The 44,682-nt window shown below is 71.7% G+C and carries 40 protein-coding genes and 2 pseudogenes; 16 read left to right on the top strand and 26 right to left on the bottom strand.

The genetic code is table 11. The features are described 5' to 3' along the window. Positions 1–750: 750 nt before the first annotated feature. Both A5481_RS28960 and rocF read right to left on the bottom strand, forming a co-directional pair. Positions 751–1,803, bottom strand: coding sequence for an ornithine cyclodeaminase (locus A5481_RS28960; RefSeq protein ID WP_048433858.1), 1,053 nt, complete (start codon positions 1,801–1,803; stop codon positions 751–753). Beyond that, on the bottom strand, positions 1,804–2,742 hold the full coding sequence (rocF, locus tag A5481_RS28955) for an arginase (RefSeq protein ID WP_048433857.1): 939 nt from the start codon (positions 2,740–2,742) through the stop codon (positions 1,804–1,806). A gap of 153 nt (positions 2,743–2,895) precedes the next feature. Between rocF and A5481_RS28950 the strand changes: the two genes are divergently transcribed. Then, on the top strand, positions 2,896–3,333 hold the full coding sequence (locus tag A5481_RS28950) for an Lrp/AsnC family transcriptional regulator (protein ID WP_048433856.1): 438 nt from the start codon (positions 2,896–2,898) through the stop codon (positions 3,331–3,333). Between the two features lie 235 nt (positions 3,334–3,568). On the opposite strand, the gene A5481_RS28945 is transcribed toward A5481_RS28950, so the two are convergent. From A5481_RS28945 to ndk, 3 genes are all read right to left on the bottom strand, one after another. Further along, positions 3,569–3,925, bottom strand: a complete 357-nt coding sequence (locus tag A5481_RS28945) for a hypothetical protein (RefSeq protein ID WP_048433855.1) — start codon at positions 3,923–3,925, stop codon at positions 3,569–3,571. A 110-nt stretch (positions 3,926–4,035) separates the two neighbouring features. Beyond that, entirely contained in the window at positions 4,036–6,126 is a 2,091-nt protein-coding gene (locus A5481_RS28940; protein WP_048433854.1) for a molybdopterin-containing oxidoreductase family protein, read from the bottom strand. A gap of 82 nt (positions 6,127–6,208) precedes the next feature. Continuing rightward, positions 6,209–6,631, bottom strand: coding sequence for a nucleoside-diphosphate kinase (gene ndk, locus A5481_RS28935; RefSeq protein ID WP_048429253.1), 423 nt, complete (start codon positions 6,629–6,631; stop codon positions 6,209–6,211). Between the two features lie 386 nt (positions 6,632–7,017). Here ndk and A5481_RS28930 point away from each other — a divergent pair, with 386 nt between their 5' ends. Then, positions 7,018–7,521 carry a DUF2147 domain-containing protein gene (locus tag A5481_RS28930; RefSeq protein WP_048433853.1) on the top strand — a complete coding sequence of 168 codons (504 nt, stop codon included), beginning with the start codon at positions 7,018–7,020 and terminating at the stop codon, positions 7,519–7,521. Between the two features lie 17 nt (positions 7,522–7,538). Here A5481_RS28930 and A5481_RS28925 read toward each other — a convergent pair whose 3' ends face one another. Then, a complete protein-coding gene (locus tag A5481_RS28925) occupies positions 7,539–8,216 on the bottom strand; it encodes a glutathione S-transferase N-terminal domain-containing protein (RefSeq protein WP_048433852.1) in 678 nt (225 codons plus the stop codon). Positions 8,217–8,482: 266 nt separating this feature from the next. Between A5481_RS28925 and A5481_RS28920 the strand changes: the two genes are divergently transcribed. After that, positions 8,483–8,770 (top strand): hypothetical protein, encoded by a 288-nt coding sequence (locus A5481_RS28920; protein ID WP_048433851.1) that lies wholly within the window; start codon positions 8,483–8,485, stop codon positions 8,768–8,770. Between the two features lie 314 nt (positions 8,771–9,084). Here the strand turns inward: A5481_RS28920 and A5481_RS28915 are convergent, their stop codons facing one another. Next, positions 9,085–10,722 carry a porin gene (locus A5481_RS28915; protein WP_048433850.1) on the bottom strand — a complete coding sequence of 546 codons (1,638 nt, stop codon included), beginning with the start codon at positions 10,720–10,722 and terminating at the stop codon, positions 9,085–9,087. 773 nt (positions 10,723–11,495) lie between these two features. Here A5481_RS28915 and A5481_RS28910 point away from each other — a divergent pair. The 5 genes from A5481_RS28910 (at position 11,496) to A5481_RS28890 (ending at position 18,851) form a co-directional block, all read left to right on the top strand. Continuing rightward, complete coding sequence (locus A5481_RS28910; RefSeq protein ID WP_048433870.1) at positions 11,496–13,274, top strand: alkaline phosphatase family protein; 1,779 nt, start codon at positions 11,496–11,498, stop codon at positions 13,272–13,274. A gap of 305 nt (positions 13,275–13,579) precedes the next feature. Further along, positions 13,580–13,789 carry a hypothetical protein gene (locus A5481_RS28905; protein ID WP_048433849.1) on the top strand — a complete coding sequence of 70 codons (210 nt, stop codon included), beginning with the start codon at positions 13,580–13,582 and terminating at the stop codon, positions 13,787–13,789. Positions 13,790–14,083: 294 nt separating this feature from the next. Beyond that, positions 14,084–14,380, top strand: a complete 297-nt coding sequence (locus A5481_RS28900; RefSeq protein WP_048433848.1) for a hypothetical protein — start codon at positions 14,084–14,086, stop codon at positions 14,378–14,380. A 391-nt stretch (positions 14,381–14,771) separates the two neighbouring features. Further along, positions 14,772–17,117, top strand: coding sequence for a sensor histidine kinase (locus A5481_RS28895; RefSeq protein WP_048433847.1), 2,346 nt, complete (start codon positions 14,772–14,774; stop codon positions 17,115–17,117). A gap of 12 nt (positions 17,118–17,129) precedes the next feature. After that, positions 17,130–18,851 carry an ABC transporter substrate-binding protein gene (locus A5481_RS28890; RefSeq protein ID WP_082173109.1) on the top strand — a complete coding sequence of 574 codons (1,722 nt, stop codon included), beginning with the start codon at positions 17,130–17,132 and terminating at the stop codon, positions 18,849–18,851. Here A5481_RS28890 and A5481_RS28885 read toward each other — a convergent pair. Then, positions 18,782–20,257, bottom strand: coding sequence for a protein adenylyltransferase SelO (locus tag A5481_RS28885; protein ID WP_048433846.1), 1,476 nt, complete (start codon positions 20,255–20,257; stop codon positions 18,782–18,784). The two genes, A5481_RS28890 and A5481_RS28885, sit on opposite strands and share 70 nt — an antisense overlap. Positions 20,258–20,675: 418 nt before the next feature. On the opposite strand from A5481_RS28885, the gene A5481_RS35770 reads away from it, so the two are divergent. From A5481_RS35770 to A5481_RS28870, 3 genes are all read left to right on the top strand, one after another. Next, a complete protein-coding gene (locus A5481_RS35770) occupies positions 20,676–21,455 on the top strand; it encodes a cold-shock protein (RefSeq protein WP_048433845.1) in 780 nt (259 codons plus the stop codon). Between the two features lie 54 nt (positions 21,456–21,509). After that, positions 21,510–21,791 carry a hypothetical protein gene (locus A5481_RS35465; RefSeq protein WP_048433844.1) on the top strand — a complete coding sequence of 94 codons (282 nt, stop codon included), beginning with the start codon at positions 21,510–21,512 and terminating at the stop codon, positions 21,789–21,791. A 139-nt stretch (positions 21,792–21,930) separates the two neighbouring features. After that, complete coding sequence (locus A5481_RS28870; RefSeq protein WP_048433843.1) at positions 21,931–22,143, top strand: hypothetical protein; 213 nt, start codon at positions 21,931–21,933, stop codon at positions 22,141–22,143. Positions 22,144–22,403: 260 nt separating this feature from the next. Here A5481_RS28870 and ppa read toward each other — a convergent pair whose 3' ends face one another. Together ppa and A5481_RS28860 are read right to left on the bottom strand one after the other, a co-directional pair. After that, the gene (gene ppa, locus A5481_RS28865) at positions 22,404–22,937 is read right to left on the bottom strand and encodes an inorganic diphosphatase (protein WP_048428447.1); all 534 of its coding nucleotides are present in this window, start codon (positions 22,935–22,937) and stop codon (positions 22,404–22,406) included. A 280-nt stretch (positions 22,938–23,217) separates the two neighbouring features. Then, positions 23,218–23,724 carry a GNAT family N-acetyltransferase gene (locus tag A5481_RS28860; RefSeq protein ID WP_048433842.1) on the bottom strand — a complete coding sequence of 169 codons (507 nt, stop codon included), beginning with the start codon at positions 23,722–23,724 and terminating at the stop codon, positions 23,218–23,220. A gap of 197 nt (positions 23,725–23,921) precedes the next feature. Here A5481_RS28860 and A5481_RS28855 point away from each other — a divergent pair, with 197 nt between their 5' ends. Continuing rightward, on the top strand, positions 23,922–24,647 hold the full coding sequence (locus A5481_RS28855) for a fused DSP-PTPase phosphatase/NAD kinase-like protein (RefSeq protein WP_048433841.1): 726 nt from the start codon (positions 23,922–23,924) through the stop codon (positions 24,645–24,647). 202 nt (positions 24,648–24,849) lie between these two features. Here A5481_RS28855 and A5481_RS28850 read toward each other — a convergent pair whose 3' ends face one another. The 9 genes and pseudogenes from A5481_RS28850 to dapA form a co-directional block, all read right to left on the bottom strand. After that, positions 24,850–25,380, bottom strand: coding sequence for a hypothetical protein (locus A5481_RS28850; protein ID WP_048433840.1), 531 nt, complete (start codon positions 25,378–25,380; stop codon positions 24,850–24,852). 105 nt (positions 25,381–25,485) lie between these two features. Then, a complete protein-coding gene (locus A5481_RS28845) occupies positions 25,486–26,376 on the bottom strand; it encodes a DMT family transporter (RefSeq protein ID WP_048433839.1) in 891 nt (296 codons plus the stop codon). Beyond that, on the bottom strand, positions 26,373–28,160 hold the full coding sequence (locus tag A5481_RS28840; protein ID WP_197514263.1) for an ABC transporter ATP-binding protein: 1,788 nt from the start codon (positions 28,158–28,160) through the stop codon (positions 26,373–26,375). Before A5481_RS28840 ends, A5481_RS28845 begins: the two co-directional genes overlap by 4 nt. 96 nt (positions 28,161–28,256) lie before the next feature. Next, the gene (locus tag A5481_RS28835; protein WP_048433838.1) at positions 28,257–28,439 is read right to left on the bottom strand and encodes a hypothetical protein; all 183 of its coding nucleotides are present in this window, start codon (positions 28,437–28,439) and stop codon (positions 28,257–28,259) included. A gap of 157 nt (positions 28,440–28,596) precedes the next feature. Further along, positions 28,597–29,013, bottom strand: coding sequence for a DUF2000 domain-containing protein (locus tag A5481_RS28830; RefSeq protein WP_245238799.1), 417 nt, complete (start codon positions 29,011–29,013; stop codon positions 28,597–28,599). A gap of 67 nt (positions 29,014–29,080) precedes the next feature. Further along, on the bottom strand, positions 29,081–29,632 hold the full coding sequence (locus A5481_RS28825; RefSeq protein WP_197514262.1) for a helix-turn-helix transcriptional regulator: 552 nt from the start codon (positions 29,630–29,632) through the stop codon (positions 29,081–29,083). A gap of 37 nt (positions 29,633–29,669) precedes the next feature. Next, positions 29,670–29,885: pseudogene (locus tag A5481_RS34835) on the bottom strand (AraC family ligand binding domain-containing protein); the annotation flags it as partial. An 86-nt stretch (positions 29,886–29,971) separates the two neighbouring features. Then, positions 29,972–30,445, bottom strand: a complete 474-nt coding sequence (gene smpB / locus A5481_RS28820; protein ID WP_048433837.1) for an SsrA-binding protein SmpB — start codon at positions 30,443–30,445, stop codon at positions 29,972–29,974. A gap of 70 nt (positions 30,446–30,515) precedes the next feature. Further along, positions 30,516–31,418: a 4-hydroxy-tetrahydrodipicolinate synthase gene (gene dapA, locus A5481_RS28815; RefSeq protein ID WP_048433836.1), complete on the bottom strand. Its 903-nt coding sequence runs from the start codon at positions 31,416–31,418 to the stop codon at positions 30,516–30,518. Positions 31,419–31,793: 375 nt separating this feature from the next. Between dapA and A5481_RS28810 the strand changes: the two genes are divergently transcribed. Beyond that, complete coding sequence (locus tag A5481_RS28810) at positions 31,794–34,079, top strand: lytic transglycosylase domain-containing protein (RefSeq protein WP_064504460.1); 2,286 nt, start codon at positions 31,794–31,796, stop codon at positions 34,077–34,079. 428 nt (positions 34,080–34,507) lie between these two features. Here the strand turns inward: A5481_RS28810 and A5481_RS28805 are convergent, their stop codons facing one another. The 3 genes from A5481_RS28805 to A5481_RS28795 all read right to left on the bottom strand — a co-directional run bounded on the left by A5481_RS28805 (position 34,508) and on the right by A5481_RS28795 (position 38,063). Beyond that, positions 34,508–35,248 (bottom strand): Crp/Fnr family transcriptional regulator, encoded by a 741-nt coding sequence (locus tag A5481_RS28805; RefSeq protein WP_048436556.1) that lies wholly within the window; start codon positions 35,246–35,248, stop codon positions 34,508–34,510. Between the two features lie 305 nt (positions 35,249–35,553). Then, a complete protein-coding gene (gene htpG, locus A5481_RS28800) occupies positions 35,554–37,425 on the bottom strand; it encodes a molecular chaperone HtpG (RefSeq protein ID WP_245239125.1) in 1,872 nt (623 codons plus the stop codon). A gap of 62 nt (positions 37,426–37,487) precedes the next feature. Continuing rightward, entirely contained in the window at positions 37,488–38,063 is a 576-nt protein-coding gene (locus A5481_RS28795; RefSeq protein WP_064504459.1) for a TetR/AcrR family transcriptional regulator, read from the bottom strand. Positions 38,064–38,158: 95 nt separating this feature from the next. Here A5481_RS28795 and A5481_RS28790 point away from each other — a divergent pair, with 95 nt between their 5' ends. Next, positions 38,159–38,713, top strand: coding sequence for a sugar O-acetyltransferase (locus tag A5481_RS28790; RefSeq protein WP_064504458.1), 555 nt, complete (start codon positions 38,159–38,161; stop codon positions 38,711–38,713). 220 nt (positions 38,714–38,933) lie between these two features. Here A5481_RS28790 and A5481_RS28785 read toward each other — a convergent pair whose 3' ends face one another. From A5481_RS28785 to A5481_RS28770, 4 genes are all read right to left on the bottom strand, one after another. Next, positions 38,934–39,404, bottom strand: a complete 471-nt coding sequence (locus A5481_RS28785; RefSeq protein ID WP_048437469.1) for a MaoC family dehydratase — start codon at positions 39,402–39,404, stop codon at positions 38,934–38,936. Between the two features lie 2 nt (positions 39,405–39,406). After that, complete coding sequence (locus A5481_RS28780) at positions 39,407–40,792, bottom strand: MATE family efflux transporter (RefSeq protein ID WP_048437470.1); 1,386 nt, start codon at positions 40,790–40,792, stop codon at positions 39,407–39,409. A gap of 139 nt (positions 40,793–40,931) precedes the next feature. Further along, positions 40,932–41,846: an alginate O-acetyltransferase AlgX-related protein gene (locus A5481_RS28775; RefSeq protein WP_048437468.1), complete on the bottom strand. Its 915-nt coding sequence runs from the start codon at positions 41,844–41,846 to the stop codon at positions 40,932–40,934. A 102-nt stretch (positions 41,847–41,948) separates the two neighbouring features. Next, entirely contained in the window at positions 41,949–43,022 is a 1,074-nt protein-coding gene (locus A5481_RS28770; RefSeq protein ID WP_082984971.1) for an extracellular solute-binding protein, read from the bottom strand. Between the two features lie 329 nt (positions 43,023–43,351). Between A5481_RS28770 and A5481_RS28765 the strand changes: the two genes are divergently transcribed. Next, entirely contained in the window at positions 43,352–44,041 is a 690-nt protein-coding gene (locus tag A5481_RS28765; protein ID WP_048437648.1) for a LuxR C-terminal-related transcriptional regulator, read from the top strand. A 248-nt stretch (positions 44,042–44,289) separates the two neighbouring features. Continuing rightward, a pseudogene (locus A5481_RS34830) lies at positions 44,290–44,682 on the top strand (PAS domain-containing protein); the annotation flags it as partial.

Below are 44,682 nucleotides of genomic sequence, written 5' to 3'. Positions count from 1 at the left end.
GGTGCCGCCGGCGACGGTGGCAAGGGTCTTGGCGTCGAGCTTCTTCATCGGGGTCATCCTCATCTCCGGGATACTTGCTGCGTCCCGTCCGCGGACTTGAGATGCCAGATGTTTCAGAACGTGTCGATGGGCCGGGCGGGATCGTTATGGTGCTGTTAACCAAAGCGATTTCGGAAAACGGATCAGGGACAGGACCTTACGTAGGGACCCGAGAAACTGCGTAGGTAATTTCCTTGGGGAAGGCCTGTGCATAATCGCCCCGCATCCGCTCCAGGGTGCGCCGCAGGACGGCGTGACTGCGGGGAGCGGTCTTCGCAGTCGTTCGATCTCCGGAACGCCGCCGCGACGAAGAGATTCTGCTACCCTCGGCTTTGCGTGATAAAACTCCGGTCACGCAATCTATAAAAGCCTGTGTGAATCGTATCTTCATTCATGCAGCCGCAAGCACCAGGGCATATCCGACCCTCTCCCTCATCCTGAGGTGTCGGCGATCGGAGATCGCACGTCATCGCAGGTGGAGCGACCTGGAAGGAGGACTCCGGAACCCGCCGCGATCGCTGGAGGCCTCCTTCGCGGTCGGCCGATCGTCGATCGGCTGACGCCTCAGGATGAGGCGGAAGGATGGGATATCCCTGGTCATCCAAGCTTCATCGACGGAAAATCGCTCAACCAGGCTCCGAGATCCGATGCCACGCCGACGAAGACATCGGAAATATCGTCAGGCGTCCCGGAGACCGTCCGGGCGGGCGCTCACGCGACCAGGCGCGGCGGCCGCGCCCGCTGCAGCATGCCGAACAGGTCGCGCGGGTCGTCCGGATCGGCGAGGAGGTCGAGGTCCTCGTAATGGGGATGCTCGGCCAGGAGGTCGCGCACGGTGCGGAGCGCGGAAAAGTCCTCGATCGCGAAGCCGACCGAGTCGAACACCGTGATCTGGCGCGCGCTCGTCCGCCCGGGCGCCGCGCCGGCCAGCACCCGCCACAGCTCGGTGACCGGATGGTCGGGGGCGAGCTGCTGGATCTCGCCCTCGATGCGGGTCTGCGGCTCGTACTCGACGAACAGGGCGGCGCGCGCCAGGAGCTCCGGGGCGAGTTCGGTCTTGCCCGGGCAGTCGCCCCCGACCGCGTTGACGTGCACCCCCTCCCCGACCCCGTTGCCGCCGAGGACCACCGCGTTGCGCTTGTCCGCCGTCACCGTCGTCACGATGTCGGCGCCGCGTAACGCCTCCTCGGTGCTGGCGCAGGCCGTCAGCTCGAAACCGAGGCCGGCGAGGTTGCGCAGGCACTTTCGCGTGGCCGCCGGGTCGATGTCGTGCAGGCGCAAGGTGCCGATCCCGAGGAGGGCCCGGAAGGCCAGGGCCTGGAACTCGGCCTGGGCGCCGTTGCCGATCAGCGCCATGGTGCGCGCATCCGGCCGCGCCAGGGCCCGCGCGGCCAGCGCCGAGGTGGCGGCGGTGCGCAGCGCCGTCAGCAGCGTCATCTCGGTGATCAGGACGGGATAGCCGTTGCCGACATCGGCCAGCACCCCGAAGGCGGTGACGGTCTGGCGCCCGCCGGCGGCGTTCTTCGGGTGACCGTTGACGTACTTGAAGCCGTAGGTATGGCCGTCGCTGGTCGGCATCAGCTCGATGACGCCGTCCGGGCTGTGGGCGGCGATGCGCGGCGTTTTCTGGAAGGCGTCCCACCGCGAGAAATCCTCCGCGATGGCGGCGGCCAGCCGCACCAGCATCGCCTCGATCCCGACCGCGTGGACGAGGCGCATCATGTTGTCGACGCTGACGAACGGGACGACGTTGAGGGCCGGCATCTAGAAGCTCCGGGTCGGGCGGTCGAGGATGCGCCGGCCGAACAGGCTGGCGGCGAGGTCGGCCATCAGCAGGGCGGTGCGGCCGCGCTCGTCGAGGAACGGATTGAGCTCGACGAGGTCGAGGCTGCGCACCAGCCCGGAATCGTGCAGCAGCTCCATGATCAGGTGCGCTTCCCGGAAGGTGGCCCCGCCCGGCACGGTAGTGCCGACGCCCGGCGCGATGCCGGGATCGAGGAAGTCGACGTCGAGGCTGACATGGAGCAGGCCGTCCGCCGCCGCGACCTCCCCGAGGAAGTCGCGCAAGGGGGCGACGATGCCGGTCTCGTCGATGTCGCGCATGTCGTGCACCCGCGTGCCGCTGCCGGCCAGGAGCGCCCGCTCCGCCGGATCGACGCTGCGCAGGCCGATCATGCAGATCCGCGCCGGATCGAGGCCTGCATCGAGCGGCGGGAAGTAGCCGGCAAAGCCCGGCCGCCCGGTGAGGTAGGCGAGCGGCACGCCGTGCAGGTTGCCGCTCGTCGTCGTATCGAGGGTGTGGAGGTCGGCATGCGCGTCGAGCCAGAGCAGGAACAGCGGCCGCCCTTCCGCCCGCGCCCGCAGGCTCATGCCCGCCACCGTGCCGGCCGAGAGGCTGTGGTCGCCGCCGAGGAAGATCGGCCGGGCCGCCTCGCTGTGGCGATACGCGGCCTCGGTGAGCGCCAGGGTCCAGCCGGCGGTCTCGGCGAGGTGGTGCACGGCCGGGTTCGGGTGCGGCCGGACCGCGAAGGGTGTCGGGGCGACGGTGCCCGCATCCTCCACCGCGATCCCGAGATCGCGGATCGCTTGCCCCAGGCCCGCCGCCCGGTAGGCGCTCGGCCCCATGTCGCAGCCGAGCCGATCGGTGCCCGACTGCACCGGGGCTCCGACCAGGACGCAACCCTCGTGAAACTCGCCTGCCATTCGCTCGCTCCCGCCGGGACCGACGCGAGCGTAGCAACCGGTCGTGTCACTCTGAACACCCGAGACCGGTCGATTTTTCAGCCCGATCGCGCAATCTGGCAGGCATCATCGCGCAGAGTGGCGGCGTCGGGCCGCGGAGAGGGAAAGCCGGAGATGGACGCGCTCGATCAGTCCCTGATCACCCTGCTGCGCCACGATTGCCGGCGTCCGGTCTCGGAACTGGCGACGATCCTGAAAGTGTCGCGCGCCACCGTGCGGGCGCGGCTCGACCGGCTCGAGCGCGACGGTGAGATCATCGGCTACACGGTGGTGCTGCGGGCCGACGCCGAGGCTGCGGCCGTGCGGGCGATCACGCTGATCGCGGTGGAGGGGCGCCGCACCGGCGACGTCATCGACGCGCTGAAGGGGTTCGCCGAGATCACCTCGGTCCACACGACGGTCGGCACCTGGGACATCGTCGTGGAGGTGTCCGCCGGCAGCCTGCCGGAGCTGGACGATCTGCTGCGGCGGGTGCGCCTGATGCCGGGCGTGACCACCTCGGAGACGCACCTGCTGCTGTCGACGCCGCGGTCTGCGCGGGCCAGATTGTGAGGAGCTGAATCGTTTCGCGCGACGGAAATGGCCTCCTCCGCGTCATCCCGGGGCTCGGCGCAGCCGAGAACCCGGGATCCGTAACCGCTGACGCTGCCGGATGAAGCGGAACTTTGGGTCGCCTTGTCCTGGAACGTCAGCGGTTATGGATCCCGGGTTCCGCTGCGCGGACCCAGGATGACGTCAAGGCAGGCAGGAGCGCCGCGGGCCTCACGCCGACGGCACCCCACTCCCCTCAGACCGGGCGCTGCAGCTTGCAGCTGTCGATGGCGCCGAGCGCCTTGGCGCGGGCCGAATCGTTGAAGTAGCCGGTGGCGCGGTAGGCCTCGATCTCGGAGGCGTCGAGCGAGCGCAGGGTGGCCTTCGCGTAGCAGCCGCAGGGGCGCTCGAGGCTGGTCTCGGCGGTGTTCTGCATCCGGGCCTGGACGACGGTGCAGGCGCGGCGCACCCGGGCCTCGAGGTCCGACTTGGGCGCGGTGCGCAGCGACGGATCGGGCTGGTAGGCCTCGAGCTGCGACGAGGAGGCGCCGGCGAGGGCCGAGGTCACGCCGAGCGCGAGGAATCCGGCGGCGAGGAAGGTGCGGAGACGCATGGGAGGAGGAGTCCGTTGGGCTGCTTGTCGTCAAGCTCGACCGTTGGACGCCGAAACTCCCCGCCCGCACAAGGGCGGGCGGGCCACACCGGGACCAAAACCGGGACGCGCTACTGCGGCAGCGCCGCGATCGCGACCCGGTTGTCGTGGAAGGCCGCGCCCCCGAACGGGGCCGGCGCGTCGGCGCCCGTCAGGGTGTTGATGCCGCGCCCGTCCGGATAGGCGTCGTTGGGCCAGATCGATTCGGCGATCAGCACGCCGCGGCGCAGGCCGGAGAACAGCGTCGCCCGCAAGGTCACGGCGCCGCGCTCGTTCGACAGGCGCACCCACGCTCCCTCGCCGATCCCGAGCGGTGCGGCGTCCTCCGGGTGGATCATCACCGTCGGGTGGCGCTCCTTGGCGAGCGAGGTCGGGGTCTCGGTGAAGCTCGAATTGAGGAAGTTGCGCGCCGGGCTGGTGGCGAGGCGGAACGGGTGCTCCACGGTGGCCGCCATCAGCGGCGCCTCCCAATGGTCGGGCAGCGGCGGCATCGCCGGCCCGCGCGGGCCGTCCTTCGCCACCGGGACGTTCGTCCAGTCGGGCCGGAAGCGGAAGCGCCGGTCGGGATAGGCGAAGCCGTCGAGGAAGTGGGCGCGCTCGTAAGGAGGCTGCACGTCGAGGAACCCCTCCCCCTCCATCTCGGCGAGGCTGCCGCGGCGCGAGGCCTTCAGCGTCGCGTCGATCAGCTCGCGCGGGCTCATGGCGAAGCCCGGATGCGCGGCGCCGAGGCGCTCGGCCAAGGCGACGATCACCTCGTGGTTCGAGCGGCAGAGGGGCGGCGGGTCGATGCGCTTGAGGCCGAGCTGGATGTGCTGCTGGCCGCCGCCGGTATAGAGGTCGTCGTGCTCCAGGAACATCGTGGCCGGCAGGACGAGATCGGCCATCCGGGCGGTCTCGGTCATGAACTGCTCGTGGACGCAGACGAACAGGTCCTCGCGGGCAAAGCCCCGCTTCACCAGCTCCTGCTCGGGGGCGACCGAGACCGGGTTGGTGTTCTGGATCAGCATCGCGGTCACCGGCGGGCCGTGGCGCAGGGCCTCCGCGTCGCCGGTGAGCACCCGGCCGATCTGCGACTGGTCGAGCATGCGGGTCTCGGGGTCGACCGCGTCGAGCCCCTCGATCAGCCGCTTGTTCAGGCCGAACACGCCGCTGTTCGAGTGGAAGGCGCCGCCGCCCCGGTGCTGCCAGGCTCCCGTCACCGCCGGGATGCAGAGCGCCGCATGCATGTTGGCGGCGCCGTTGCGGCTGCGGGCGAAGCCGTAGCCGAGGCGGAAGAACGTGTTCTTCGTGCTCCCGACGAGGTGGGCGAACCGCTCGATCTCCTCGACCGAGAGGCCCGTGATGGCGGCGGCCCAGGCGGGATCGCGGCTCTGGAGATGCGCCTCCAGCTCCTCCGGGCAGTCGGTGTAGCGGGCCATGTAGTCGCGGTCGGCGAAGCCGTCGCGGAACAGCACGTGCATCACCGCGCAGGCGAGCGCCCCGTCGGTGCCCGGCCGCAGCAGCAGGGCGAGGTCGGCCTGTTTCATCGTCGGGTTGTCGTAGATGTCGACGACGACGATCCTGGCCCCGCGGTTCTTGCGGGCGGCCTGGACGTGGGTCATCAGGTTGACCTGGGTGTGCACCGGGTTGGTGCCCCAGATCACCACGCAGTCGCTCTCGGCGATCTCGCGCGGGTCGACCCCGGCGAGGCGGCCGGTGCCGGCGATGTAGCCCGACCAGGCGAGCGTGGTGCAGATGGTCGAGAACTGGCCCGAATAGCCCTTGGCGTGGCGCAGGCGGTTGATGCCGTCGCGCATCACCAGCCCCATCGTGCCGGCGTAGTAGTACGGCCAGACGGCTTGCGGCCCGTGCGCGGCCTCGGCCTTGCGGAATTCCTCCGCGACGCGGTCGAGCGCCTCGTCCCAGCCGATGGCCGCGAACGCGCCCGAACCTTTCCGCCCGGTGCGGATCAGGGGCTGCGTCAGCCGGTCGGGATGGTGGATGCGCTCGGCGTAGCGGGCGACCTTGGCGCAGACGACGCCCGCCGTGTAGCTGTGGCGCGGGTTGCCGCGCACCCGGCCGATCGTGGCGCCGTCGATCACCTCGACCTCGAGGGCGCAGACCGACGGGCAGTCGTGCGGGCAGGTGGAGGTCGTCCGCTCGATCCGTGGCTGCGCCGTCACCGCTCGCTCCTCGCCCGTAAAAAAGGCCCCCGCCTCGCGGCGGGGGCCTTCACCCTATCGGGGTTTCCCGTCCGGGAAAACCTTAGCCGACGATGTCCTTGTCGTCGAAGAACTGCTTGATCTCGATGCCGGCGTTCTCGAGGCTGTCGGAACCGTGGACGGTGTTCTCGCCGACCGACTTCGCGAACTTCTGGCGGATGGTGCCCTCGGCGGCCTGGGCCGGGTTGGTGGCGCCCATCACCTCACGGTACTTGGCGACGGCGTTCTCGCCCTCGAGCACCTGGACCACGACCGGGCCCGAGGTCATGAACTCGACGAGCTCGCCGTAGAACGGACGCTCGGCGTGGACCTCGTAGAACTTCTTGGCCTGGGCGTCGGACATGCGGATGCGGCGCTGGGCGACGATGCGCAGGCCCGCCTCCTCGATCACGGCGTTGACCGCGCCGGTGAGGTTCCGGGCGGTGGCGTCGGGCTTCAGGATGGAGAAGGTGCGCTCGGTGGCCATGGGACGTCCGTTCAGAAGAAAAGCGGTGGCGTGGGCGGTTACGAGGCCGCGCGGCACCGGACCCTGAGGTCCGGCTGGAAGCCGGGCGCGAGCGCCCGCGCGCCGGGTCCTTGAGCGGACGTCCGGCGCCGGGCTTATAGCCGCGGGCCCGGCGCCCCTCAAGCGCGGAAGGACGAGCGGGGACCGGCGGGATCGCCCGCCCGCGGGGTATCGCTGCGGCTGCGCCGCAACACGGCCGAAAAATCGCCCCAAAGATCCGGCTTCCTGACTCCCACGTGACCTTTCGGCCACGCTGCCCGGTTCGCCCGCGGCGGCGTCCCTCAAGCCTTCCGCCGCCGGCGGTCCCGCACCGGGCCGCCCGACGCGGACAGCCAGGAGCTTCCTGCATGCGCTCGATCCTGATCCCGACCCTCGCCGCCTCCCTGCTCTCGGCCGGCGTCGCCGCCGCGGCCCCCGCGGGCGATCCCTCGGGCACCTGGCTCACCGAGGACGGCCGGGCCAAGATCAAGATCGAGAAGTGCGGCCCGGGCGCGGCCCATGCCTGCGGCAAGGTGGTGTGGCTGAAGACGCCGCTGAACGACCAGGGCCAGCCGCGCACCGACATCAAGAATCCCGACCCGAAGAAGCGCACCCGCCCGGTGATCGGCCTCACCCTGATGGATGGCCTGAAGCCCGAGGACGGCGCCTTCAAGGGCCAGATCTACAACGCCGAGGAAGGCAAGATCTACGACGTCTCGGTCAGCCGCGAGAGCGCGAGCGAGCTCGCGATCTCGGGCTGCATGCTGAAGATCCTGTGCGGCTCGCAGACCTGGACCAAGGCCCCGGACGAGTTCGCGCAGGTCGCGCCGGCACCCGCGAAGGCCAAGCCCGCGGCCAAGCCCGCCGAGTGATCGCCCGACCCCGCGCGTCAGGCGCGGGAGGCCGGCCCCGGCGGCTCGTCCGGGTCCGGCTTGAGCCGGAAGCCGCGCAGCACGCCCGGCCGGGCCTTCATCCTGTCGATCCAGGCGGCGACGTGGGGAAAGGCGGCGATGTCCTGGCCCTGGCGCTCCCAGAGCTTGGCCCAGGGCAGGATCGCGATGTCGGCGATGGTGTACTCGTCGCCCGCCACGTGGGCGCAGCGGGCGAGCTGGGCGTCGAGCGTCGCGTAGAGCTTCGTCGTCGCGGCGGTGAAGCGCTCGACCGCGTAGGGGATCCTCTCCGAGGCGTAGATGCGGAAATGGTGGGTCTGGCCGAGGGTCGGCCCGAAATTCGCCGCCTGCCAGAACAGCCAGATGTCGACCGCGATGCGGGCCCGCTCCCCGGCCGGGTAGAACAGGCCGGTCTTGCGGGCGAGGTACTGCAGGATCGCGTTCGACTCGAACACCGTCACCGGCTCGCCCCCCGGCCCGTCGGGGTCGACGATGACCGGGATCTTGCCGTGCGGCGCGACGGCCAGGAACTCGGGCGCGCCTTGGGCGCCCTTGCCGATGTTGATCGGGATCATCCGGTACGGCAGGCCGCATTCCTCGAGCATGATCGAGGCCTTCCAGCCGTTGGGCGTCGTCCAGTAGTAGAGGTCGATCGGCGGCGTCGTCACGGCCGACATGCGGCTGGTCCTTCTCGCACGGCGGGGACGGGGCACGTCCGTCGCGCATCGGGCTTCCCGAAGAGGTAAACAGGGCCGGGCCCACCCTGTACAGGGTGAAGGTTGTCTCAATCGGCGGTCTTGCAGCGGTGTTTCGCGCCGGGCACGGCCCGCGCGCGGCGTCTTGCCGTAGCGTCAGTCTGTGGCAGGGTCGGATCTGCGCGCGGCGATCCCGCGGCGCGGGCCCCGAAGCGCAGACCCCATGCGCCGATTCCGAGAGACCCCCGATGACCTCTCCTCTCCCGACCCGTCCCCTCGTCCGCGCGGTCCTGGCAGCCTTCCTGGCGGCCTTCGTGGTCGCCGCTCCCGCCGCCGCCTTCGCCCAGGCCGGATCCGGCCCCGGGCTCGCGCCGCGCCGGGAGCCGAGCGCGCGCGGCCTCGCCGCCCGCGAGCGCCAGCGCAAGTGCGGCGCCGAGTGGCGCGGCCTCAACGCATCCGAGAAGGCCGCGCAGGGGCCGCGATGGCCGCAATACTACAGCAAGTGCGTCCGCCGGCTGAAGGAGCAGCGGGCCTGACGGCCGTCGCGGCGGCGGGCGGCCTGGGGCGGCGGCGCCTCCGGGGCGCGACCGCCCGCCGCCGGGCGGTCGGAGGGCGGATCGTTAGATCTTCACCGATCGGCAAATTTTCTTTTCGATGTCGCCGATCTGGCATTTTGTTAGTTGAACTGATCTTCGACGGCTGCTACAAAAAATACATCCTGAGTTTCGAGACCCAGGGCACCTGCAAGGCGCACTCACCGAGTGCGCCTTTTTTCTTGGCGTGATGCGGCTGACACGAAAAAAAGGGCCCCGGCTCGCGCCGGGACCCCCGATGTTTTATTTCAGAGATCTTAGAAGTCGCGCTGGACGCGCATCCGGATCTGGAACGTGTCGGTCGCGTTGGTGGTCGGCAGGACGCCGCCGCCGGCGACGACCGGCTGGCCGTTCACGACACCCGTGACCGAGGCGGCGGTGATGCCCGGAGCCTTGTTCTGGTCGATGACGCGGCCGCTCTGCAGGGCGAGGCGGGCGTAGTTGCCCTCGATGCCGATGTCGAGGTCACGCACCGGCGACCAGATCAGGCTGGCGCCCGCGACGATCTGGTTGGTGTCGCGCAGCTGGTTCGTGAAGCCGAAGCCGGCCGCGAACGGGCTCGGCAGCGGGCCGGTGGAGAAGCCGGCGAGGGTGTTCACGATGCCGAGATCGGCGCGGCTGGTCTTGCCGTACGACATCTCGCCGTAGCTGCCGAACACGGCCGAACGCCACTCGGGGGTCCAGTAGTGCAGGTAGGCCGCGGTGACCGTCCAGGACTTGGACAGGTCCATCTTGCCGCTGATCGGGTCGACCACCGCGTCGACGAGCGAGGTGCCGAAGGTCGTGCCGCTGGCGAGCGACGCGAAGTTGGTGTAGCCGCCGAGCCACATGTTGTAGCCGGTGAAGCGCGTGGCGCCCTCGCCGTAGGAGCCCTGCAGGTACAGCAGGTCGCCCGGGGCGATGAACGGGGTGTTGAGCTTCAGGCCGCCCTGGATCGCCCAGCCGTACTCGGTGGTCGGACGGGGAGCGACGGCGCCGACGGTCGAGACGCCGGCGATGCTGCGGATGGTGCCCGAGGCGTTGCCGGCGTTGATCTCGTGCACGGCGGCCGAGAGCTGGGCCGAACCCCAGGCGGCGTCGTAGCGCAGCGCGCCGACGAAGTCGGGCATGCGGTTGCGCTGGATGACGTCGTAGTCGGCGATGACCGGCTGGCCGAAGGCGTTGGCGCCGATGACCGGGGTGAAGTTGCCGGCGCCGGGAGTGAAGACCTGGAAGCCCGTGAAGCTCGAGCCGCCGCTGGCGCTGCCGTAGATCGGGGTCTTGCGCAGCAACGGGTCTTCCATCGACAGGGTCGCCGAGAAGCCCTGACCGAAGGTCGCCGTGTAGGCGAGCAGGTTGGTCGAGGCGTTGTCGGAGCCGAGCGACGAGCCGACGAACTCGAGGTCGTGAGCGTAGAAGTCGAAGAACGAGGCCGCACGGCCGGCGGTGAAGCCGGCGAACTGGATGAAGGCCTTGTCGAGGTTCACGCCGTTGGTCACGCGACCGAAGGTGTCGACGCCGAGCGCCGGGAAGCCGGTGCCGGCGAGGCGCGCGGTGCCCGACGCCAGGAACGGACCGGTGCCGTAGGAGAGGTCCATGCGGACGAAGGCGCGCAGGGTGCCGTAGGCGGTCGACGTGCGGGCATCGAGGTTCAGGCGGCCGAGGCCCTGGTAGCCGGTCAGGTCACCCGAGCGGCTATAGGCCTGCAGGTAGGTGGCCTGGAACCGGGCGCGACCGGAGACGCGCAGGCAGGTGTCGGTACCCGGGATGTAGAAGAAGCCGGCACCGTGCGTCGAGCAGACGCGGACGAATTCGACGGGGGCAGCCTTCTTGATCGGCAGATCGGCAGCCTGCGCTGCCGCAACGACGGTCAGGCCGGCGGCCGACCCGAGCAGAAGGCTCTTCACGAGCTTCATAGAGACCTCCAAGATTTCGGACCCGAAAGGGGTGAACGACTCTGTTCCGAAGACCTCGTCGGCCTCGAGACCATGTCCCTCTTATGCCCCTGAAGATTCGGCCGCCGCATGGGTTCGGCCGAACCGCACCGGACTTCGTTCGGCGCATCCGGACCTTCTTTCAAGGGGCCGGTCGGATCAATATCCTACAAGTACTAACAGCCATGAGTGATTTGCTTGATCATGGATTGTGGCAGATTCAACACATTTTGATCTATGAACTTACATAACTGTATTTATACACTAACATTGATATCAAGAACTTACATCGAGCGATCATGTGCAGAAAAGAATCGATTCGTGCGCTGACAAAATAGAAACAATTGGCAATGAAGGTGTTGTGAGCCGGCGAAATTATGTAAGATCAAAGGTTTTTTGAGCTTAAATCGCAGGAATGGCACCATATTTTGTTTCCATAAGGTTTCTAATGATCGTATATCAACAAGATAACGTAGGGTAATTGACGTGCCGCGTCCGGTCGGGACCGCCTCCGTATCGGCAGGCGGCGGGATCCCCGGGGTGCTGGCGGTACGGCGGGGTTTCCGCTTCGATCGTGGCGCCGCGAATCGGACCGCGGCCGCGACCGGAGGGACCTCACCTTGCGCACGACATTCGGCGGCCTCGCCGTCGGCCTTCTCGCGGCGGGCCTCGCCGCCCCGATCCCGGCAGCCCTGGCCCAGCCCGCGCCTCCTGCCTCCGGGTCCCCTGCCTCCGGGTCCCCTGCTCCCGGGTCCCTGGCTCCCGGATCGGCGGCTCCCGCGGCCGGCCGGCCGCACAACGTGATCCTGTTCGTGCCCGACGGGATGCGGTCCCGGATGGTGTCGCCGGAGCTCACCCCGGCGATGGCCGCCCTGCGGCGGGCCGGGGTGGATTTCGCCAACAGCCACTCGCTGTTCCCGACCTTCACCACGGCGAACGGCGCCTCGATGGCGACCGGCCATCATCTCGGCGATACCGGCGACTTCTCGAACACGATCTTCACCGGCAAGCCGATCGCCGCGCAGGACGGGACGGTGACGCCCTTCGTCGAGCACGACGCGGTGCTCGGCGACATGGATGCCGCCTTCGACGGCGACTGGCTCAACGAGGAGACGGTGCTGCGCGCCGCCGCCCGGGCCGGCTACTCCACGGCGGCGATCGGCAAGGTCGGGCCGGTGCTCAACTTCGACCACACGAACCGCACCGGCGACCCGACCATCGTGGTCGACGACCAGACCGGCTCGAACGTCGGCATCCCCCTGAGCCAGGAGCTGCGCCGGCGCCTCGAGGCCGCCGGCCTGCCCGTCGCGGCGCCGTCGCGCGGGGAGAACGGCAAGGCCGGCTCCTCGACCGTGCCGGGCACGCTCGCGGCCAATGTCGGGCAGCAGGCCTATTTCGCCGACGTCGCCACCAAGGTGGTGCTGCCGCTGTTCCGCGAGCGCGAGCGGCCGTTCATCCTGGTCTACTGGTCGCGCGACCCGGACGGGGTGCAGCACAACGAGGGCGACAGCCTCGGCCGGCTGGTGCCGGGCATCAACGGGCCGACCTCGCGGGCCGGGATGCGCAACGCCGACGACAACCTCGCGGCCTTGCGCCGGTCGCTCGACGCCCTCGGTCTCGCCGGGACCACCAACATCGTGGTGGCGGCCGATCACGGCTTCTCCACCATCACCAAGGAGAGCGCGACGAGCCCGTCGGCGCGGACGAGCCTGCCCGACGTGCCGGCGGGCCTGCTGCCGCCGGGCTTCCTCGCCCTCGACCTCGCCCGGGCCCTCGACCTGCCGGTCTTCGAGCCCTTCGGCGCGCGTGCCCCCGTGCCGCCCGGCAGTCGGCCGCGCACCGCGAGCGCGCTCCTCGGGCGCGATCCCGCCGATCCCGACGTGGTGGTCGCGGTGAACGGCGGCTCGGACCTCGTCTACCTGCCGAAGGCCGACACCGCCGGCAACGCCGCGCTCCTGCGCCGGATCGTCGACGCCCTCGCGGCCCAGGACTACACCAGCGGCCTGTTCGTCGACGACGCCTACGGGCCGGTCCCCGGCACGCTGCCGCTCTCGGCGGTCAACCTGAAGGGCGATGCCCGCACGCCGACCCCGGCGCTGGTGGTCAACTTCCGCTCGTTCACGACCGGCTGCGACATCCCCGTGACCTGCGTCGCCGAGGTCGCCGACACGGTGCTGCAGCAGGGCCAGGGCATGCACGGCACCTTCAGCCGCGCCGACACCCACAACTTCATGGCGGCGATCGGCCCCGACTTCAAAGCCGGCTTCGTCGATCCCGCGCCGGTCAGCAACGCCGATGTCGGCCGCACCCTGGCGGCGCTCCTGCACCTCGACATCCCCGCCAAGGGCCGGCTCCTCGGGCGGACGATGGGCGAGGCGCTCAAGCACGGCACGGTGCCGGAGACCCGCGCCGGCATCCTGCGCTCGGCCCCGCACGAGAGCGGCCTCGCCACGGTGCTGCGCTACCAGGAGGCCGACGGCCAGCGCTACTTCGACGCCGCCGGCTTCCCGGGACGGACCTTCGGGCTCGACTAAGCAGACTTGCGTTGGCAGGCCAACGCTTCGCCCGCTTGGGTTCTTGTTGTGTCGCAGATTTTTGGCGCCGAACCGGTAACCACGTCGGCGAAATCTGCTTAGCTCGAAGGCTCGTCCCCCGCGGCTCCTCCGACGGCGTGCCCGCAACGGCACGCCGTTTCCCGTTCGCGGATCCGCTCGTCCCGAGGCCTCCCGCCGCGTCTTCCCGCGCGGCAGCCCTTGCCAGCAGCCCTTGCCAGCAGCTTCGAACTATTCTAATTAACAACTGACGGGGCCGGGCGCCGGCCCGCGAAGGGAACACCACCATGGCGATGACCCAGGGCGCGGCCTGCAACAGCTGCCGGTACTTCGACGACCACAAGCTCAACGGCGCCGCCGCCAAGGGCGACGAGGGCCTGTGCCGCTACAACCCGCCGGTGAGCCAGCCCGAGCCGCAGGGCCACGGCCTGTGGCCGGTGGTCGCCGGCCAGGACTGGTGCGGCCACTTCACCGCCGAGCAGACCGCGGCCGAGTGATCGTCGCCGGATGACGTTCGCCGGTCGGGCTTCTGCGGAAGTCCGACCGGTCGCAATCCGACATGCAGGTGAATGTTTCGGCCCCCTCCCGTCATCGGGAGGGGGCTTTTTATTGGCGAACGATCGATTTTGGCGCGATTCGCGCTTTCGAATATTTCGTCGATCGCGGTCGACGAAACACAGGCAGGTTCGATTCGGGGCAATCCGAAGATCGACGCAAAATTGCGGACATGCACCGCGCCTATACCCCTCCCCCACGAGAGCCCGGGAACAACGGGATGCGAGGAGGCGACGATGATTGTGGCGCGGATGATCCTGGTGAGCGCGATGCTGACGGTCGGCATCGTCGAGACGACGAGGACGGCGGTCCCCCGCCTGGCCGGGGAGGCGCCCGCGGCGGCCCCGGCGGCGGTCCCCGCCCCGGTCGCGCCCGGCCCCGCCTGCGCGGCGGCGGTCTGGCCCTACCTGCCCGAGCCCTGCCTGCGCCCCGGCGCTCCCGGGGAGGCGGAGCCGCGCCGGCCGGTGCGGGTGATCGAGGAGCAGCGCCCGGCGGCACCGGTCCGGATCCCCGGCCGGGTGTCGGTGGGCTGACCCGGCGGCCTGCGACGTCGCGACGAGACAGCCATGCCGGATTTCAGCGCCGAGCGCCTCGACGCGCTCCTCGACGGCGATCCCGGGGACCTGGAGGCGCTGCGCGCCGTCCTCGGTGCGCCGTCCCCCGCGGCGGGACCTCCCGCGGGACGATGGGCCGTCCCGTCGGGCGTTCCGGCGCCCTCTCCCCAGGCGGTCCCCCCGGCGGGTCGGGCCGTGGGCGGCCGGGCGGGCCTGCCGGCGCCCTGCCCTCGCGCCGCCGTGCCGCGCCGCCCGGTCCGCCGCTTGGTCCGCCGCCGTCCCGTCCCGGGCTGAGAGGCGCGCCGGAGCCGGTGCTGGCAGACCTTGAGAATTGATGCATAGTCGCACCCCGCGGCGGAGCGGGGCCACGATGCGGGTCGGCCACAAGATCTTCCTCGTCGGCGGTCTGCCGATCGCCATCGCGGCGCTGATCGCGCTCGCGGGCTGGCTGCTGCTCGCCCAGGCCGAGAAGGCCCGCGACGGCGCGGTGCTGGCCGGCGCGATCTACCGCACCCTCGCCCTGTCGACGACGGTGCGCGACGAGTTCCTCGCCGCGCGCCCGGGCGAGCGCACCGACCATGCCGAGCGCTTCGCCCGCCTGACCGCGGAATCCACCGGCTCCCTCGACGATCTGCGCCGCTTCGCCCGCACCCCGGACCAGGCGGCCCGCATCGAGGCGGCCCGGGCGGCGCTCAAGGATTCGATCGACCAGATGCAGGCCCTGGTGCGGATCACCCGGGACAATGACGGGCTGATCGCCGACATGGCCTCCCGCGCCGACGCCCTGGTGAGCCTTGCCGACCAGGCCCGCGACCGGCAGCGCGCCGCCAACACCGACCTCGTCGTCTCCCTCACCGACAAGGCCGCGAACCTGCGCCAGGTCCGCGACGTGATCGGCGCGGTCAACGCGCTGCACGCCCTGGTGGCCCAGGCCGAGATCGAGGCCCTGCGCGGCGGCGACCGCGCGCTGCCGATGGTGCAGGTGCGCAACGCCGCCCGCGACCTCGCGGCGGCGCTCAAGGGCGACCGGCGCGAGGCCGAGGCGCAGGAGGTTCTGATCCTCGCCGCCGCCTACGAGGCCTGGCGCGGGGCCGAGGAGCCGCGCCCGGTCGCCGTCGGCGGGGCGGCCCCGGAGCCCGCGCCGCTTCCCTCGCCGGTCAACGTCCTCGACGAGTGGTGCGACCGCATCATCAAGATCGACGGCTCGGCCCAGCGCGCCCTGCACGACGAGGTCACGCAGCTCCTCTCCTACGCGGTGCAGTCCAATGAGACCGAGCAGGCGACGCAGAACATCGCCATCGAGACGCTCAAGCTCGGCCAGCGCACCGCCGAGGCCCTGCGCCGGCGCGACGTGCCGGCCGCCGCCGCGATGCTGGAGGACGGGCGGCGGCTGTCGGAGACCGCCGCCGCGCTGCCGATCTCGCCGCTGATCCAGGGCGAGATGATCGACGCGATCGACGGCTGGCGCGAGCGCCTCGGCACCACGGTCGAGGGCCTGCGGCGCCAGAACGAGGGCATCGCGGCGATGGACGGCCTCGCCGCGGTGATCGGCGAGACCGCCCGCAGCCTCAACGAGGTCTTCATCGACGACGCCGACCGCTTCGGCACCTTCCTGCTGCGGGTGCTGCTCGTCGGCGCCGGCGCCGGCCTGGTGCTCGGCTCGGCCGTCGGCCTCGCGGCGGCGCGCTCGATCACCGGCCCCTTGCGCCTGCTCCAGCGCGGCATGCTGGCGCTCGCCGCCGATCCGGGCCGGCGCGAGATGGGGCCGGGCGGCGTCGGGGCCGGGGTCGGGCGCCGGCGCGACGAGCTCGGCGACATGGCGCGGGCCACCGCGATGTTCGTCGAGGAGATCGGCCGGCGCGAGCGGGCCCTGCGCCGGGCCAAGGAGGAGGCCGACCGGACGCTCGCCGAGCTGCGCCAGACCCAGTCCGACCTGATCCAGGCCGAGAAGCTCGCCTCGCTCGGCCAGCTCGTCGCCGGGGTGGCGCACGAGATCAACACGCCGCTCGGCATCGCGCTCACCACCGCGACCCTGGTGCGCGACGAGGCGCGCGACTTCGGCGAGGTCGCGAAGGCCGGCCAGCTCTCGCGCTCGCGCCTGACCCACTTCGTCGACCGGATGCAGGAGGGCTCGCACCTCCTCACCGCCAACCTCGCCCGTGCCGCCGACCTCGTCCACAGCTTCAAGCAGGTCGCGGTCGACCGGGTCAGCGACGAGCACCGCCGCTTCCCCTTGCGCGAGTGGCTCGGCGAGCTCCTGCGCAGCCTGGGGCCCCTCCTGCGCCGGGGCGGGCACCGCCTCGACCTCGAGGCGCCGGAGGAGTTCGAGGTCGACACCCATCCCGGGGCGCTGGCCCAGGTCATCACCAACCTGGTGAAGAACGCCGTGGTGCACGCCTTCGCGGACGGGGCGGCCGGCCGGATCGCGGTCGCGGCGATCCGGGACGGGCCGTGGGTGCGGCTGGAGGTGCGCGACGACGGCCGCGGCATCGCGGCGGCGGACCGGGAGCGCATCTTCGACCCGTTCTTCACCACCGCCCGCCATGCCGGCAGCTCGGGGCTCGGCATGCACATCGTCTACAACCTCGTCACCGGCCAGCTCCAGGGCCGCATCGCGGTCGAGAGCGGCCCGGGACGCGGGACCGTGGTGCGGGTCGAGTTCCCCGCCCGCCTCGCCGCGCCGGTCCCGGCGCGGGCGGCCGCGGCGGTGCAGTAGGGAGGCCCGACGATGCGGGATCGTACGACACGCCGCCGGGCCGCGCAGGTCGCGGCCCTGTGCGCCGCCGCCTGGCTCGCCGCCGCGGCCGGATGCCCGCCCGCCGCGGCCAAGACCCTTGTCTTCTGCTCCGAGGGCAATCCCGAATCGCTCAACCCGCAGCTCGTCACCACGACCACCGGGATGGATGCCGCCTGGCCGGTCTTCGACACGCTGGTGGCGTTCGAGCCCGGCACCACCACGATCCGCCCGGGCCTCGCCGAATCCTGGACGGTCTCGCCGGACGGGCGCGACTACACCTTCTCCCTGCGCCAGGGCGTCGCCTTCCACCGCAACGCCCGGTTCCGGCCGACCCGACCGTTCTCGGCCGAGGACGTGGTGTTCTCGTTCGAGCGGCAATGGCGGGCCGATCACCCGTTCCACGACGTCTCCGGCGGCCAGTACGCCTATTTCCGCGATCTCGGCCTGCCCGACCTGATCGAGGCGGTCGAGGCGCTCGACGCCCGCACGGTGCGGATCCGCCTGCGCGAGGCCGACGCCACCTTCCTGGCGGACATCGCCATGGCGCTGGGGGCGGTGCAATCGGCGGAATACGCCGCCGGGCTGCTCGCGGCCGGCGAGCCCGAGCGCCTCGACCGCGAGCCGATCGGCACCGGGCCGTTCAGCTTCGTGACGTTCCAGCCCGACGTCGCCCTGCGCTACCGCGCCTTTCCGGAGCATTGGGGCGGGCGCCCGCCGATCGACAGCCTGGTGTTCTCGATCACCCCCAACGCGGCGGTGCGGCTCGCCAAGGTCCGGGCCGGCGAGTGCCACCTGATGCCGTTCCCCAACCCGGCCGACCTCGCCGCGATCCAGGCCGATCCGGCCCTGACGCTGATGCGCGAGGAGGAACTGAACATCGGCTACCTCGCCCTCAACGTGACGAGGCCGCCCTTCGACGACCTGCGTGTGCGCCGCGCCGTCGCGATGGCGATCGACAAGGAGGCGATCGTGACGGGGGTCTACGGCCCGGGCGGCACGGCGGCCCGCTCGCCCCTGCCGCCGAACCTGTGGGGGCACGACCCGGCGCTCAGTTACCCGCCCCTCGACCGGCCGGAGGCGCAGAGGCTGCTCGCCGAGGCGGGCTTCCCCTCCGGCTTCGAGGCCGAGCTGTGGTACCCGCCGGTGAGCCGGGCCTACAATCCCAACGGCCGGCGCGTCGCCGACATGATCCAGGCCGACCTCGCCCGCATCGGCGTGCGCCTGCGGCTGCGCACCGACGAGTGGGGCGCCTACCGGGCCCGGATGCTGGCCGGCGAGCCGGCGATGGCGCTGTTCGGCTGGACCGCCGACAACGGCGACCCCGACAACTTCCTCGGCGTCCTGCTCGGCTGCGTGCCGGCCCGGACCGGCGGCAGCAACGTCGCCCGCTGGTGCGACCCGGCCTTCGACGCCCTGGTGACCCAGGCCCGCCGGCTCTCCGACCGGGAGGCCCGGGCCGCGCTCTACCGGCGGGCGCAAGAGATCTTCGCCCGCGAGGTGCCGTGGGTGCCGATCGCCCACTCGGCGGTGTTCGTGGCGGCGCGCCGCGAGGTGACGGGCTACCGCATGGACCCCCTCGGCCGGCACCTCTTCCGCAGCGTCGACCTGCTGCGTGAAGGCCCCGAGCCCCGCGCCGCCGCGCCTCAGGGGGCCGATGCGCCTCCCCCCGGCGCCGCACCGGCGCCGGGGGGAGGCGCCGGCCGGGTGCCGTAGGCCTCCGCCATCTCGTCGATCGCCGCGAGCTTGGCGTGATAGGCCGACCAGTCGTCCGCGGCCGCGATCGGCGCCCATAGGGCCTCGACCTCGTCGATCAGCATCGTGCAGGGCGCTTCCTTCGCGAAGTACGGGTGGTCGAGCCGGCCCGCGGGATCGGGCGAGAGGGCGCCCAGCGCCTGGCGCACGCGGGAGAAGCCCTCGCCGGCGTAATGCGCCGCCGCCGGGCTGCGGGCGGCGCGGGCCTCGCTGGCGAGGCCGCCGTACCAGTCGAAGAAGGCCTGCTCGAACGGCGCCCGGCTCGTCTGCAGGAAGGCCCAGAAGGCGCCGACGAGGGCGTGCATCGCTCCCTCGTCGGCCGGCACCGCGAGGCCGAGGCGGCGCATCAGCGCCTGCGCGAAGGCCTCCTGCAGGGCCGGGCCGTAGGCGTCCATGGCGGTGCCGAGCCGCGCCTCGTCGGAGAGCGGCAGCAGGCACTCGGCCAGCCGCGCCAGGTTCCAGCCCAGGGCCTCCGGCTGGCGCCCGAAGGCGTAGAGGCCGTACTCGTCGAAATAGGCGGCGGTGAAGGCCGGGTCGTTGACGGGGGCGAAGCGCCACGGGCCGTAATCGAAGCTCTCGCCGGTCACGTTGATGTTGTCGGTGTTGAGCACCCCGTGGACGAACCCCGCCGCCATCCACTGCGCCCCCATCCGGGCGACGCGGCGGCAGACCTCGGCGAGGAAGGCCGCCGCCCGGTCGGCCGGATCGTCGCGCCACGTCTCCGGGAGGTAGGTGCGGACCGCGTGGTCGAGGAGACGGAGCAGGTTGTCGGTGTCGCCATGCGCGCGGAAGCGCTGGAACGTGCCGATGCGGATGTGGGAATGGCTGAGCCGCACCAGCACCGCGGAGCGGGTCGGCGACGGCTCGTCGCCGCGCATCAACGCCTCGCCGGTCTCGATCAGGCTGAACGACTTCGAGGTCTCGACGCCGAGGGCTTCCAGCATCGTGGTGGCGAGCACCTCGCGCACGCCGCCCTTGAGGGTGAGCCGGCCGTCGGCGGTGCGCGACCAGGGCGTCTGCCCGCTGCCCTTGGTGCCGAGGTCGAGCAGGCGCCCGTCGGCGAGGTCGTGCGCTTGCGCGAACAGGAAGCCGCGGCCGTCGCCGAGATCCGGGTTGTAGCTGCGGAACTGGTGGCCGTGGTAGCGCAGGGCCAGCGGCTCGGGGAAGCTGCCGGGCAGCGGCGCGAAGCGGCCGAAATGCGCGATCCACTCGTCGTCGGACAGGCCGCCGAGGCCGATCCGCTCGGCCCAGGGCCGGTTGCGGTGGCGCAGGATGTGGGCGGGAAAGCGGGCCGGCGCGACGACGTCGTAGAAATCCGGGCCGAGATCGGCGTGGCGGCGCGACGGGCGGAAGGTGGGGGCCGGCATCGGGACCTCGGGCAGGGTGAACGGAACGGAGCGAATCGACGGGCGGGCAACGCGCCGCGGCCCCGGCCGGGTCCTCCGGCGGGTCCGGCCCGGGCCCGAGCGCGAGCCACGTCCTGGGCGAAACCCGCACCCGCTTGCGGCGAAACCGTGCTCATACGCCACACTGGTGCGTGAAGGACACGGGGAAAAGATGCCGAATCGGGCTGTCAATCCGGGTCGCGACGTGAGAAAGTAACCCCTGTCATCGCCACGCTGGGCAGATCCGCCTTGCGGTACGGTCTGAGTTGCGTCAGGAGTGTGGCGGTCATCTTGGTCACCGCAACCGGGAATGGAACGATCTCGAGGCGTCGGCTGTCAGGCACAGAGCGCACCGGGGTACAAGGGTGGTCGGCGGTTTTTACGTTTTGGCGAGCTTCTAATGGGACGTGGTCGTGATTTCAGGGAGCCGCGCCGTCGCGGCTTCGACGAGGGTGGCGGCGAGCCGCGGTGGCCTGATCAGGCTCCGCAGAGCGGCGGCTACGGTGGCGGTGGCTATGGTGGCGGTGGCGGCGGCTACGGTGGTGGCGGCGGCGGTGGTTACGGCGGCGGCGGCTTCGGCGGCGGCGGCGGTGGCTTCGGCGGCGGTGCCTCGCGCGGCGGTGCTGCCCCCTCCGGGCCGGAGCGTGACGCGACGGTCAAGTGGTTCAACAAGGAGAAGGGCTTCGGCTTCGTCGAGCTCGGCGACGGCTCGGGCGACGCCTTCCTCCACATCCGTGCCGTCGAGGCGGCCGGCCACGCCGATCTGATGCCGGGCACTCGCCTGACCGTCCAGACCGCGCAGGGCCAGAAGGGCCCGCAGGTGACCAACATCACCAGCGTGGACACCAGCACGGCCGAGGCTCCGGTCCGTCGCGATCCCCGTCCGCCGCGCACCGGCGGTTTCGGTGGCGGCGGCTTCGGCGACCGTCCCGAGCGCGGTGGCGGCGGTGGCCGCTTCGCCTCCGGCCCGTCGACCGAGATGACCGGTACCGTGAAGTGGTACGATCCCGCCAAGGGCTTCGGCTTCGTCTCGGTGAATGACGGCGGCAAGGACGTCTTCATCCATCGCTCGGCGCTCGCCCGCGCCGGCCTCGAGTCCCTCGCCGAGGGCCAGCCGGTCACCATGGGCGTGGTCGAGGGCATGAAGGGCCGCGAGGCGCAGAGCATCAGCGTGGACTGATCCTCGGTGCATCCCTGCACGGACCAGGCAACGATACGGACGGAGCGGTGGCCCATGGCCACCGCTCCTTTCCGTTTGGGCGTCGCCCTCGCGGGCGGTGCCCTTGCGGCGATCCTCGCCGCCACGCCCGCGGCGGCCGAGGACTTCACCGGCTTCTATGCCGGGGTGAATGCCGGCTACGGCTGGAGCAAGGAGCGGAACGAGGGCGGCGCGAAGCCCGGCACGCCCCTCCCCGCTTCGAACACGCCGTCCGCCGCCGCCGGCCTGCCGCCGAGCGCGGTCCGCGCCGCCGACCGCAACCCGTTCCTGTCCGGCACCAAGGGCAACGGGCGCTGAGGGCGGCGGGCGCCGAGGCGTCGAAACAGCGGGGACAGGCCTAGGGCACCCCGTCGCCGCGGCCAGTGCGGGCGTGCGGAACCGCTGCGCTTGTGGCATGGTGGCGCCCGAACCCAACCGGGCTCGGGACCCCTTCACCATGACCACCGTTCACGACGTCACCCCGGACCAGCTGCGCGGGCTGGAAGCCGCCGGCGAGGCCGCGCTCAACGCCGCGCTCGGCCGCCTCTCGGCCCGCGAGCGCGAAGCCTACTGGGCCTCCGTGCGCCGCGCCTACAACGCGCCCTACAACGATGCCGTGAAGACGCCGCGGGCGGGGGCTGCGGTGGCTGGGACGCGGGTGGTGGTTTGACCGCGCCCGCGACCGGGGGCACGGCCCGCACCGGTTGTGCGCAAGAGTCCTCCCCCCTCTCAAGAGCCCTCCCCCCTCTGGGGAGGGTGGCCTACGGAGTAGGCCGGGAGAGGGGCGGCACGACGCCGATCCAGGGGGCGCCCGTCACCCCGGCCGCGATATGTCCGGAAGCGTGGCTCCCCTCTCCCGACCCCTGCTGACACAGGGGCCACCCTCCCCCGCAGAGGGGGGAGGGTTCGGGCGCAACGCGCCCGTCGTCCCTACTTCGCCTTCTTGGCCCGCTCGATCCCCTCGAGGATCAGCCGCTGCGCCTCGGCCTTGTCGCCCCAGCGCACGATCTTCACCCACTTGCCGGGCTCGAGATCCTTGTAGTGCTCGAAGAAGTGCTGGATCTGGTGGATCGTGATGTCGGGCAGGTCGGTGTAGTTCTCGACCCGGTCGTAGCGCTTGGTGAGGTTGCGCGACGGGACCGCGATGATCTTCTCGTCCTCGCCGGCATTGTCCTCCATCACCAGCACGCCGACCGGCCGCACGCTCATCACGGCGCCGGGCACGATCGCCCGGGTGTTGGCGACGAGCACGTCGCACGGGTCGCCGTCGCCCGACAGCGTGTGGGGAATGAAGCCGTAGTTCCCCGGATAATGCATCGCGGTGTAGAGGAACCGGTCGACGATCAGCGTCCCGGCATCCTTGTCCATCTCGTACTTGATCGGCTCGCCGCCGACCGGAACCTCGATGACGACGTTGACGTCTTCGGGCGGATTCTTGCCGATGGAGATGGCATCGAGGCGCATGAGCAAACTCCCTGCAAGGGCCGATCGCCCCTGAATGGCGCGGTCCTTAGAGGGCCGCGGGCGCCCGCACAAGCGCCCGGACGCAACGGTGGCCGTGACAGTCGAGGACAAGTTCCGCCGCGGTCGGTTCGGGCGCGAAAACCGGCAGTCCCGGGCCCGTTGCTGCGGATGATGCACGATTGAGCAGCTTTCGCGCCCGCGGCGATCATCCGGGAGGCAGGGCAGGTCCCGCAAGGGAAAACCTCGCGCGGGCCGGCCGCCGCCGGACCCGCCCGTGGCGTCACCCGAACAGGTAGGCGACCTTGTGCAGGTCGGCGCCGGCGATGCGGTCGCAGGCCTCGGCGACGACGCGCCCGCCCATCCGCTCGTAGAAGTCCCGCGCCCGGTCGTTCTCGGCGAGCGACCACACCGCGACCCGCCGCACGTCCCGGTCGGCGAGGTCGTTGCGCACCGCCCGGAACAGCCGGGTGCCGTAGCCGAGGCCCTGATAGGTCGGCGCGAGATAGATCTCGTCGATCTCGCCCTCCGCCTTGAGGGCCCGGTCGCGGCAGCGGCCGTAGGAGACGTAGCCGATGACGCTCTCGCCCAGCTCCAGCACCACCAGCGGCCGGTTGCGGCCCAGGGTGGAGCGCCACCAGCGCGGCCCGCGCCGGGCGAGCATCCGGTCGAGGGCGACGCCCGGGATGATGCCCTGATAGGCCTCGCGCCAGGCGGCGTCGAAGATCTCCGACAGCATCCCGGCATCCTGTTCCCGGGCCCGGCGAATGCTGACGACCTGAGTGCTCACGGTCTTCCCCCTCGATTGTTAGCCGACGGATCGCGTCCCTACGATGCGGGGGAGACGTCGCAAGCGCAATGCCAGGCTTGGGGGGCGGCTCATCGGCCGGGGCGTCGTTGCGGCCGGGTCACGCGGCTGCTAGAGCGGCACGCTGCCCGTTCCCCCGAATCGCGCATGTTCCCTTAACGCCAGGCGCCCGCTCCTTCGTGCTCAACCGCTTTCTCCCGCCCGAGACCCGCTACGCCCGCCGCATGGCCCGCATCGCCCGCTGGGAGCAGCCGATCGCCGGCCCGGGCGGGCGCCTGCGCGCCTGGGCCAACATGCTGCTCGTCGATCACGGCGTGTTCCGCCTGGCCTACCTCAACCGCCACCGGATCGGCCGCGGCCTGGTCTGGCGCTCGGCCCAGCCGGGGCCGCACGACCTCGCCTGGTTCCGGCGCCAGGGCGTGCGCACGGTCATCTCGCTGCGCGGCGGGCGCGAGCACGGCTCCTGGCAGCTCCAGCGCGAGGCCTGCGAGCGCGAGGGCCTCGCCCTCGTCGAGTTCGTGCTGCGCTCGCGCGAGGCGCCCGACAAGGCGACGCTGCTGGCGGCCAAGGACTTCTTCGCCGGCCTCGCCTACCCGGCCGTGCTGCACTGCAAGTCCGGCGCCGACCGGGCGGGGCTCGCCGCCGCCCTCTACCTGATCCTGCACGAGGGGCGCCCGGTGCGCGAGGCGGCGCGCCAGCTCTCGGCCCGGTTCGGCCATTTCCGCTTCGCCAAGACCGGCATCCTCGATGCGTTCTTCGAGCGCTACCTCGCCGAGGGCGAGCCGAAGGGCCTCGGCTTCCTCGACTGGGTCGAGCACGTCTACGATCCTGAGGCGCTGACGCGCGACTTCCGCGCCGGCCTGTGGTCGGACCTGGTGGTGGACCGGCTGCTGCGGCGGGAGTGAAACGGCGGACGGACGGGTTGAAATCAGTCATCCGCTTCGCATATCCAGAGTACCGGGGACCGATCGCCTGAGCGGCTTGCCGCAACAGCCCCGGGCCGCCTGTCATGGGTCACCGTGACCGGTCCACGCGCAACGCGAGATATCCAAGTGTCACGGCGAGTGATCACCCCGCGCTCGATGAGAGCCGCGGGGTTTTTCACGGTCAGCGACGAGCTTTCGGCTGGACCCTCTCGCCTCGATACACCTTGGCACAGAGCACGGCGAAGCTGATTTTCGTCGTACCTGCGAGCACCTGTCGACGATCGGCCACGGGATAGGCGCTTTCGATCATCATGAGCAGCTGTGCGGGGTGCTCACGCGGCGCACGGCGCAGGTTGAAGTACACCGGATATTGCTGGCCATTCTCTGTTGTGACGGTCGCAACGTAAACATAGTTCCGGTCAGTCGCCGTGAGGTAGACGGAGCTGCCGGGCAGGGCGTCCACGATTGTCGGCAGGCGCCGCGACAGGTCGTATCTCTCGGCATCGTACGCGCGGCGCTGCCTGTGATCCATGATCAGATCTGCCACGGTGTGGCGGCTGTCATCGAATTTGCAGGTGAAGCAGTGATTCGAAAATCTAACATATACCGTTAAATCGCGCGTTAGCTTCTGTACGTAAAAGCTCAGCGAGCGCGGCTCCAGGTGTGTCAGATCAAGGGCCGAGCCGTCGATCGTGTGATTGAAATAAGCCATCACAAGCCCTGGGCCATTTCGCAGGCATGATGCGGTGGCGTCGGAACCGTCCTTACCCGTTTTCGTGGGAATCGAGGGCCTTTGTCATGTCCGGAGTCGCGCGGCTCAACCCCGCGTCGTCAGCAGCACTCCCGCCCCGATCGCCAGGATCGCCCCGACATGGAGCGGGTCCGGCACCTCGCCGAGGACGGGAATCGCCAGGAGCGTCGCGATCACCGGCACCAGGGCGGTGAAGGCCGGGGTGCGCCGGCCGATCAGCGCGAGGGAGCGGTTGAAGGCGACGAGCGCCACCACGCTCACCAGCACGCCCTGGTAGAGCGCCTGGATCGCGACCTCCGCCGGCGGCGCCTCGAGGATCCGCGACAGGCCCGAGGCGAGGTAGACCGGGATGTAGGTGACGAGCGAGGCGACGCAGATCAGCGCCGTCGCCTCGAGCGCCGCGAGGCGCGAGCGGCGCATCCGCACCGTGCCGGCGGCCCACAGGAACGCGGCGGTGAGGAACAGGGCGTAGCCGAACAGCTCGTCGGCGTCGCGAAAGCCGCCCGCCAGGGTCAGCGCGCCGAGGGCGATCAGCCCGAGGCCGGCGAGCGCCAGGCGGCCCGGACGGTCGCCGAGCACCAATGCGCCGAGGAGCGCGGCGAAGAGCGGCATCGTGCCGGGCGTCAGGGCGGCGCCGTGGCCGGCAGGCGCGTAGCGCAGGGCGACCGAGATCAGGAGCGCGAACGGCGCCCCTTGCGCGACGAACAGGACCGCGCCGTCGCGGAGCGCCGCCCGGCCGAGGCCGCGCAGCCGCAGCAGGAACACCGGCAGCAGCAGCAGCCCGCCGATGCCGAAGCGCAGCGCCACGAGGTCGGCCGGCCCGAGCACGCCCCCCGCCCCCACCGTCCGCCGGGTGATGACGAACCAGCCGCCCCACAGGCCGACCGCGACGAGCGCGAAGGCGACCCCCTCGGCGAGGCGCCGGCCGGTGGGGGCCTCGGGCCCGGTGGGCCTCACGACGCCTGCGCCGCGGACACCGGCTCCCGGTCGTCGGCGAGCTGCAACCGGTGGAGCCGGGCGTAGGTGCCGCCCTGGGCGATCAGGGCGGCGTGGCTGCCGGTCTCGACGATCCGTCCTCCCTCCATCGCGACGATCAGGTCGGCGTCGCGCACCGTCGAGAGGCGGTGGGCGATGACGAGCGTCGTGCGGCCCCGCATCAGCCGGGTCAGGGCCGCCTGGACCAGCTGCTCGGATTCGGCGTCCAGCGCCGAGGTCGCCTCGTCGAGGAGCAGGATCGGCGCGTCGCGCAGGAAGGCGCGGGCGAGCGCGATGCGCTGGCGCTCGCCGCCCGACAGCCGGTTGCCGGCGGGCCCGACCCGGAAGTCGTAGCCCTCCGCCCGCGCGGTGATGAAGTCGTGCGCCGCCGCGGACCTCGCCGCCGCCTCGATCTCGTCCCGGGTCGCGCCCTCGCGGCCGAAGGCGATGTTCTGCGCGATCGTGTCGTCGAACAGCACCACCTCCTGCGACACCACCGCGACGGCGCGGCGGAGCGAGGCGAGCGTCACGTCGCGCACGTCCTGCCCGTCGATCGCGACCCGGCCCTCGGTCACGTCGTAGAGGCGCGGCACCAGGGACAGCAGCGTCGACTTGCCCGACCCCGAGCGGCCGACGAGGGCCGTGGTGCGGCCGGCCGGCACGACGAGGTCGATGCCCTCGAGCGCCGGGGCGTCGTCGCGGTAGCGGAAGCGCACGCCCTCGAACCGGATCTCGCCGCCGGCGACGGCGAGCGCCGGCGCCCCCGGCCTCTCGCGGATCGTCGGCGCCTCGTCCATCAGCGCGAAGGTGCGCGAGAGCGCGGCGAGCGCCTCCTGCAGGATCGCGTTGAGGTTGCCGAGCGCGCGGGCCGGCTGGGCGGCGAGCAGGAGCGCCGCGACGTAGCCGGTGAAGTCGCCCACCGTCTTCTCGCCCGCGAGGATGCGGTGGCCGATGAAGGCGAGCACGCCGGCGACCGCGAGGCCGCCGCCGACTTCGAGCAGCGGGTCGAGCCGGCCGCGGGCATTGGCGGCCTTCATCTTGAGGCGGCGCACCTCGTCGAGGGCGTCGCGGGTGCGGCCCTTGAGGTAGCCCTCGAGGCCGTAGGTCTTGGCGACCCGGACGCCGGCCAAGCTCTCGCTGATCAGGCTCGCGGTGGCGCCGACCTGCTCCTGGGTCGAGGTCGAGACCCGGCGCAGCTTCTTGCCGATCCGGGCGATCGGCCCGGCGATGAACGGCACCGTGACCCCGGCGACGATCGTCAGCCACGGGTCCATCCAGACCATGGCGCAGACGAGCGCGATCAGCATCGCCACGTCGCGCAGGAGCACGGTGGAGATCCGTGTCAGCGCCTCCTTGATGAAGGCGAAGTCGGTGGTGAAGCGCTGGGTCAGGCTCGCCGGGCTCTCGCGGCCGAGCTGGGCCAGGTCCTGCTCGATCATGTGGCTGTAGAGCGCCGCCTGCATGTCGGCCTCGATCCGGGTGACGACCCGGTTGGTCAGCACCGTCTGGCCGAGCAGCGCGAAGCCCCGCACCGCGGTGACGGCGATCACCAGGGCCGGTCCGTAGGCGAGCGCGCCGGCATCCTTGGCGTCGAAGGCGTCGAAGGCGGCCTTGATCAGGGTCGGGTAGAAGCCGGTGGCGGCGCCGATCACCGCGATCAGCACCAGCACGATCGCCAGCGTGCCGGCATGCGGGCGCAGCCAGTCGCGCCACAGCCGGAGGAGCAGCGGCAGCATGTCGCCGGAAAGGAGGGGGCGCCGCGCCATGATGCTCGCTTCGTCCGTCAATCGGGACGTCGCGCTAGCACGCGGGTCGGGGGGCGGCAATTCGGGGCGGCGCGCGCCTGGGCTGCGGCGGCGCGCCTAATGCATCATCGTGAGAGCGGCGTGGATCACGGTCGCGCCGCCGATCGGGGCGATGAACCACAGCAGCACGTTGACGACGATGATCCAGACCAGCATCCGCTCCTGGCGCCCGGTCAGCCGGGGCTGGGGCGGACGCGGCGGCGGCTCCCAGGACGGCCGCCATCCTCCCTCGACGAACATCGGCGCCTCCGCGCTGGCCTTCTATGAAAGCTAGGAGGCCGGGGCGGCAGTGTCAGTGCGGCGTGTTGCTCCTGATGGTGTGCTGCGCGAGATCAGGACGCAGTCGGCCGGGTGACGTGAAGGGCGGCTGCCCCTCTTGATGGGCGGAACGGTACGATTAGCGCACCAGAGCCAGACGGCCGCAGAGCCGATCCACCGCCTTGCGGGGACCCGCGAGGAGAAGCGCCTGGGGCTCGTGCTCGGGCAACGGTCGCGACGCGATCCTGAGCGTGTAATCCTCGTAGCTCCGGGCCTCGAAGGCGGAGCGCATGTAGACGAGGCGCAGCGGCAGCCCCTCCGCGTCCAGGAACAGGCGGGGAAGCTCCGCCGGGGGTGCGCCGAGGATCGGAAGGGCGACGGTGGTGATGCCGGGCAGCGGGATGCCGTCGCCGGTCGGCGTATCGGGGCCGACGAGGTCGGGCAGGCGTCGGCCGAGGGTCATGGCGAGCACGGCCGCGAAGTTGGCCTTCAGGCCGACGGGCAGCGTCTCGGCGAGGATCACGACGGGTTTGAGCGACATGGATATGAGCGACATGGCGGATCTCCGGTCCGCCCGGCTCATCGCCCGCCCGCCGATCCTGCGGATTGAAGGAAATTGACCTTCAGTGCCGGATCAGGGCGCCCGGCGTGACGCCGTAATGCCGGCGAAAGAGGCGGATCATGTGCGCCTGGTCGCTGAAGCCCGCCGCCGATGCCGCCTGCGCGGCCGGCATGCCCCGCAGCAGAAGATCGCGCGCATGCCCGACGCGCCGCTGGATCACGAGCGCATGGGGCGTCAGGCCGGTGCTCCGGCGCACGCTGCGCACGAGATAGGACGGATGGAGGCCGATGCCGGCCGCAAGCTCTCCGAGCGAGAGCGGGCTTCCCTCCTCGACGGCGGCGGCGATCCGCTCCCGCAGCTCCGCGACGGCCCGGCGCTCGGCGCCCGGCGGCCGCAACGCGGCTCCGCCATGCCGCACGAAGGCCGCGCCGAGGACGGCATGCAGGCCTTCCTCGATCGCCAGGCGTCGATCCGGCCCGGCCTCGGCCTGGAGGCAGTCGGTGAGATGGGACAGGAGCCGCGCGAGGTCCCGGCCGCGATCCTCCGGCGCGACCTCCGCGAAGCCGGACAGGCGGGGCAGGTCCAGAAGCGCGAACCGCGTCCTCGCCGGCATAGACCATGTCGTAGCGGAGCGCCCCCGAGGCCGCGTGCCCGGTATGCGCCTCGTCCGGGTTCATCAGGGACAACGATCCCTCCGGCAACAGCACGTCGGCGCCCCGGAACCGGTAGCCGCCCACCCCGGCCGCGATCGCCCCGATGGCGAAGCCCTCGTGGGAATGACGGCCGAAACTGAGCGACCGGATGTCGGCCTCGAAGACCTCGACACCGTGCAGCCAGCTCAGATGGTGGTGACGCCCCCGTCCCATTCCCACCCTCTGCGACCGGCGGAGCGCGGATCACCCGCAGCATCCGGCCCGTCCCGGCACGGTCGAGCCGGTCGGGTCTGGCGCCCTCAGCCCTTGGCGCGCATCAGCCGCGCCTTGTCGCGCTGCCAGTCGCGCTCCTTGGCGGTCTCTCGCTTGTCGTGGAGCTTCTTGCCGCGGCCCAGGCCCAGCTCGACCTTCGCCCGGCCGCGCTCGTTGAAGTAGATCTTGAGCGGGACCACCGTGTAGCCCTCGCGCTGGGTCGCGCCGATGAACTTGTCGATCTGGCGCCGGTGCAGCAGCAGGCGGCGCGGCCGCTTGGTGTCGTGGTTGAAGCGGTTCGCCTCGAGGTATTCGGGGATGTAGGCGTTGAACAGCAGCAGGTCGTTGCCGGAGGGGCCGGCGAAGGCCTCGCCGATCGTCGCCTTGCCGCCGCGCAGCGACTTCACCTCGGTGCCCGTGAGCGCGATGCCCGCCTCGACCGTGTCGGTGATCTCGTAGTTGAAGCGGGCCTTCCGGTTGTCGGCGACGACGCGGTTCTTCGGCTCGGGTTTCTTGGCCATCGGGCGGCGGAGGTCCTCGGAAGGCGGGCGGCGGGAGCCCTCGGGGCTCCCGTCGTATATAGGTCCGGCGTCAGCCGTTGGTGAGGCCGGCGTGGCGCAGCGCCCCGTCGACGAGGGCCCGCGTGCCCTCCCCCACCGGCACCATCGGCAGGCGCACCTCCTCGCCCATCAGGCCGAGGCGGGCCAGCGCGTACTTCGTCGGCGACGGGTTGGTCTCGGCGAAGAGGTGGGTGTGGAGCGGCATCAGCCGGTCCTGAAGGCCGAGCGCGGTGCGGAAGTCGCCGGCGAGGCAGGCCTCCTGGAAGTCGGCGCAGAGCCGCGGCGCGACGTTCGAGGACACCGAGATCGTGCCGTGGCCGCCATGGGCCATGAACCCGAGCGCCGTCGCATCCTCGCCGGACAGCTGGACGAAGTCCTCGCCCATGGCCTGGCGCTGCAGGCTGACCCGGGCCACGTTGGCGGTGGCGTCCTTCACCCCGGCGATGTTCCGCAGCTCGTAGAGCCGCGCCATGGTGTCGACGCTCATGTCGATCACCGAGCGGCCGGGAATGTTGTAGATCAGGATCGGAATGCCGACGGCATCGTTCACCGCCTTGAAGTGCCGGTACAGCCCTTCCTGGGTCGGCTTGTTGTAGTAGGGCGTGACGATGAGCAGCGCGTCCGCCCCGGCCTTCTCGGCATGGACGGCGCGCTCGATCGCCTCCGCGGTGGAGTTCGAGCCGGCGCCGGCCACCACCGGCACCTTGCCGGCGGCCTCGTCGATGCAGGCCTCGACCACCCGGTCGTGCTCGGCGTGGCTGAGGGTCGGGCTCTCGCCGGTGGTGCCGGTCGGCACCAGGCCGTGGGTCCCGTTCTCGAGCTGCCAGGCCACGAAGGCCCGGAAGGCGTGCTCGTCGAAGGCGCCGTCGCGGAACGGCGTCACCAGGGCGGTGAGCGAGCCCCTCAGGCGCTGCGAGATTGGCGTCGACGTCATGCTGGCGTTCCTCGCCCGGGCGGGCGGCGCCCCCGGGATGTGTCTGGTTGGGAGGCCGGTCCGCATGAGATCGGGCACGGGATCACGACGGTGACCGACTCGGAGGGACCAGCTCGGCCGTCCGGCGTCCGACACATAGGCGCTCGGCGGGCCGCGCGCAAACGCTCCGGCACTCGTCCGCGTTCCGGGGCGATCGGTCTCCAGGGTTAATCGCTTCTTAACGCGGCGCTTCCACCATGGGCCTCCGGTCGTACGAACTCCCGCGACCTCGCGCGATCGCTCCGCTATCGCGCCGGGTCCCGGGTCTTTGGTTTGCCGCATTCTTCGACGAACCGTGAGTGCTTCGTCGGATGATGCTCAGGGGGAACGGGAACCATGCTGCTCTCGCCTCGACGGCGCCGCCTCGCGGTCCTCGCCCTCACGGTGTCGGGTGCCGCGCTGACCTCCCTGTCCGCCCTCGGCGGCTCGACGGTCGTGGCGCCCCCGCCCGAGGCGGCCGTTCCCGCCGCCCTGCCCGCGGCCCTGCCCGCCGCCGCGCCCGCCCGCGCGGGCGAGCGCGCTGAGGAGGACGGCCTGCGCACCGGCGCGGCCCTGGACACCGGCGGCGGGCTGCCGGTCTCGGCCGCCGCCTACGCCGCCGCCGACCCCGAGGCGCCGCTCCCCTTCCCCGCCCCCGACGCGGCGATCAACCCGCCGGCCCCGGTGCCGAGCGTGCCCGATCCCGGCCGGCCGGCCCTCGGCACCGAGGTCGACGGCCCGGCCCTGCGCGGCGCGGTCGAGGCCTATCGGCGCGGCCAGGTGAGCGAGGGCGACCGCATCCGCGACGGGCTCAAGGACCCGGCCGCCCGCACCCTGCTCGACTGGGCGGCGATCCGCGCCGGGGCCGGCATCGGCTTCGAGCGCACCGTGGCGTTCATCCGCGACAACCCCGACTGGCCGGTCGGCGCGATGGTGCGCCGCCGCGCCGAGGAGGCCCTGCTCACCCAGCGCAAGTCGCCCGCCCTGGTGCGGGCCTATTTCGCGTCGCGCCGGCCCCAGAGCGCGCCGGGCAAGTTCGCCCTGGCGCTGGCCTTCCGGGCCGACGGGCTGCCCGAGGACGCCGCCGGCCTGGTGCGCGACCTGTGGCGCGAGGACACGTTCGGCCGCACCCTGGAACTGAAGGTCCTCGACGCCTTCCCGGGCACGATCGGCGAGGTCGACCACCGCTACCGCATGGAGCGGGCGCTGATGAAGGAGGACTGGGACACCGCCGGCCGGGCGGCGGCCTACGCGGGCAAGGCCTACGGCACCCTGGTCCGGGCCCGCCGCGCCGTCGAGGCCAAGGCGTCGAATGCCGGAGCGGCCCTCGACGCCGTGCCGCCGAGCCTGCGCCAGGATTCCTCCTACCTGTTCTCCCGCGCGCAGTACCTGCGCCGCCTCGACCGGCCGGCCGAGGCCGCCGCCGTGATGGCGCTCGCGCCCCGCAATCCCGAGGTGCTGGCCGATCCCGACGAGTGGTGGATCGAGCGCCGCATCGTCGCCCGCAAGCTCCTGGATGCCGGCGACGCCAGGACCGCCTACGCGGTCGCCGCCGGCCACAGCGCCCGCTCGGTCGAGAAGCGCATCGAGGCCGAGTTCCACGCCGGCTGGATCGCGCTCCGCTTCCTCCACGACGCGCCCTTGGGCGCGACGCACTTCGCCACGGCGGCCGCCATCGCCGAGACGCCGATCTCGGTGGCGCGTGCCGCCTACTGGCAGGGCCGCGCGGCGGAAGCCTCGGGCCAGGCGCCGGAGGCGCGGGCCTTCTACGAGCGCGCCGCCGCCCAGCCGATCGCCTATTACGGCCAGCTCGCCCGGGCGAAGCTCGGCCAGGGCTCGCTCGCGCTGCGCCCGTGCAGCACCCTCGACGAGACCGCCCGCACCGCCTTCGAGAGCCGCAACGCCGTGCGGGCGCTCCGCCTGCTCGCGGCGGCGGGCCTCAAGGAGCTGATGCTGCCGCTCTACATGGACTTCGCCCAGCGCCTGACCGACCCGGCCGAGCTCAACGCGCTGGGCGACGTCGCGATGTCGTTGAACGATCCCCGCGCCCTCGTGGCGATCGGCAAGACCGCGGTGCAGCGCGGCCTGCCGCTCGACCGCCACGCCTACCCGACCAACGGCATCCCGTCCTACGAGGCGTCGGCGGCCGTGCCGCAGGTCGAGCGCGCGATGGTCTTCGCCATCGCCCGGCAGGAGAGCCAGTTCGACCCGCGGGCGCAGTCGAGCGTCGGCGCGCGCGGCCTGATGCAGATGATGCCGGCGACCGCGCAGCGCACCGCCCGCCGGGTCAGCGCCGCGTTCGACACCGACCGCCTGACCAGCGACCCGGCCTACAACGCCCGCCTCGGCCAGGCCCATCTCGGCGAGCTCATGGAGGATTGGCGCGGCTCCTACATCCTCGCCTTCGCCTCGTACAATGCCGGCGGCGGCAACGTGAAGAAGTGGATCGACGCCTACGGCGACCCGCGCGACCCGAAGGTCGATCCCGTCGACTGGGTCGAGCGCATTCCCTTCACCGAGACCCGCAACTACGTCCAGCGGGTGACCGAGAACCTGCAGGTCTACCGGACGCGGCTGGCCGAGGCCGGCGACGGGCGCAGCGCCCTGCTGATCGCGGACGACCTGAAGCGCGGGGTGCGGTGAGGGTGACGGCGCCCGGTGCGGTCGGGTGCCGGGTAAGGATCGGCTGTTGTTCCGGTTGAGTCATTAGCACAACCCGGCGCTCATTGAAGGTGTCACGCCTGCGATTTCGCGTATGATAATCACAATATAATAAATTGCTTAATATCAACGATTTCATAAATTGACAATCAGAATTACTGAACGATAATTAGGCATAACTGCCGATGCAATGACTCACACACCAGATATAAACCACGACATAAGAATTTCCGACCTTGTTTTATCGCCTCTATCTTTCGAATATTCCCCGTCATTCTCTTGAGGGCATTCTATACTTTTACTTTATGAGTACGAAATATACGATTGTCAAAATTTCAAGACGCGAAATTGATCGCCCAGCAGCCACGCCCGCCTTTCATCCACCCCGCGCAACCTCGAGCTGCCAGCCGCTAACACTCCGCGTCGAACCGCTCCCCCTCGAAGTCGAGGTGCAGGTAATCCGGATCGAACCGGGCGACCGCCGCCAGGGCGGCGGGGTCCGGGATGGCCAGGGTCTTGTCGCGCCAGTCGATCAGGCCGGCGACGCGCAGCTCGCGCAGGGTGCGGTTGACGTGGACGGCCGAGAGACCGAGCGCGTCGGCGAGCTCGACCTGGGTGATCGGCAATTCGCAGCGCGCGTCCCTCACCCGCCCGACCGCCTCCTGGCGGAAGTAGATCTCGCAGAGCAGGTGGGCGACGCGCTCGCGCGCCGTGCGCCGGCCGATATTGACCAGCCATTCGCGGTGGATCGCCGCCGTGACCAGCACCTCCCACCACAGGGCCCGGGTCAGGCGCGGGTCGGCGTTCAGCATCTGCTGCAGCAGGTCGCGCGAGATCTTGGCCACCGTCACCGGCGTCAGCGTGGCGAGCGCGTGGTCCATCCGGCGCAGCAGGAAGATGTTGAGGTCGCACAGGTCGCCCGGCAGCAGGAACGACATGATCTGGCGGCTGCCGTCGGCGAGCTGCTTGTAGCGGCAGACCCAGCCGCCGAGGATCAGGTTGACGTCGGTCGGCTCCTCGCCTTCCGCGATGATGTCCTGATGGGTGTCGTAGTTGACGATCCGCGCGGTCGCGGCCTGCTGCAGGAGGCGCTTGTCCGCGTCGCTCAGGCGGGTGAACCGTTCGAGCTTGCGGATCAGCGGATTCATCATGCCCCCTCCCCGGCCCGCGGCGCGGCGGCCAGGGGCGCCGTCGTCAGGGCCCCGTCGTCGGGGCTCCCGTCGGTCCGGCCGGGAAATTAGCGTCTGCCGCGCCGCAGTAAAGCGGGTCGACGCGCCACGTCGGGACGGCCCGCTCCCGGCGGTCCGCCACCGGCTTCCTCGGTACCGGCCGGCCGGTACCGAGATCCGCGGCTTGCCCGGCAGCCCCCCGGGACCGGCATCGACTGGCCGGCCCGGTCCGGGCCTCTGCGGCAGCCGCGCACGGGGACGCGGCGCCGAGGCTCGAAGGCGCAGAGCTATCCCTGCGCCAGGGCCGCCGCCACCCGGCGGGCGAAGGCGACGGGGTCGCGGGGCGGGTCGCCGCCCTGGACATGGGCGAGGTCGACGAGGGTCTGGCCGGCCTCCCCGACATCCTCGCCGGCCGCCGCGCGCTCGGCGATGCGGCGGATCAGCGGGTGGCGCGGGTTCAGTTCCAGCACCGGCTGGCCGCCCATCCCGCCGCCGGCGCCGCGGCCGGCGCGGCGCAGCAGGCGCTGCATCTGCAGGTCGGGCCCGAAGGCGGGGGCCGAGAGCAGCACCGCGCTGTCGACGAGGCGCTGGCTCGCCTTCACGTCGGAGACGTCGTCCTTCAGCGCCTCCTTGAGCTTCGGCAGCAGGTCGGCGAGGTCGGCCGGCGCGTCGCCCTCGGCGACCGCAGGCTCGAAGGCCGAGAGGTCGTCGCCGCCCTGCGTGATGCTGCGGATCGGCTTGCCCTCGAACGTGTCCATCCGCTCGGGCCAGAAGGCGTCGACGTGGTCGGAGAGCAGCAGCACCTCGAGGCCGCGGGCCGAGAAGCCCTCGATCTGGGCCGAGCGCTTCAGCGCCTCGACGTCGTCGCCGACCAGGATGTAGATCGCCTCCTGGTTCGGCTTCATCCTGGCGACGTAGTCGGCGAGCGAGGTCCAGCCCTCCTCGATCGAGGAGCGGAAGCGCAGCAGGCCGGCGATGTCCTGGCGGTGCTCGGCATCCTCCCACAAGCCCTCCTTCAGCACCGGCCCGAAGGCCTGCCAGAAGGTGGCGTAGGACTCCGCGTCCTTCGCCCGGGTCTTGAGCTCGGAGATGACCTTAGCCGTCACCGCGCGGCGGATGCGGGCGAGCACCGGGGTGGCCTGCAGCATCTCGCGCGAGACGTTGAGCGGCAGATCCTCGGTGTCGACCACGCCCTGGACGAAGCGCAGCCAGGACGGCAGCAGCCCGGCCTCGTCGGTGATGAACATCCGGCGCACGTGCAGGCGCACCTTGCTCTCGCGCTCCTCCTCGACCGCCATGAACGGCTTCATGCCGGGCACGAACAGGAGCGCGGTGAAATCGAGCTGGCCTTCCGCCCGCCAGTGCAGGGTCGCCCACGGCTTGTCGAAGGCGTGCGCGACCTGGCGGTAGAACTCGGTGTACTCCTCCTCGCTCACCTCGGACTTGGGCTTGCGCCACAGCGCCGTGCCCCTGGTCGAGGGCACCTCCTCGCCGTCGCGCACCAGGGTCACCGGCACGGTGATGTGGTCGGCCCACTTGCGCACGATGGTCTCGAGGCGCAGCGGTTCGAGGTACTCCTCGGCATCGGCCTTCATGTGCAGCACGATGTCGGTGCCGGGCTCGGGCCGGGTGGCGGGGGCGAGCGTGTAGTCGCCCTGCCCTTCCGAGGCCCAGGTCCAGGCCTCGTCGGTCCCGGCCTTGCGCGAGGTGACCTCGACCCGGTCGGCGACCATGAAGGCCGAGTAGAAGCCGACGCCGAACTGGCCGATCAGGCTCGGGCGCTCCTCGGGCTTGGCGTCGGCGAGCGACTGGCTGAAGGCCCGGGTGCCGGAGCGCGCGATGGTGCCGAGGTTCTGCGCCAGCTCGTCCTTGCCCATGCCGATCCCGGGATCGGACAGGGTCAGGGTCCGGGCGGCCTTGTCGGGGACGATGCGGACCTTGGCGTCGGCGGGAAGCGCCAGGGCGGAGTCGGTCAGGGCGCCGAACCGGCGCCGGTCGACCGCGTCGGCGGCGTTGGCGACCAATTCGCGCAGGAAGATCTCGCGCTCGGAGTAGAGGGCGTGGACCACGAGGTCCAGGAGGCGCCCGACCTCGGCGCCGAAGCTGTGCCGCTCCACAGCCTCGGCCGGTCCGGTGTCGCTCGCTCGGGTCTCGCTCACGTGTCGGTTCTCCGGTGGGAACATTTCGTCGCGGGCGGATATGCGGGGCCGGCCCCGGCTTTTCAAGGAAGCGTGAGCGGGGTCTGGCTGAGCCGGGCGACGATCGCCCGCACCTCGTCGCGGCCGGCCGGCCGCGCGTCGACCGAGCGGTGGATCGTGAGGCCCTCGATCATCGCGTCGAGGGCCCGCGCGGTGGCGGGGGCGAAGTGCCGCTCCAGGGCCGCCCGGCTCTTGCCCATCCAGTCCTGCATCACCCGGCGCAAGGCCGGCACGCGGGCGGCGTAGGCGTAGAGCTCGTAGCTCAGGAGCAGGGTGCGGGGCGTCGCCCAGGCTTGGTCGGCTTCGTCGCCGACGACGAGGTCGACCACCGCCTCGCAGGCCTCGTCGCGGGACGTGGCGGCGGAGAGGCGCTCGGTGAAGCGGGCCGCGACCGTGTCGGCGAGCAGCGTGAACGCCGCGGTCAGGAGGTCGTCGAGGCTCGCGAAATGGTAGGTCGTCGAGCCGAGCGGCACGTCGGCGGCGGCCGCGATCCGCCGGTGGGTGGTGCCGGCGACGCCGTGCTCGGCGATCACGTCGAGGGCGCTCCGCAGGAGGCGGGCGCGGCGGTCGGGGTCGTGGCGGCGGGGGGCGGCGGGCAAGCGGGGCGACTCCCGGCGGGTTGGCATCCGGCGACGATATGTACATATGTACGCATCGCGGCCAACCACCAGGCACGAGCCGACAGCGAGGACGAATGACCGGCCAGAAGCAGAGGATGCTCGCGGGCGAGCTCTACATCGCCGACGACCCGGAGCTCATCGCCGACAACCGCCGCATCTCGGCGTGGATGGACCGCTACAACGCGACGCAGAGCCTGAGCCAGCCGGAGCGGCAGGCGCTGATGGCGGAGGCCTTCGCCCGGGTCGGCGAGGGCTGCAACATCCGCCCGCCCTTCTTCTGCGACTACGGCTACAACATCAGCCTCGGCCGCGGCGTGTTCCTCAACTTCAACTGCTGCATCCTGGACGTGGTGCAGGTGACGATCGGCGACATGACGCAGATCGGCCCGGGCGTGCAGATCCTCACCGCCGACCACCCGCGCGATCCGGTCCAGCGCCGGCAGATGCTCGAATTCGGCCGGCCGGTCGTCATCGGGGCCAACGTCTGGATCGGCGGGGGCGCGACGATCCTGCCGGGGGTGACGATCGGCGACGATGCGATCATCGGGGCCGGCAGCGTGGTGACGCGCGACGTGCCGGCGGGTGGCGTCGCGGTGGGGAACCCGGCGCGGCTCAGGGCGGCGGGATGAGGTGAGCCCGTGCGCAGGATCCAGGCGATCCAGCCGTTCCTCCTGCCAGGGACCTGATCCTGAGAGGCCGTCCGAGCGACATCGTCGCCCGGATGGATCGAGACCTCAGGGCATGTCCCGTCCGGAGCCTCGTCCCGAGGCCCTGCTGGACGTGAGCAAAAGAGTCTGTCCCGCTCCGGACCTCACATCCTGAGCGGGGTACAGTCCCGGCCCTCGCCCCTCACCCCTCCGGCCGCTTCACCACCAGCAGGTTCGCCAACAGCACCTGCACCGGCTCGCCGTGCTGGTTGAGCGTGGTGGTGCGGATCTTGGCGAGGCCCTGGCTCGGCCGCGAGCGCGAGGGGCGCACCTCGATCACCTCGCTCTCGAGCCGGATCGTGTCGCCGGGGCGCAGGGGCCTGGGCCAGCGCAGCTCGTCCATCCCGGCTCCGATGATGCCGCCGTGGAGCCGCAATTCGCTGTCGACGAGGAGCCGCATGGTCAGCGCGGCGGTGTGCCAGCCGCTCGCCGCGAGGCCGCCGAAGAACGTGGCCCCGGCCGCCTCGGCGTCGAGGTGGAACGGCTGCGGATCGAATGTCCGCGCGTAGTCGACGATCTCGGCCTCGGTCACGGTCGCCTGCCCCGATCCGTAGACCTGGCCCGGCGCCAGATCGTCGAGATACAGGTCGTCGAGATGGAGGTCTCGCGTCATCGTCATTCCCCTCCCGCCGCGACGAGGCCGGGCTGAGGCGCCCGCTCGCCGCGAAACCACGCGCCGGCGGCGACCGCGCCGGCATTGATGAGCCCGAGCGCGGCGAGCCCGAGGCCGAGCGCCAGGAACACCCCGTCGAGCCCGAGGCCGAGCCGCATCGCGACAAGCCCGCCGCCGACCGAGACCGCCATGCGGGCGAGCCCCGCCGCGAGCGGCCAGCCGACCCGGCCCGCCCCTTGCGAGGCGAAGTAGAGCGCGAGCCCGATTCCCGCGAAACCGTAAAACGGACCGACGAGGTGAAGGTAGCGGGCGCCGACCGCGAGCATCTGCGGATCGTGGCCGAACAGCCCCAGGAACGGCAGCGGCCACAGGGCGGCGGCGAGCCCGATCGCCTCGGTCAAGCCGCCGGCGATCGCGGCCCCGGTCCAGGCCACCTTCAGGGCGCGGGCCCGGTCGCCGGCGCCGATGCAGGTGCCGACCATCGCGCCGATCGGCGCGCCGAGGCCGAAGACGAGCGGCACCAGCAGGTATTCGAGCCGCGCGCCGGTGCCGTAGCCGGCGACCGCGGCCGGCCCGGCGGCGCCCGCGAAGGCGGTGGCGGCGGCGATCGTCACGTTGGTGGTGGCGCTGACGATCGACGAGACGGCGCCGATCCGCAGGATGTCGCGCAAAGGGGCCCAGGCGAGGCGCGGCGGGCGCGGCCCCGGCCGCAGCAGGCCGCGCCCGGCCCAGAGATGGTGGGCGAACACCACCGTGCCGGCGGCGTAGTAGGCGAGCACCGCGACCCCGCCGCCGACGATGCCGAGACCGGGGACCGGCCCGAACCCGTAGATGAGCGCGGGCGAGAGCGGCACCAGCACGGCGGCGCCGACGCTGATGACGATCGCCGGCAGCGCCATGTTGCCGGTGCCGCGGATCACCGCCGCGAGCGCGTTGAACAGCCAGACCAGCACCGCGCCGCAGAACACGACGCCGCCATACGTGGTGGCCGCCGCCAGCGAGGCGCCCTCGCCGCCCATCGCCCGGTAGAGCATCGGCCCGAAGGCGAGGTCGAGCACGGTGGTGAGGAGGCCCAGCACGAGGCCGATCGCGGCGGCGTACCACGGCAGCCGGTCCGCCTCCGCCCGTCGCCCGGCGCCCAGGCTGCGCGCCACCGCCGACAGGATGCCGCCGCCCATGGCGCCGGCGGAGATCATCTGCACCAGCATCAGCACGGGGAAGACCAGCGCCATGCCGGCGAGCGCGTCGGTGCCGAGCCCCGCCACGAAGGCGGTCTCGATCAGCCCGACCAGGGCCTGGACCAGCATGACGACGACGTTCGGGGCGGCGAGCCGCAGCAGCGTCGGCCCGATCGGGGCGTGGAGCAGGCGGTGGGTGCGCGCATCCATCGGGCGGCACTCCTCATCGGGGTCGGCGCGGCCGGCGATCCCGGCGCCGGCCATTTAGTGGCATATGCCAGTTTTTCGTCAAGCGGGGAGCCTGGGGCCTCCGGGCGACGCCGCCGGATCGACCCGGGATTCCCGCCCCCTACGCCGCCGCTCCCAGAGCCGCCAGCCGCTCCGCCTCGACGGCCGCGAGGTCGAAATCGTCCTCGGGCACGCGGAGCAGGAAGCGCTCGACCTGCTCGACGAGGAGGATGTCCGGCAGGACGCGCTCGATGTAGCCCCAGTCGAGGTTCGACGACCAGACGAAGTGGACCTCGCGAAAGGTCTCCGCCAGCATCGCGGTCAGGCCGTTGGGGGCGAAGTTGGCGCAGGAATCGCCGAACAGCACCAGGGTCCGGGGGTCGGCCTCCGGGGAGCGGTTGCGGTAGACCGCATGGGCGCCGGTATGCAGCTCGCCGAGGCGGCCGGCCGTCGTGTAGGCGTCGATCAAGGCGCCGCCGCCGACCCGCTCGGCGTCGCGGAAGAGCCGGTAGCTGCGCACGGTCTCGAGGGGCTGGACGTCGAGCTTGTTGCCGATGTCGAGCACCGCCTCGAACTCGTCGAACGGCCGGTCGAGGAAGTCGGTGCGCGGGGTGGCGCCGCAGGCCCGGCAGACCAGCCGGTAGGCGAGCAGGCAGCCGCGGATGTTCCAGTGGGTGTCGGTGCGGTAGTGCAGGTCCGGCCCGTCGCGCCGCGCCCGCATCGGCCCGAGGAGGTCGATCCAGGCCCGGCGCCCCTTCCACGACCAGCGCATCACCGCGCCGAGGCGGCGGGCCGGACCGAGGCGCGGTTCGAGGGTCAGGCCGTCGAAGCGGTCCTCGTAGACGCTGAGCTTCTCGGGCACCACGAGGTGGAGGTAGCGGGTGCCGAGGCCCTCGCAGCGCCGGATGCGCCGCCGGATGCGGCGGCGCCACAGGCGCAGGACCCGGTCCATCGCGGGGATGCGCCGGTACTGGTCCGCGACCTCGTTGGTGCCCCCGGTGAGGAAGAGCCAGCCGTCCTTGCCCGCGTGATACATCCGGTTCCCTGCCCGCGGCCCCGCCGCGGAATCCGCGACCCGGGCGCTCTGCTACCCCAGGATGGAAAAATAAAGGTGACCGCCGGGCCGGCGGCGCGGCGCTCAGCGTGCGCGGACCTTGGCGCCGTAGCGGCGGGCCCATTCGGCGAGGATGCGGGCCCGGTTGCGGGCCATCCAGGCGGGGTCGCTGCGGATCATCCGCGCCTCGGCATGGAGGGGATAGACCGGGTCCGGGTTCGAGACGCCCGGATAGGCCACGATGGCGAAGCTGCGGGCGTAGAGCGCGTTGGCCTCGCGGCTCGCCGCCCAGTCGGCCACCCGGCGGGCCAGCGCCAGGTGGGGCCGCCCGGCCACGACCGCGAACCCCTCCGTCTCCCAGCCGGTGCCGTCGACCGGCACCACGATGTCGATCGGCGCGCCGCCAGCCTTCTCGGCCGCCGCCCGCATGTCGAAGGAGAGGCCCGCGGCGTAGGTGCCGGCGGCGGTCGCCCGGCACGGCTCCGAGCCGCTCGGCAGGTAGGCGTCGACGTTCTCGTGCAGGGCGTCCATGTAGGCCCAGCCCGCCTCCTCCCCGAGAGTCTGCAGCCAGGCCGCGACCAGGAGGTAGCCGGTGCCGGAGGCCGCCGGGTCCGGCATCACGATCCGCCCGCGCAGGGCCGGGCCGAGCAGGTCGCGCCAGAAGCTCGGGCGCGTGATCCGGTGCCGGCCCGCGACCTCGACGTTGAAGCAGATCACCCCCAGATAGGCGTCCATGCCGGTCCAGCTGTAGGGCGGGGTCGGGTCGCGGAAGAACGGCCGCAGCGCCTCGACGCCGGCGGGGCGGTAGGGATCGAGGAGCCCGGCCGACTCGAACTGCAGCAGGCTCGTGGCCGCGACGCCGAGGAGCAGGTCGGCCTGCGGCGCGTCCCGCTCGGCCAGCACGCGGTCGGTGATGAACCCGGTCGAGGCCCGCAGCCAGGCGATCTCAGCCTCCGGCACGGCCGCCTCGACGGCGCGGCGGATCGGGTCGAGCTGCTCGGGCTCCAGCGCGGTGTAGGCGACGAGCGGTGTGCGCTCCGCGCCGGTCGCGGGAGCGGCGAGCGCGAGTGCCGCGAGCGCGGCCGGGATTCCGGCCAGGACTCGCCGGAGGGCCGCGGCGCACCCTCCCCGCCCCCTCGCTGATGCCCGCCCCCGCATCGTGCCGTCTCTCCCTCCCGTCCGATCGTCGCGTCACCGCGGGTCCGGGTGTCAACGCGGGCCCGCCGCAGGATGGATGCCGTGCGCGACGGTGCGGTGACGCGCCGCAGGCCGCCGTCCGGCTCGCCGTGACGGCCCCACCCTCGCGCACGGGACACCGGCCCGGGATACCGATACCATGTCCATCCATGTCTTCCCCGGCCGGCCGGGCGCGGCCGGGCCGTGCGATAGGTCGTTGATATTGCCAGTTATTCCACGGCGACGGGTACCCACCCGGCCCCGACTTGCTCTAGGATCGAGGCACGGATCGTTTCCAGAGACGCCACGGTATGACCCAACCGACTCCGCCAGTCGCCCTGATCGCGGATGACGACGACTTCTTCCGCCTCGCCGTGGTGGCGATCCTCACCCGCAGCTTCGGCTTCGCCGAGGTCATCGAGACCGGCTCCCTCGACGCCGCCCTCGACCAGCTCTCCACCCGCCGGGGGGCCGTGACCCTGGCGCTGTTCGATCTCGCGATGCCCGGCATGGAGGGGCCCGGGAGCCTGAGCGCGGTGCGCGAGTGCTTCCCGGCCGTCAAGGTGGCGGTGGTCTCGGCCTCGACCGAGCGCAACAAGATCCTCACCGCCCTCGAGGTCGGGGTCCACGGCTACGTGCCGAAGGGCATCGGCTCGGCCGAGCTGACCCGGGCGGTGGGCATGATCCTCGACGGACAGATCTTCGTGCCGGCCTCCCTGGCGGTGCTCGACGGCGCCGGCCCCCGCCCGGCGCTCGAGCCGCGGCCGGCCGGGCCCGACGGGCGCCAGGACGGGCGCCCGTCCCGCATCCCCGACCTGACGCCGCGCCAGCGCGACGTGCTGGCGCTCCTGGTGGAGGGGCGCTCCAACAAGGAGATCGCCCGGCGCCTCCAGCTCGGCGAGGGCACCGTCAAGGTCCACATGGCGGCGCTCCTGCGCAGCCTCGGGGTGCAGAACCGGGCCGCGGCGGCGGTGGTCGGGGCGCGCCTTCTGGCCGACTGACCCGGCCCGCCGCCCGCTCCCTCGTCGCGGGAACGCGCCGGGCCGGCCGGCGCCGCGATCAGTCGTCCGGGCGCAGCGTGCAACGGAACGACTTCCCGATGGTGACCTAAGGTCATATGAATGAAGTATTCCGATACTTGACACTGAGGGCGACTGTCGTATCAGCTTGCGGCGTGGCGGATCGGCTCGCGAGCGTGGCGCGGACACGGCCTGATCTGTCGCGGGGCGGAACGCGACGGGATCGAGCGATGGATCGGGAAGCGATCGGGGCCGAGAACATCCACGCTGCACTGGACGCGCTGCTGAATCTGCCCCCGCTCAGGAAATCGCCGCAGCTCTCCGCCTTCCTGTCGTACGTGGTGCGCGAGAGCCTGGCCGGGCGCGGCAGCCTGCTCAAGTCCTACACCATCGCGACCGACGCGCTGGGCCGCTCGACCAGCTTCGATCCGGCGACCGACGCCATCGTGCGGGTCGAGGCCCGGCGCCTGCGCCAGGTGCTGCAGCAGATCTACGCCGACCCCGCCTGCCCCCTCGCCGTGCGCATCGACCTGCCGCTGGGCCGCTACGAGCCGAGCTTCCGCCAGCTCGCGCCGGCCTCCGACGGGGCGCCCCCGGCCGCTCCGGGCGAGGCCGAGGACGGC

The organism is Methylobacterium platani, assembly GCF_001653715.1.
GTDB lineage: Bacteria > Pseudomonadota > Alphaproteobacteria > Rhizobiales > Beijerinckiaceae > Methylobacterium > Methylobacterium platani.
This window is presented reverse-complemented; position numbering and strand designations above follow the sequence as displayed.

Excerpts from the sequence above, each read along its gene's own strand:
- A5481_RS28960 (WP_048433858.1), bottom strand. The coding sequence starts at position 1,803 with ATGCCGGCCCTCAACGTCGTCCCGTTCGTCAGCGTCGACAACATGATG.
- rocF (WP_048433857.1), bottom strand. The coding sequence starts at position 2,742 with ATGGCAGGCGAGTTTCACGAGGGTTGCGTCCTGGTCGGAGCCCCGGTG.
- A5481_RS28950 (WP_048433856.1), top strand. The coding sequence starts at position 2,896 with ATGGACGCGCTCGATCAGTCCCTGATCACCCTGCTGCGCCACGATTGC.
- A5481_RS28945 (WP_048433855.1), bottom strand. The coding sequence starts at position 3,925 with ATGCGTCTCCGCACCTTCCTCGCCGCCGGATTCCTCGCGCTCGGCGTG.
- ndk (WP_048429253.1), bottom strand. The coding sequence starts at position 6,631 with ATGGCCACCGAGCGCACCTTCTCCATCCTGAAGCCCGACGCCACCGCC.
- A5481_RS28930 (WP_048433853.1), top strand. The coding sequence starts at position 7,018 with ATGCGCTCGATCCTGATCCCGACCCTCGCCGCCTCCCTGCTCTCGGCC.
- A5481_RS28925 (WP_048433852.1), bottom strand. The coding sequence starts at position 8,216 with ATGTCGGCCGTGACGACGCCGCCGATCGACCTCTACTACTGGACGACG.
- A5481_RS28920 (WP_048433851.1), top strand. The coding sequence starts at position 8,483 with ATGACCTCTCCTCTCCCGACCCGTCCCCTCGTCCGCGCGGTCCTGGCA.
- A5481_RS28915 (WP_048433850.1), bottom strand. The coding sequence starts at position 10,722 with ATGAAGCTCGTGAAGAGCCTTCTGCTCGGGTCGGCCGCCGGCCTGACC.
- A5481_RS28905 (WP_048433849.1), top strand. The coding sequence starts at position 13,580 with ATGGCGATGACCCAGGGCGCGGCCTGCAACAGCTGCCGGTACTTCGAC.
- A5481_RS28900 (WP_048433848.1), top strand. The coding sequence starts at position 14,084 with ATGATTGTGGCGCGGATGATCCTGGTGAGCGCGATGCTGACGGTCGGC.
- A5481_RS28895 (WP_048433847.1), top strand. The coding sequence starts at position 14,772 with ATGCGGGTCGGCCACAAGATCTTCCTCGTCGGCGGTCTGCCGATCGCC.
- A5481_RS28890 (WP_082173109.1), top strand. The coding sequence starts at position 17,130 with ATGCGGGATCGTACGACACGCCGCCGGGCCGCGCAGGTCGCGGCCCTG.
- A5481_RS28885 (WP_048433846.1), bottom strand. The coding sequence starts at position 20,257 with ATGCCGGCCCCCACCTTCCGCCCGTCGCGCCGCCACGCCGATCTCGGC.
- A5481_RS35770 (WP_048433845.1), top strand. The coding sequence starts at position 20,676 with ATGGGACGTGGTCGTGATTTCAGGGAGCCGCGCCGTCGCGGCTTCGAC.
- A5481_RS35465 (WP_048433844.1), top strand. The coding sequence starts at position 21,510 with ATGGCCACCGCTCCTTTCCGTTTGGGCGTCGCCCTCGCGGGCGGTGCC.
- A5481_RS28870 (WP_048433843.1), top strand. The coding sequence starts at position 21,931 with ATGACCACCGTTCACGACGTCACCCCGGACCAGCTGCGCGGGCTGGAA.
- ppa (WP_048428447.1), bottom strand. The coding sequence starts at position 22,937 with ATGCGCCTCGATGCCATCTCCATCGGCAAGAATCCGCCCGAAGACGTC.
- A5481_RS28850 (WP_048433840.1), bottom strand. The coding sequence starts at position 25,380 with ATGGCTTATTTCAATCACACGATCGACGGCTCGGCCCTTGATCTGACA.
- A5481_RS28840 (WP_197514263.1), bottom strand. The coding sequence starts at position 28,160 with ATGGCGCGGCGCCCCCTCCTTTCCGGCGACATGCTGCCGCTGCTCCTC.
- A5481_RS28835 (WP_048433838.1), bottom strand. The coding sequence starts at position 28,439 with ATGTTCGTCGAGGGAGGATGGCGGCCGTCCTGGGAGCCGCCGCCGCGT.
- A5481_RS28830 (WP_245238799.1), bottom strand. The coding sequence starts at position 29,013 with ATGTCGCTCATATCCATGTCGCTCAAACCCGTCGTGATCCTCGCCGAG.
- A5481_RS28825 (WP_197514262.1), bottom strand. The coding sequence starts at position 29,632 with ATGCCGGCGAGGACGCGGTTCGCGCTTCTGGACCTGCCCCGCCTGTCC.
- smpB (WP_048433837.1), bottom strand. The coding sequence starts at position 30,445 with ATGGCCAAGAAACCCGAGCCGAAGAACCGCGTCGTCGCCGACAACCGG.
- dapA (WP_048433836.1), bottom strand. The coding sequence starts at position 31,418 with ATGACGTCGACGCCAATCTCGCAGCGCCTGAGGGGCTCGCTCACCGCC.
- A5481_RS28810 (WP_064504460.1), top strand. The coding sequence starts at position 31,794 with ATGCTGCTCTCGCCTCGACGGCGCCGCCTCGCGGTCCTCGCCCTCACG.
- A5481_RS28805 (WP_048436556.1), bottom strand. The coding sequence starts at position 35,248 with ATGATGAATCCGCTGATCCGCAAGCTCGAACGGTTCACCCGCCTGAGC.
- A5481_RS28790 (WP_064504458.1), top strand. The coding sequence starts at position 38,159 with ATGACCGGCCAGAAGCAGAGGATGCTCGCGGGCGAGCTCTACATCGCC.
- A5481_RS28785 (WP_048437469.1), bottom strand. The coding sequence starts at position 39,404 with ATGACGCGAGACCTCCATCTCGACGACCTGTATCTCGACGATCTGGCG.
- A5481_RS28780 (WP_048437470.1), bottom strand. The coding sequence starts at position 40,792 with ATGGATGCGCGCACCCACCGCCTGCTCCACGCCCCGATCGGGCCGACG.
- A5481_RS28775 (WP_048437468.1), bottom strand. The coding sequence starts at position 41,846 with ATGTATCACGCGGGCAAGGACGGCTGGCTCTTCCTCACCGGGGGCACC.
- A5481_RS28770 (WP_082984971.1), bottom strand. The coding sequence starts at position 43,022 with ATGCGGGGGCGGGCATCAGCGAGGGGGCGGGGAGGGTGCGCCGCGGCC.
- A5481_RS28765 (WP_048437648.1), top strand. The coding sequence starts at position 43,352 with ATGACCCAACCGACTCCGCCAGTCGCCCTGATCGCGGATGACGACGAC.